This window comes from Aeromonas sp. R1-2 (assembly GCF_040908505.1).
Lineage (GTDB): Bacteria > Pseudomonadota > Gammaproteobacteria > Enterobacterales > Aeromonadaceae > Aeromonas > Aeromonas veronii.
This window is the reverse complement of the sequence record NZ_JBFODU010000012.1, coordinates 229,621-276,302: the sequence shown is the minus strand read 5'-3', so window position 1 is coordinate 276,302 and position 46,682 is coordinate 229,621. Positions and strand designations below refer to the sequence as shown.

General features: G+C 59.2%; 40 protein-coding genes and 3 tRNA genes (1 of these 43 running past the window's edge). 16 read left to right on the top strand and 27 right to left on the bottom strand.

Annotated features, from left to right (window positions below; translation table 11 throughout):
• The first annotated feature begins 4 nt into the window (after positions 1 to 4).
• The 3 genes from AB5Y76_RS04705 (at position 5) to AB5Y76_RS04695 (ending at position 287) form a co-directional block, all read left to right on the top strand.
• Positions 5 to 79 (top strand) — tRNA-Gln (locus AB5Y76_RS04705).
• 39 nt (positions 80 to 118) lie between these two features.
• Positions 119 to 195: transfer RNA gene (locus tag AB5Y76_RS04700), tRNA-Met, on the top strand.
• 8 nt (positions 196 to 203) lie between these two features.
• A tRNA-Leu gene (locus AB5Y76_RS04695) sits at positions 204 to 287 on the top strand.
• A 218-nt stretch (positions 288 to 505) separates the two neighbouring features.
• Here AB5Y76_RS04695 and AB5Y76_RS04690 read toward each other — a convergent pair.
• Positions 506 to 2,338, bottom strand: coding sequence for an SLC13 family permease (locus AB5Y76_RS04690; protein WP_047437932.1), 1,833 nt, complete (start codon positions 2,336 to 2,338; stop codon positions 506 to 508).
• A 263-nt stretch (positions 2,339 to 2,601) separates the two neighbouring features.
• Here AB5Y76_RS04690 and pnuC point away from each other — a divergent pair, with 263 nt between their 5' ends.
• The 8 genes from pnuC (at position 2,602) to nifJ (ending at position 12,254) form a co-directional block, all read left to right on the top strand.
• Positions 2,602 to 3,318 carry a nicotinamide riboside transporter PnuC gene (gene pnuC, locus AB5Y76_RS04685; RefSeq protein ID WP_263716905.1) on the top strand — a complete coding sequence of 239 codons (717 nt, stop codon included), beginning with the start codon at positions 2,602 to 2,604 and terminating at the stop codon, positions 3,316 to 3,318.
• Between the two features lie 3 nt (positions 3,319 to 3,321).
• Positions 3,322 to 4,047, top strand: coding sequence for a nucleoside phosphorylase (locus AB5Y76_RS04680; RefSeq protein WP_167573464.1), 726 nt, complete (start codon positions 3,322 to 3,324; stop codon positions 4,045 to 4,047).
• Between the two features lie 105 nt (positions 4,048 to 4,152).
• The gene (locus AB5Y76_RS04675; RefSeq protein WP_139733356.1) at positions 4,153 to 4,824 is read left to right on the top strand and encodes a Crp/Fnr family transcriptional regulator; all 672 of its coding nucleotides are present in this window, start codon (positions 4,153 to 4,155) and stop codon (positions 4,822 to 4,824) included.
• A gap of 42 nt (positions 4,825 to 4,866) precedes the next feature.
• Complete coding sequence (gene yqfB / locus AB5Y76_RS04670) at positions 4,867 to 5,193, top strand: N(4)-acetylcytidine aminohydrolase (protein WP_263716906.1); 327 nt, start codon at positions 4,867 to 4,869, stop codon at positions 5,191 to 5,193.
• 87 nt (positions 5,194 to 5,280) lie between these two features.
• Positions 5,281 to 6,201 carry an alpha/beta hydrolase gene (locus tag AB5Y76_RS04665; RefSeq protein WP_263716907.1) on the top strand — a complete coding sequence of 307 codons (921 nt, stop codon included), beginning with the start codon at positions 5,281 to 5,283 and terminating at the stop codon, positions 6,199 to 6,201.
• Positions 6,202 to 6,262: 61 nt separating this feature from the next.
• Positions 6,263 to 6,643, top strand: coding sequence for a DUF1622 domain-containing protein (locus AB5Y76_RS04660; protein WP_263716908.1), 381 nt, complete (start codon positions 6,263 to 6,265; stop codon positions 6,641 to 6,643).
• 195 nt (positions 6,644 to 6,838) lie between these two features.
• The gene (locus AB5Y76_RS04655) at positions 6,839 to 8,479 is read left to right on the top strand and encodes an alpha-glucosidase (protein ID WP_263716909.1); all 1,641 of its coding nucleotides are present in this window, start codon (positions 6,839 to 6,841) and stop codon (positions 8,477 to 8,479) included.
• 229 nt (positions 8,480 to 8,708) lie between these two features.
• Positions 8,709 to 12,254 carry a pyruvate:ferredoxin (flavodoxin) oxidoreductase gene (gene nifJ / locus AB5Y76_RS04650; protein WP_263716910.1) on the top strand — a complete coding sequence of 1,182 codons (3,546 nt, stop codon included), beginning with the start codon at positions 8,709 to 8,711 and terminating at the stop codon, positions 12,252 to 12,254.
• Between the two features lie 110 nt (positions 12,255 to 12,364).
• Here the strand turns inward: nifJ and AB5Y76_RS04645 are convergent, their stop codons facing one another.
• A complete protein-coding gene (locus AB5Y76_RS04645) occupies positions 12,365 to 13,741 on the bottom strand; it encodes an MDR family MFS transporter (protein WP_263716911.1) in 1,377 nt (458 codons plus the stop codon).
• A 173-nt stretch (positions 13,742 to 13,914) separates the two neighbouring features.
• Here AB5Y76_RS04645 and AB5Y76_RS04640 point away from each other — a divergent pair, with 173 nt between their 5' ends.
• Positions 13,915 to 14,517, top strand: a complete 603-nt coding sequence (locus tag AB5Y76_RS04640; RefSeq protein WP_263716912.1) for an HAD family phosphatase — start codon at positions 13,915 to 13,917, stop codon at positions 14,515 to 14,517.
• An 84-nt stretch (positions 14,518 to 14,601) separates the two neighbouring features.
• On the opposite strand, the gene AB5Y76_RS04635 is transcribed toward AB5Y76_RS04640, so the two are convergent.
• The 19 genes from AB5Y76_RS04635 to tapM form a co-directional block, all read right to left on the bottom strand.
• Complete coding sequence (locus AB5Y76_RS04635; RefSeq protein ID WP_263716913.1) at positions 14,602 to 14,856, bottom strand: hypothetical protein; 255 nt, start codon at positions 14,854 to 14,856, stop codon at positions 14,602 to 14,604.
• Between the two features lie 234 nt (positions 14,857 to 15,090).
• The gene (locus AB5Y76_RS04630) at positions 15,091 to 15,888 is read right to left on the bottom strand and encodes a DUF1338 domain-containing protein (RefSeq protein ID WP_021229798.1); all 798 of its coding nucleotides are present in this window, start codon (positions 15,886 to 15,888) and stop codon (positions 15,091 to 15,093) included.
• A gap of 59 nt (positions 15,889 to 15,947) precedes the next feature.
• Positions 15,948 to 17,417, bottom strand: coding sequence for a succinylglutamate-semialdehyde dehydrogenase (gene astD / locus AB5Y76_RS04625; RefSeq protein WP_368177689.1), 1,470 nt, complete (start codon positions 17,415 to 17,417; stop codon positions 15,948 to 15,950).
• A gap of 45 nt (positions 17,418 to 17,462) precedes the next feature.
• A complete protein-coding gene (astA, locus tag AB5Y76_RS04620; RefSeq protein WP_005334994.1) occupies positions 17,463 to 18,482 on the bottom strand; it encodes an arginine N-succinyltransferase in 1,020 nt (339 codons plus the stop codon).
• Between the two features lie 76 nt (positions 18,483 to 18,558).
• Positions 18,559 to 19,776 (bottom strand): aspartate aminotransferase family protein, encoded by a 1,218-nt coding sequence (locus AB5Y76_RS04615; RefSeq protein ID WP_058055649.1) that lies wholly within the window; start codon positions 19,774 to 19,776, stop codon positions 18,559 to 18,561.
• A 276-nt stretch (positions 19,777 to 20,052) separates the two neighbouring features.
• Positions 20,053 to 20,634: an aminodeoxychorismate synthase component II gene (locus AB5Y76_RS04610; protein ID WP_123172540.1), complete on the bottom strand. Its 582-nt coding sequence runs from the start codon at positions 20,632 to 20,634 to the stop codon at positions 20,053 to 20,055.
• Between the two features lie 21 nt (positions 20,635 to 20,655).
• Entirely contained in the window at positions 20,656 to 20,871 is a 216-nt protein-coding gene (locus AB5Y76_RS04605; protein ID WP_005334997.1) for a hypothetical protein, read from the bottom strand.
• A 118-nt stretch (positions 20,872 to 20,989) separates the two neighbouring features.
• On the bottom strand, positions 20,990 to 21,994 hold the full coding sequence (trpS, locus tag AB5Y76_RS04600) for a tryptophan--tRNA ligase (protein ID WP_005362251.1): 1,005 nt from the start codon (positions 21,992 to 21,994) through the stop codon (positions 20,990 to 20,992).
• Positions 21,995 to 22,036: 42 nt separating this feature from the next.
• Positions 22,037 to 22,705 (bottom strand): phosphoglycolate phosphatase, encoded by a 669-nt coding sequence (locus AB5Y76_RS04595; RefSeq protein WP_167573456.1) that lies wholly within the window; start codon positions 22,703 to 22,705, stop codon positions 22,037 to 22,039.
• Complete coding sequence (gene rpe, locus AB5Y76_RS04590) at positions 22,692 to 23,366, bottom strand: ribulose-phosphate 3-epimerase (RefSeq protein ID WP_263716916.1); 675 nt, start codon at positions 23,364 to 23,366, stop codon at positions 22,692 to 22,694. Before rpe ends, AB5Y76_RS04595 begins: the two co-directional genes overlap by 14 nt.
• Before the next feature lie 189 nt (positions 23,367 to 23,555).
• The gene (locus AB5Y76_RS04585) at positions 23,556 to 24,428 is read right to left on the bottom strand and encodes a Dam family site-specific DNA-(adenine-N6)-methyltransferase (protein ID WP_005335008.1); all 873 of its coding nucleotides are present in this window, start codon (positions 24,426 to 24,428) and stop codon (positions 23,556 to 23,558) included.
• 70 nt (positions 24,429 to 24,498) lie between these two features.
• Complete coding sequence (locus AB5Y76_RS04580) at positions 24,499 to 26,079, bottom strand: SPOR domain-containing protein (RefSeq protein ID WP_263716917.1); 1,581 nt, start codon at positions 26,077 to 26,079, stop codon at positions 24,499 to 24,501.
• On the bottom strand, positions 26,069 to 27,151 hold the full coding sequence (gene aroB, locus AB5Y76_RS04575; RefSeq protein WP_263716918.1) for a 3-dehydroquinate synthase: 1,083 nt from the start codon (positions 27,149 to 27,151) through the stop codon (positions 26,069 to 26,071). The genes AB5Y76_RS04580 and aroB overlap by 11 nt, the downstream gene beginning before the upstream one ends.
• 14 nt (positions 27,152 to 27,165) lie before the next feature.
• Entirely contained in the window at positions 27,166 to 27,684 is a 519-nt protein-coding gene (gene aroK, locus AB5Y76_RS04570; RefSeq protein WP_005335014.1) for a shikimate kinase AroK, read from the bottom strand.
• A 191-nt stretch (positions 27,685 to 27,875) separates the two neighbouring features.
• A complete protein-coding gene (locus tag AB5Y76_RS04565; protein ID WP_263716919.1) occupies positions 27,876 to 30,110 on the bottom strand; it encodes a type IV pilus secretin PilQ in 2,235 nt (744 codons plus the stop codon).
• Between the two features lie 16 nt (positions 30,111 to 30,126).
• A complete protein-coding gene (locus AB5Y76_RS04560) occupies positions 30,127 to 30,660 on the bottom strand; it encodes a pilus assembly protein PilP (RefSeq protein ID WP_129503477.1) in 534 nt (177 codons plus the stop codon).
• Positions 30,657 to 31,256 carry a PilO family type IV pilus biogenesis protein TapO gene (gene tapO, locus AB5Y76_RS04555; RefSeq protein WP_019446350.1) on the bottom strand — a complete coding sequence of 200 codons (600 nt, stop codon included), beginning with the start codon at positions 31,254 to 31,256 and terminating at the stop codon, positions 30,657 to 30,659. Before tapO ends, AB5Y76_RS04560 begins: the two co-directional genes overlap by 4 nt.
• Positions 31,253 to 31,831, bottom strand: coding sequence for a PilN family type IV pilus biogenesis protein TapN (gene tapN / locus AB5Y76_RS04550; protein WP_005353997.1), 579 nt, complete (start codon positions 31,829 to 31,831; stop codon positions 31,253 to 31,255). The genes tapO and tapN overlap by 4 nt, the downstream gene beginning before the upstream one ends.
• Positions 31,819 to 32,880, bottom strand: coding sequence for a PilM family type IVa pilus assembly protein TapM (gene tapM, locus AB5Y76_RS04545; protein WP_005362273.1), 1,062 nt, complete (start codon positions 32,878 to 32,880; stop codon positions 31,819 to 31,821). The genes tapN and tapM overlap by 13 nt, the downstream gene beginning before the upstream one ends.
• A gap of 300 nt (positions 32,881 to 33,180) precedes the next feature.
• On the opposite strand from tapM, the gene AB5Y76_RS04540 reads away from it, so the two are divergent.
• Positions 33,181 to 35,652 carry a penicillin-binding protein 1A gene (locus tag AB5Y76_RS04540; RefSeq protein WP_263716921.1) on the top strand — a complete coding sequence of 824 codons (2,472 nt, stop codon included), beginning with the start codon at positions 33,181 to 33,183 and terminating at the stop codon, positions 35,650 to 35,652.
• A gap of 49 nt (positions 35,653 to 35,701) precedes the next feature.
• On the opposite strand, the gene oxyR is transcribed toward AB5Y76_RS04540, so the two are convergent.
• The 4 genes from oxyR to AB5Y76_RS04520 all read right to left on the bottom strand — a co-directional run bounded on the left by oxyR (position 35,702) and on the right by AB5Y76_RS04520 (position 40,150).
• Positions 35,702 to 36,601: a DNA-binding transcriptional regulator OxyR gene (oxyR, locus tag AB5Y76_RS04535; RefSeq protein WP_005354003.1), complete on the bottom strand. Its 900-nt coding sequence runs from the start codon at positions 36,599 to 36,601 to the stop codon at positions 35,702 to 35,704.
• Between the two features lie 156 nt (positions 36,602 to 36,757).
• The gene (locus AB5Y76_RS04530) at positions 36,758 to 38,398 is read right to left on the bottom strand and encodes a methyl-accepting chemotaxis protein (protein ID WP_019446348.1); all 1,641 of its coding nucleotides are present in this window, start codon (positions 38,396 to 38,398) and stop codon (positions 36,758 to 36,760) included.
• A gap of 172 nt (positions 38,399 to 38,570) precedes the next feature.
• A complete protein-coding gene (locus tag AB5Y76_RS04525) occupies positions 38,571 to 39,215 on the bottom strand; it encodes a DsbA family protein (RefSeq protein ID WP_216961311.1) in 645 nt (214 codons plus the stop codon).
• A gap of 74 nt (positions 39,216 to 39,289) precedes the next feature.
• A complete protein-coding gene (locus AB5Y76_RS04520; protein WP_005335035.1) occupies positions 39,290 to 40,150 on the bottom strand; it encodes a Vmh family MBL fold metallo-hydrolase in 861 nt (286 codons plus the stop codon).
• Between the two features lie 126 nt (positions 40,151 to 40,276).
• Between AB5Y76_RS04520 and AB5Y76_RS04515 the strand changes: the two genes are divergently transcribed.
• The gene (locus AB5Y76_RS04515; protein WP_005362277.1) at positions 40,277 to 41,176 is read left to right on the top strand and encodes a LysR family transcriptional regulator; all 900 of its coding nucleotides are present in this window, start codon (positions 40,277 to 40,279) and stop codon (positions 41,174 to 41,176) included.
• 66 nt (positions 41,177 to 41,242) lie between these two features.
• On the opposite strand, the gene AB5Y76_RS04510 is transcribed toward AB5Y76_RS04515, so the two are convergent.
• Positions 41,243 to 42,022 carry a BPSS1780 family membrane protein gene (locus AB5Y76_RS04510; protein ID WP_042054576.1) on the bottom strand — a complete coding sequence of 260 codons (780 nt, stop codon included), beginning with the start codon at positions 42,020 to 42,022 and terminating at the stop codon, positions 41,243 to 41,245.
• A gap of 302 nt (positions 42,023 to 42,324) precedes the next feature.
• Here AB5Y76_RS04510 and AB5Y76_RS04505 point away from each other — a divergent pair, with 302 nt between their 5' ends.
• The gene (locus AB5Y76_RS04505) at positions 42,325 to 43,146 is read left to right on the top strand and encodes a peptidoglycan DD-metalloendopeptidase family protein (protein WP_139494136.1); all 822 of its coding nucleotides are present in this window, start codon (positions 42,325 to 42,327) and stop codon (positions 43,144 to 43,146) included.
• 88 nt (positions 43,147 to 43,234) lie between these two features.
• Here AB5Y76_RS04505 and AB5Y76_RS04500 read toward each other — a convergent pair whose 3' ends face one another.
• Positions 43,235 to 44,572, bottom strand: a complete 1,338-nt coding sequence (locus tag AB5Y76_RS04500; RefSeq protein ID WP_263716922.1) for an MATE family efflux transporter — start codon at positions 44,570 to 44,572, stop codon at positions 43,235 to 43,237.
• 155 nt (positions 44,573 to 44,727) lie between these two features.
• On the opposite strand from AB5Y76_RS04500, the gene mscM reads away from it, so the two are divergent.
• Positions 44,728 to 46,682: the 5' portion of a miniconductance mechanosensitive channel MscM gene (gene mscM / locus AB5Y76_RS04495; protein WP_263716923.1), read on the top strand. Its footprint extends 1,327 nt past the window's final position; the window shows 1,955 of its 3,282 coding nt (coding positions 1–1,955); it begins with the start codon at positions 44,728 to 44,730; its stop codon lies off the right edge, out of view.

The following is a 46,682-nucleotide window of genomic DNA, read 5'->3' as shown; positions in this document are numbered from 1 at the left end:
CTGTTGGGGTATCGCCAAGCGGTAAGGCAGCGGGTTTTGATCTCGCCATCCCTAGGTTCGAATCCTAGTACCCCAGCCATTTTTCTGTTCTCTTCCACATCAGTGGTCGATAACAAACGGCTATGTAGCTCAGTTGGTTAGAGCATCGCACTCATAATGCGGGGGTCACAGGTTCGAATCCCGTCATAGCCACCATTAATATTGCGGAAGTGGCGAAATTGGTAGACGCACCAGATTTAGGTTCTGGCGCCCTAGGCGTGAGAGTTCGAGTCTCTCCTTCCGCACCATTAATAGCAGTACCAAACAGACCAGCTCACGCTGGTTTTTTTGTATCTGGCATTTGCCTCTCCCCAGTTTTTCTCTCGCTCCTCTATTAACCCATCTCCACGTTAATTCCCGTCCACATCACTCTTCACTGATTCCGAGCACGCCTTGCCACTCTTGTCTCCCGGCCATAAAAAAGCGGCCCGCAGGCCGCTGGTGCACACATTCATCATCCCGGTTATCAGAACGGGAAGAACCAGGGGATCGCTACCACGCTCACCGCCATCACCAACAGGGTGAATGGCACCCCGATACGGATAAAATCGGCAAACTTGTAGTTGCCCGGCCCCAGCACCAAGGTATTCACCGGTGACGAGACCGGCGTCATAAAAGCGGCCGAGGCGGCGATGGCAATGGTCATGGCAAACGGATAGGGTGATACCCCCATCTGCTGGGCCGTGCCCAGCGCAATGGGCGCCATCAGCACTGCGGTGGCGGTGTTGGAGATAAAGAGCCCGATCACCGCGCAGAGGGCAAACAGGCTGGCCAGCATGACCCGCGGCCCCATCTCCCCTACCGCATTGATCAGACCACCGACGATCAGATCCACCCCGCCGGTTTTTTGCAGCGCCAGCGCGAAGGGGAGCATACCGACGATGAGGATCAGGGTCGGCCAGTGGATCGACTTGTAGGCACTCTCCATATCGATGCAGCGAAACTTGCCCATCAGCAGGCAGGCGATAAGCGCGGCAATCACATTGGGCACCGGATCGGTCACCATCAGCAGGATCATCACTCCAAGACAAAAGAGGGCATGGATCGCCTGACTGCGGGCGGGGGCCATCTCGTCCACTTCGGCGGGCAGCCCCATCAGCAGAAAGTCGCGGCTATGGGTCTGCAACTGTCTGATGTGGCTCCAGTTCCCTACCACCAGCAGGGTATCCCCCATCTGCAGCGGCTCGTCTACCAGCTTGCCTGCCAGTGCCTCACCGTCGCGGCGCAGCCCCACCACGCTCAGGCCATAGCTGGAGCGGAAGGTCACCTCACGCACGCTTTTACCCAGCAGCTTGGACTCGGGGATCAGCGACACCTCGGCCATCCCCACCTCCCGCGCCTGATCGGAGAAATACTCCCCGCGCAGGATCATGGGTTCGAGCCGCGCCTCGCTGCAAAACGCCCGCACATCCACCTCGGGGTCTGACATGTCGATCAGCAGCACATCCTTGGCCTGGAACTCACTTATCCCCGACACCGGCACCATCACCCGGCGAAACTTGCGCCAGCGCTCCACCCCGATGACGTGGGCACCATAACGGGCACGCAGTTGCAGCTCGTCCAGGGTGTGACCAATCAGCGGGGAGTCAGGCCGCAGCGCCAGACGACGGGCCCGACCGGCCAGTCGGTAGTCTCGGATGAGATCGCGCAGGGTGCGGCGCCCGGTCGGCTTGCCTTTGCCCTCTTCCCCTTCACCCACCAGGGAGCCGCGCACCAGCAGCATGTAGAGGATGCCCAGCCCCAGGATCAGCACGCCCATGGGGGTGAAATCGAAGAACCCGAAACCATGTATGCCGTGGCGCATCAGCTCGCTGTTGACCACCATGTTGGGGGGCGTGGCCACCAGCGTCATCATGCCGCTGATAAGCCCGGCAAAACCGAGGGGCATCATCAGGCGACCAGCCGGGATCCCCATCCGGTTCGCCACGCTCAGCACCACAGGGATAAAGATGGCCACCACCCCGGTGCTGCTCATCACAGCCCCCAGACTCGCCACCGCCACCATCAGCAGCACCAGCAGCTTGGTCTCGCTGCTGCCCGCCACCTTCACCAGCGCATCCCCCACCTGATAGGCGATGCCGGTGCGCACCAGCCCCTCACCAACCACAAACAGGGCGGCAATCAGGATAACGTTGGGATCGCTAAAGCCCGCCAGCGCCTCCGGCAGGGTGAGGGTGCCGCTCAGCACGAAGAGGATAATGATCAACAGGGCGACCACGTCCATGCGCACCTTGTTGGTCATAAAGAGATAGATGGCGCCAGCCAGCAGACAGAGCACCCAAACAAGCTCGGAATTCAATGCAACCTCCTTTTATCACGTGATTCTCCTCCCGGAGAGTGGACTCTATCAGACCACAGCAATGGCGCTATCATCTTGCTACATATCAATAAAGTCCGGCCCGCCGGGGCCCCATAACCCATCACTGCTGGAATAACCGGGCAGCAGCGGCGATTTCTTTGATATGGGCCAAGCCCGGGGCGGACAAAAGTCCTGCCCCTCCTCCCCCTCACCCCTTAGAATGGCGCCCTCGCATACTAACCCTCATGCCCAAGGATCAGAAAATGAGCATATTCGAGCTGTTCAGCATCAATAACACGCTAGTGACCATCCCGCTGGGTGGCGGCTATGCCATGTCATGGATTGAAGCCATCGGCACCCTGTTTGGTCTGGCCTGTATCTGGTTCGCCAGTCAGGAGAAGACCATCAACTACCTGTTCGGTCTGATCAACGTCAGCCTGTTTGCCATCATCTTCTTCCAGATCCAGCTCTACGGGCTGTTGCTGCTGCAGCTGTTCTTCTTCTGCGCCAACGTCTACGGCTGGTACGCCTGGACCCGCCCCGCCAACGAGCAAGGGGATACCCTGCAGATCCGCTGGCTCAGCAGATCCAAACTGATGGTGACCGCCGCCGTGAGCGTGCTGGCCATCGCCCTGCTGACCCGCTATATCGACCCGGTCTTCGCCACCCTGGCACGCGCCTCGGTCTCCCTGCTCAACCTGTTTGGTGCCAACCTTGCCACCCCCGAGCCCTCCCCCGACGCCTTCCCGTTCTGGGATGCCAGCATGACGGTGCTATCGGTCGTCGCCCAGATCCTGATGACCCGCAAATACGTGGAGAACTGGATCCTCTGGGTCGTCATCAACATCATCAGCATCGGTGTCTATGCCGCGCAGGGCGTTTACGCCATGTCGCTGGAGTACCTGATCCTGCTGTTTATCGCCGCCAACGGCACTCGCCTCTGGGTGATTGCCGCCAAGCGCCAGCCACAAGGTCTGTAAGCCATGAGTCTGTTACCCCATCTCCAGTGCCGCCCCGACCAGATTGCCGAGCGGGTGGTACTGTGCGGCGACCCGGCCCGGGTCGATCGCATCGCCAGCCAGCTCGAACAGTGTGAAGTGCTGGGGCAAAACCGGGAGTTTCGCCTCATCAACGGCCACTATCAGGGGCTGCCCATCACGGTCTGCAGCACCGGCATCGGCGGCGCCTCGGCCATCATAGCGCTGGAGGAGCTGGTGCAAGCCGGTGCCCACTCGCTTATTCGGGTCGGCTCCGCCGGTGCCCTGCAACACGACATCGGTCTTGGCGATCTTATCGTGGTGGAAGGGGCGGTACGCAATGAAGGGGCCTCACAGGCCTATCTGCCCGCCGAGTACCCCGCCTGCGCCGATATCTGGCTGCAAGCGGCCCTGCTCAACCATGTGGCGACCGGCAGTCAGCCTCATTGGCACGGGCTGGTGCGCTCCCACGACAGCTTCTATCGGGATGATGAGCAGGAGGTGTGCCGCTACTGGCATGCCCGTGGTGTGCTCGGCGCTGACATGGAGACCGCCTCCCTGTTGACCGTGGGTCGCCTGCGCAAGGTGCGGGTCGCCGCAGTGCTCTGCAACGTGGTGCTGTTCGAGCAGGATGTGCAACAAGGGGTAGCGGATTACGCTAGCGCCGAACAGGCGATGATGACCGGTGAGCAGCACGCCATCGCGGCCGCCCTCCACGCTCTGGTGCAATAAAGCGCAAACCGTTAACTGCGGCACATCCGCTACCGTGCGGGCTGGTATCCGGCCCGCACTCTTGCTAGCCTCATGGCCCTCGTCATCCGGTGCGACAGGCAAGTCATGCAGCAACAGCCCTACCCCCTCGGCCGTTTTCACGCCGAACTCCAGCAGCTTGAACCCCGCTTTGCCGCGGCGCTCGACGCCTGCACCCTGTTTCTGCGCCGTTACCTGCCGGGCGAATTGATCATGCGCCAGGGGGAGCAGAGCGAGCAACTCTATCTGGTCGAACATGGCCGGGTCTCCCTCAACAGCACAGTGCACTCGGGCCGCCGCTTCCAACTCGGCGAGATTGAGTGTCACAGCCAGATCTTCGGCGAAATGGAGTTCTTCAGCGCCACCCCGGTGCAGTGGAACGTGGTGGCCGAGACCGAGCTGGATGCCAGGGTCATCTGTGCCCACAAGCTGGCCCAGCGGCTGCTGGCCGAACCCGAGCTGACCCTGTTCTTTGCCGCCGCGCTTGCCAGCGACTATCTCGACACCCTGGAGATCACCACCAGCCGGCTGCTCCACCCCATCGCCTACAACATCGCCTATGAGCTGTGGCGTGAGCGCCAGCGCACTCCGATGCTGGGATCGCGCAAACGGGCCCACGAGGCGGCGCGCTTTGGCACCACAGAGCGGGTTTACCGCCGCGCCCTCAAGGAGCTGATCGAACAGGGCATTGTTGCCGACGGCAGCGACGGCCCCGTTATCGCCGATCTGGCCAGGCTGCGCGCCTATCTCGATCTTTGATTTCCATTCACCTCATTTCGATTCACCCTGTCAGGAGTCACCATGTCTGCCCATCCCTATCCCGAATTCACCTTCTTCAGCCGCTTCGTTGCCGATATTCAGGCGGGCCGCAAGACCATCACCATCCGCGACGAGAGCGAGGCCAACTGGCAGCCCGGCCAGCGGCTGGCGCTGTTCACCAACCCGGAACACCAGCCCTTTGGCAACATTGAGGTGCTCTCGGTCAAGGCGGTCGCCTTCGATGAACTGAATGACGAGCACGCCCGTCAGGAGAACATGACCCTCCCCGAGCTCAAACAGGTGATCCGCGAGATCTACCCCGATCTGCCGCCGCTCTATGTGATTGAATTCGTGCTGATTGAAGCCTGATTTTGTGAGCTGCCTCAGCTAACGCCGGTTGCGCTCTTTGGCTAAAAGCGCAAAATAACTGTTTTTATATACAGCAATTGGTGCGTTATGGATACACAACTTGAACCGGCCATTGCGGCCATGGTGGCAGAATTCATTGCCGCAGGCCGCCCCAAGGCGAGCAGCCTGAGCTGGCAGGAGCGGCGTGAAGGCTATCTTGCTTCAGCCATATTGGGTGGTGAACAGGAGGAGGTTGGCGCTGTCGAAGAGTGGCAAAACGGCCATTATTCCGTTCGCCTTTATCAGCCAGCGTCCACCTCAAGTGCAAGCCGTCCGGCCCTGATCTACTTTCATGGCGGCTGTTTTGTCAGCGGTGAGTTCGACACTCACGACCGCCAGATGCGGATGCTGTGCAATCGCGCCAAAGCACTGGTGTTCGCGGTACATACCCGCCTTGCACCCGAACACACCTATCCTGCAGGACACGACGACGCACTGGCTGCTACGCTCGCCATCATGGCCGATGTGGAGAAATGGCATGGGGATCCGGCAAGGATTGTCCTTGCGGGAGACAGTGCCGGCGGCCACCTCGCCCTGATCACCACCTTGCGACTCAAGGAGCGAGGGGCCCCCTTGCCTGCCGCCCAACTGCTCATCTATCCGATGCTCGATGCTGCGGGCAACAGTGACAGCTATCGGCAGCTAGGGGATGACTACCTCATCACCCGCGACATGCTGTTAAGCGGTTTTCACGCCTATCTGGGGGAGCAGCCCGTCACTCATCCCGAAGCCAGCCCTCTCCACCATCCGGACCTGTCAGGATTACCGCCGACCCATATCGTAACGGCGGAATATGATCCGCTGCGCGATGAGGGGGAAGCCTTCTATCGCAAACTGCTGCAAGCCGGTGTCACGGCTACCTGTCAGCGGCAACTGGGTGTTATACACGGCTTTTTCCAACTGGCCGGAGTCAGTCCCGCTGCGCGTCAGCTCATCGAACAGCTCTCACTGCTTATCAGGAGACTCTGATTTGGCCTTTGCCGAGCGATGTGTTAATAGTGTCCTCTTTTGAATCATGGGGGTGACCCGAGTGTTTGAGATAGCGAGCCTGAAAGAGGGGATGATGCACGGGGTCGAGCTGTTCCAGCTGCTGCTGGAGATCATCTCCATCGCCTGTGTGGTGATAGGGCTTGGCAAGACCCTCTGGCTGGCGGCAAGAGTACGGGATCACCAACCCGGTTTTCCGCGTATTCGTCTCTGCTTTGGCAGTTGGCTCATTCTGGCGCTGGAGTTCCAGCTGGCCGCAGACATCCTGGCCACCACGGTGGCGCCGAGCAAGGAGGAGCTCATTCGTCTCGCCATCATCGCGGTGATCCGCACCTTCCTGAACTACTTCCTCGGCAAGGAGCTGGAGGCACAAGCAGAACGCCAGCAGGAGCCAAACGCCGAGCAGGCCGGGGCCACCCGATAACGGCTCATGCCCCAGGGCATATGAGTAAACCGCCATCCCGACCACAGCAGTGGCTTGGGATGGCACCTTTGTGACCCTCCCCTCACTTTTGGCAATCAGCCAATAATGGAACCCTTTTCAAGACTTCCCCTGCCCTGTTGACTGCCCGCTCATCTGGGTAAGATAGAAAATCTCTTCCCCCAACCGGCCACGCTGATGAATACGCACTCCCTCCACACGCCCGATATCGACCTCGATAGCTGCGTCATCTACCAGATCTACCCCATGAGTTTTCAGGACAGCGATGGCAACGGCATGGGCGACATCAACGGCATCCGTCAGCGCCTCGGTTATCTGGCCACCCTCGGGGTCGATATGCTTTGGCTCACCCCCATCTATCGCTCCCCCAAGCGGGACAACGGCTACGATGTGGCGGACTACCGTGCCATCGACCCCGCCTTCGGCACCCTGACCGAGATGGAGCAACTGATAGCCGAAGCGGCCGCTCACGGCATCGGCATCATGATGGATATCGTCGCCAACCACACCTCCACCGAGCACGAGTGGTTTATGCAGGCGCTGGCCGGGGATCCCCGTTATCAGGGTTATTACGTATTCCGGGATCAAGCCTTTGTCGATGCTCACCCCATTACCTCGATTTTTGGCGGCAGCGGCTGGCAGTACGTGCCGGAGCTTGATCGCTACTACCTGCACAACTTCGATCCCAGTCAGGCCGATCTGGACTGGGACAACCCGGCGGTGCGGACCGAAATGGCGGCGGTGATCAACTTCTGGCTGGGCAAAGGGATCAAGGGATTTCGCTTCGATGTGATAGACATGGTGAGTAAGGAGTGGGACCGACTGGCCATGAGCAATGGCCCGCGCCTGCACGACTATATCCGCGAGCTCAATGCTGCGAGCTTCGGCGGCAAGGGGATCATTACGGTGGGGGAGACCTGGGGGGCCGATCTCGCCCATATGCAGAACTATTCGAACCACGATGGCAGCGAGTTCAGCATGGTGTTCAACTTCGAGCATCTGGGGCTCGGCAGTGACAAGTGGACCTCCCGCTTTGCTCCCCTCGCCTTCAAGCGAGCCATGACCCGCCACCAGCAAGGGCTACATGGGCAGGGCTGGAACAGCCTGTTTCTGAATAACCACGACCTGCCCCGCGCCGTCTCCCACTTTGGCGATGACAGGCCAGAATGGCGTGAAACCAGCGCCAAGCAGTGGGCCATGGTGCTGCATATGATGCAGGGCACTCCCTTTATCTATCAGGGGGAGGAGCTCGCCATGACCAACCGCCACTGGCAGCCGGGCGAGCTGCGCGATGTGGAGGCGCTCAACTACCGCGCCAGCCAGTCAGGGCTGGATCCTGCCGAGCTGAGTCGGCGGCTCGATGCCATCGGCCGCGACAACGCCCGTACCCCGATGCAGTGGGACGCCAGCCCCCACGCTGGTTTCAGCGCCACCACACCCTGGATTGCCCTCAACGCCAATCACATCGAGATTAATGCCGCCGAGCAGCTGGCCCGCCCCGACTCGCCGTTTCACTGCTATCGCCAGCTTATCGCCCTGCGCAAGGCTCACCCTGTCGTTCGCCACGGCAATTTCGAGCTGCTGGATGGGGATGATCCCGAGCGCATCAGCTATCGCCGCCACTGGCAGGATCCGGCCAGCGGAGAGCAGCACACCCTGCTGCTGCTCGCCAATCTCACGGCGAACCCCTTGCCGATGCCCCACTTCGACAAGGTGACAGACGAGATGCGGTTGCTGCTGGCCAATTACCCAAACGAACCGCTGCCACTCTTCGCCCCTTATCAGTGCGCCATCTGGCTGCAAGTGGATCAGGATTAACCCCGTGCTGACGGGCCAAAGCAATGGCCCGTCAATCGCCACCCCACCGGCTACCAGCAGAAAATCAGGCCCCCACGCGACGGGATTAAATTAACCACTATTACTGACTTATTAATTGATTATTTATCCCGTTTGATACGCTCTCATTGCCCCTCTTACTATGCCTGCGCCCTATCCATTGCCGATGCAACTATCGGCCTTCAAACTGGCATAGCAAAGTGGAAAACAGATGATCACCACAGACGGGAATAACGCAGTCGCCTCGGTGGCGTACCGCACCAGCGAAGTCATCGCCATCTACCCCATCACCCCCAGCTCGGCCATGGCTGAGCAGTCGTCGGCCTGGTCGAGCGAGCGGGGCAAGAACCTGTGGGGAGATGTGCCCCGGGTTGTCGAGATGCAGTCGGAAGGGGGCGCCATCGCCGCCGTCCACGGCGCCCTGCAGACCGGCGCGCTGGCGACCTCGTTTACCTCGTCGCAGGGTTTGCTGCTGATGATCCCCAACCTCTACAAGCTGGCGGGTCAGCTCATCCCCTTCGTGCTGCATGTGGCGGCGCGCACCGTGGCGACCCATGCGCTATCGATTTTTGGTGATCATTCGGACGTGATGGCGGTGCGCCAGACCGGCTGTGCCATGCTCTGTGCCAGCAATGTGCAGGAGGCGCAGGACTTTGCCCTGATTTCGCAGATAGCGAGCCTCAACAGCCGCCTCCCCTTTATCCACTTCTTCGACGGCTTTCGTACCTCTCACGAGATCGCCAAGATAGCGCCGCTCGCTGACGACACCCTGCGAGCCCTGCTGCCGGCAGATGCCATCCGTGCCCATCGTGACCGGGCCCTCACCCCCGACAAACCGGTCATTCGCGGCACCGCCGCCAACCCGGACACCTACTTCCAGTGCCGGGAGGCGAGCAATCCCTGGTATGACGCCGCCTATGGCCATGTGAGCGAGGCGATGCAGGCATTTGGCGAACAGACCGGCCGCCACTACCGGCCGTTTGAATATGTCGGCCACCCGCAGGCGGAGCAGATTGTGGTGCTGATGGGCTCAGCCATCGGCACCTGCGAGGAGGTGATCGAGCGCCTGCTGGCCCAAGGGGAGAAGGTAGGTCTGGTGAAGGTGCGGCTGTTCCGCCCCTTCTCGGCCGGGCATCTGCTGGCCGCGATTCCCGAGAGTGCCCGCACCATCGCCGTGCTGGATCGCACCAAGGAGCCGGGCGCACAGGCCGAGCCCCTCTACCTCGACGTGATGACGGCGCTGGCCGAAGCGGTCAGCCGGGGCGAGCGGGCAAGCCTGCCGCGAGTGATTGGGGGTCGCTACGGCCTCTCCTCCAAAGAGTTCGGCCCCGCCTGCGCGCTGGCGGTGTTTGCCGAGCTGGCACAGGAGAACCCGCGCCCGCGCTTTACCGTCGGCATCTTCGATGACATCACAGGTCTCTCACTACCGCTGCCCGCGCTGAATTCGCAAAGCCTCATTCACAGCCACCAGCACAAGCTGGAGGCGCTCTTCTACGGCCTTGGCAGCGACGGAACCGTCTCGGCGGCCAAGAACAGCATCAAGATCCTCGGCAACCACACCGGCCTCTATCCGCAGGGCTATTTCGTCTACGACTCCAAAAAGGCGGGCGGCCTCACCGTCTCTCACCTGCGGGTGGGCGAGCGGCCGCTGCAATCGGCCTATCTGGTGGAAGAGGCCGACTTTATCGGCTGCCATCAGTGGCAGTTTGTCGACAAGTACCGGATGGCGGAACGCTTGAAGGCGGGCGGCATCTTCCTGCTCAACACCCCCTACAGCGAAGCGGAGATCTGGCAGCGCCTCCCCAGCGAGGTGCAGCACGCCCTGCGCGAGAAAGAGGCGCGCTTCTACATCATCAACGCCGCCAGGATTGCCCGCGACTGCCAGCTCGGCAACCGCATCAATACCGTGATGCAGATGGCCTTCTTCCAGCTCAGCGCCATCATTCCCCCCGCAGAGGCGACCAGCCTGCTGAAGCAGGCCATCGCCACCAGCTATGGCAGCAAGGGGCAGACACTAGTCGAGCGCAACTGGATGGCACTGGAGGCAACCTGCGCCGCCCTGACCCGGGTGCAACTTGGCGAGCTGGATCCCGCCAGCCGCCCCCGCCCACCGGTGGTTTCGGCCAAGGCCCCCGACTTTGTCCAGACCGTCACCGCCGCCATGCTGGCGGGGCTGGGTGACAGCCTGCCGGTCTCCGCCTTCCCACCGGATGGCACCTGGCCGGTCGGCACCACCCGCTGGGAGAAGCGCAATATCGCCAAGGAGATCCCCATCTGGGAGGCGGAGCTCTGTACCCAGTGCAACTACTGCGTCGCCGCCTGTCCCCACTCGGCCATTCGCGCCAAGGTGGTGGAACCGGATGCGCTGGCCGCAGCTCCCGCTACCCTGGATGCGCTGGATGTGAAATCCCGTGACATGCGCGGCCAGCAGTATGTGCTGCAGGTGGCGCCGGAGGATTGCACCGGCTGCAATCTCTGCGTCGAGGTGTGCCCGGCCAAGGATCGCAGCAACCCGGATCGCAAGGCGATCAATATGGCTTCACGCCTCGATCACCTCGACGAGCAGAAGGCCAACTACGATTTCTTCCTCGACCTGCCAGAGCGCAGCGCCGAGCAGCTGGAACGCATCGACATCCGCACCTCCCAGCTCATCTCGCCGCTGTTTGAATACTCGGGCGCCTGCTCCGGCTGTGGCGAGACCCCCTACATCAAGCTGCTGACCCAGCTCTATGGCGATCGGCTGCTGATTGCCAACGCCACCGGTTGCTCGTCGATTTATGGCGGCAACCTGCCTACCACCCCCTATACCACCAACGCCGATGGGCGCGGGCCGGCCTGGGCCAACTCGCTGTTTGAAGACAACGCCGAGTTCGGACTGGGCTTCCGTCTCACCGTCGATCAGCACAGGGAGCGGGTACGCCGTCTGCTGGCTAGCCTGGGCGACACCATACCGGCTGCGCTGCGCGAGGCGCTCGGCGATGCCACTCTGCCGGTTTCCGAGCAGCGGGCCCATATCCAGCAGTTGCGAGCGCTGCTGCAGGAGAGCCAGACCCCGGCAGCCCAAGAGCTGGCCCGCGATGCGGACTATCTGGTGGAAAAATCGGTCTGGCTCATCGGCGGCGATGGCTGGGCCTACGACATCGGCTTTGGCGGGCTCGACCATGTGCTGAGTCTGGGGGAGAACATCAATGTGCTGGTGCTCGACACCCAGTGCTACTCCAACACCGGCGGCCAGCAGTCGAAGGCGACGCCACTCGGTGCCATCACCAAGTTTGGCGAGCAGGGCAAGCGAAAGGCGCGCAAGGATCTCGGGGCCAGCATGATGATGTATGGCCACGTCTATGTGGCGCAGATCTCCCTCGGCGCCCAGATGAACCAGACGGTAAAAGCGATTCAGGAGGCGGAAGCCTATCCGGGGCCGTCGCTCATCATCGCCTACAGCCCCTGCGAGGAGCATGGTTACGACATGGCCGAGAGCCATGAGCAGATGAAACAGCTGACCGCCACCGGCTTCTGGCCGCTCTACCGCTTCGACCCGCGCCGCGCTGACGAGGGCAAACTGCCGCTGGCGCTCGACTCGCGGGCCCCCAATGCCTCGCTGGCCGAGACCTTGCGCCACGAGCCCCGCTTCCAGCGGCTGGAGCGCCAGCTGCCTGAGGTGGCCAGCCAGCTCTATGAAGAGGCTGAGCAGGAGGCCAACCGCCGCTTCGCCTGGCTGAGCCAGCTGGCGGGCAAGGAGAGTCCAGCGCAGGAGTAACTCGCGCATGGCTTGATGGCAGCAGCCACTCTATCCGCCAAATAACAACAGGGCTCCCCGCGGGGAGCCCTGATGCTATCTATGGTGAGCCAATATCGGCGCAGGCCAAATCAGGCGCTGATGGAGGCCAGCTCATGGCGCTTCAACGCCAGCAGTGTGATGAGCAGCGCCAGCGTGGCGATCAATGCCATGCCGATATAAGTCGCGCTGAAGCCCGGGGCCAGCAGATCGGGGGCGAGCCGGCTCAGATCGCCACCGCTGCCGGCTGGCAGGCGCAAGTGAAACAGCATGGAGCAGATAGCCACGCCAACGGCACCACCGAGCTCCCGTCCGAAGTTGAACAGCGACATGCCGATGCCGCGATCTTCCCGTGGCAGGGCGTTCTGCACCACCACCGAGAGGGCTGGCAGCACCAGACCGAGACCAATACCGGCAAACCCGAGCGCCAGCTTGACCCAGGCATCGAAGTGGATCTGCCAGAGCGCCACCGCCGCGAGGCCAAAGCCCACCGCGACAAAGCTCTTGTAGTGACCGGTACGGCCTATCAACTTGCCGCCGACAAAGGCGCCGGCGGTGATGCAGATCATGAAGATCACCATGCTCATCCCGCTCTCACTGGCGCTCATCCCCTTCTGCCACTGCATCTGCAACGGCAGATAGACCAGCACGGCAAACATCAGCAACTGGGAGAGCATCACCAGCAGCACGCTCACCAGATAGCCGGGCAACCGGGCCAGATGGGCAGGCAGAATGGGGTCGTGGGCGCGCCGCTCAATCAGAATCAGCAGCAGCAGTGCCACGCCCAGTGCCGCCGAGAGCCAGACGGCAGGCAGCGCCGCCTCCGGCGAGAGCAGCAACAGGGTGAGCGTGGTGACGGTAATCAGCAGACCCGCCCCCTTCCAGTCGAAGCGACTGTGGCGACGTACGTTGAGCTGCTTGAGGTTGCGGTTGATGAGAAAGACCGCCAGCGCCCCGAGCGGCAGGTTGATCCAGAAGATCCAGCGCCAGCTGAGCTGCTCGGTGAAATAGCCGCCGAGCAAGGGGCCGGCGATGCTGGAGACCGCATAGACTGCCGAGATGTAGCCCTGATATTTGCCCACCTCCCGCGGCGGAATGGTGTCGGCAATCACGGTAAACGCGAGGGCAATCAGACCTCCGCCCCCCAGCCCTTGCAGCACCCGTGCCGCCAAAAGGGTCGGCAGATCCTGGGAGAGCGCACAGGCCACCGAGCCCGCCAGAAACAGGCCGATACCGATATTGAGCATCCGCACCCGGCCAAAGAGATCGCTCAGCTTGCCGTAGAGGGGCAGCACGGCGGTGGCCGCCAGCAGATAGGCGGTGACCACCCAGGTGAGGGCGGCACCGGCGTGCAACTCGGCGCCAATCATGGGCAGCGGGGTGGTGACGATGCTCTTTTCCAGTGAACCGAGCGCGATCACCAGCGCCACACTGGAGAAGATGGTTTTGGGGGATATTTTCGAAGTCATAAGCGGACTCACTGATCTGATATGCCAAAGTATCCGGCAATGAACGGATTATTGTCTCACAAATCAGCAAGAGATAGAAAAAACGGCGGCCACAATCTGCCCAACCATGAGGCCGATCCCACAAAATGCCGACCGTTTCTGCTAGCCTGCTCTATTTGATTCGAGGAGCCCCCATGAGCGAGCTTGAGCAGTATGGGTTTGATCACTACGATGCCCTGATTTTCGATATGGATGGCACTTTGGTAGATTCCATGCCCCTTCATCTGGATGCCTGGGAGCTTACCTGCGCCGAATTCGGCATCCCCTTCGAGCGGGAACAGCTCTATCAGTATGGCGGCATTCCCACCCTCAAGATCATCGCCATGCTGGCCGAGCAGCAGGGGCTGACGGTAGATGTCGAGGCCTTTACCCGTCGCAAGATTGCCCTCTATATGGAACATATCGACAAGGTCAGCGTCTTTCCCAAGATGTGGGAGCTGGTCAGGCACTATCACGGCAAGGTGAAGATGGGGATTGGCACCGGCTCACCGCGCAATCAGGCGGACTCCATCCTCAAAAGCACCGGGCTCGATGCCTATATCTCGGTGGTGGTCAGTGCCGATGATGTCACCAACCACAAACCGCACCCCGACACCTTTTTGCGGGTGGCCGAGCTGCTCGGCGCCAATCCCGCCAACTGTCTGGTGTTTGAAGACACCCGGATCGGGCTTGAGGCAGGCAAGGCGGCAGGGATGGATACCGTGCTGGTCATCGAAGGTGACCTGCACCAGCGCTAAACGGCTCAGGGCACGCAGGCAAACCGATAAAATGGTGTCATGACAGTGGCACCATTTTTTATTCACGTGAGCATGGCGGCAGCGTCAGTGCCCGGACAGAGTTGCGATCACCGCCGGAATAGCGGCAACCGTCAGACAAAGGGCGTTGGCCTCATCCTGTAGTGCCTGATGAGTGCGAAGCAGCTCAAGGGCTTCGGCCGGGGTATCTGCAAAGGTGGGGGCGGCGATGGCGGCAAATCCCTGTTCGACCAGTTGACGACGCTCATCGCTATAGCTGGGCGCATTGGCATCTAGATAGGTAAGCGACTGACCCTGCTTGAAAAAGTGATAGTTAGGCATCGATTGGCCCCGCAAAAATAAAGCGCCATTCTACTCCTTTTGGCTCCACCGCCAGCGTCAATCTGTGTCGTCTCAAGTGATCTAGTTCACATTTTTATCAACACACATTTACCGATTGGGCGCCGTACAAATCCCCTCCCCACGCGGCGTCAGACAACACCCGATACCGTCACTCTGCGCCAAACAAAACGCCTCCACAAAGGAGGCGTTGCGACTGAAACAGGGTGGCTCCCGTTACATGGCATTCGTCGATTCGAAGATCTTGTCCGCCGAGGCCTCGACAAAGCCCGGATAGAGCACACCATCGGCCTGCGGATAGCGCAGGGCAAACTCGTAGAAGCAGCTCGGGATGGTACGTACCCCATCGCTGAACGGCACCTCGGCTTTGTCAGCCATGGTGGAGGATTGCTCCAGCATCACCTGCGGGTCCCCTTTCACCTCGCCACCCACGCTGTTGAGCACGAAACCCGCCGCCTTGAGCGCCGCATTGACCTGATGGATGGTGTCGAAATCCTTCAACTTGTTGATATTGACCGTGAAGTGGTTGGCACGATAGCCCCATGCTGCCATCCATGCCGCGTACTCGCTCTCCGCCAGCAGAGTCTGATAATCGGCATAGGAGACCTGCCAGGGGGCACCGGTGTAGAGAAATGCTGGGGTATCGGTCAGATGATCGGGCACCTGATCGGCCAGCTTGTGGATGATGGCCTGCGCCGCTGGGGAGAGTTCTTCCACCTTCAGCTCGCTGATAAACACCTTGGGAGCGTCCGGATCCTGATGCTCGAAGTGCTTGGCGTAGAGCTTCTTGGCCTTGAAAACGTACTCGCCCTTCTGCTCGTAACCGAGCGCCAGAAAGTGGGCGGCCAGCTTCTCCAGCCCCAGTTTGGGCAGGTTGTAGGTACGAAACGCCACGTGATCGTTGACGATGGGCTCGCCGCCACCCAGCAGGGTGTGCACCTTGAGGGCGCTCGGGGTCACCTTGATGTAGTTGTCCCACAGATGGCTGAACAGGGTGTCGATATCCTTTTGCATCTCTCTTTCCTTTGATTGCGGGTACAGATGGGGGCACCGCTGGATGCCCCGTGTCGTTATTAGAAGCGCAAGCCGGGCGACAGTTGATCCGGCATGGCGGCTTTGCTGTCTTCGACAGAGGCAACCGGATAAGCACAGTAGTCAGCAGCGTAGTAGGCGCTCGCTCTGTGGTTGCCGGAGGCACCGATACCGCCAAACGGCGCGGCACTGGAGGCGCCGGTGATGGGTTTGTTCCAGTTGACGATACCGGCGCGGATCCGCTTGAAGAAATGGTGCCAGTCCGCCTCCTTGTCCCCCAGCAGACCGGCCGAGAGACCGTAGCGGGTGGCGTTGCCCTGATCGATGGCAGCATCGAAATCATCGTAACGAATGAGTTGCAGCAGCGGGCCGAAGTACTCTTCGTCAGGCAGCGCGCTCACTGAGGTCACGTCGATAATGCCCGGGGAGACAAAGCCTGTACCCGCTTCCAGGTGCTTGAGGGTAAGCAGGCTCTCGCCACCGAGGCGCTGCAGGTTGGCTTGTGCTTCGACCATGCCCTGTGCTGCCTTCTCGCTTATCATCGAACCCATGAAAGGCTGCTCGGCGGCGTCATAGAGGCCGACCTTGATCTGGCCGACCACCTCGATCAGTCGCTTGACCAGGGCATCGCCCCGCTCGCCACGCTCGACAAACAGACGGCGGGAACAGGTGCAGCGCTGACCAGAGGTAATAAACGCCGACTGGACGATTGCATGGACGGCGCCGTCGATGTCGCTCACCTCTTTCACGATCAGCGGGTTGTTGCCGCCCATCTCCAGCGCCAAAATTTTTCCCGGCTGACCGGCAAACTGCTGATGAAGGAAATGGCCGGTGCGGGATGAACCAGTGAAGAAGAGGCCGTCGATGTCGGGATTGTCCGCCAGCGCCTTGCCAGTCTCGACCTCCCCTTGCACCAGATTGAGCACTCCCTTGGGCAATCCGGCCTCCTGCCACACCTTGACCATGGCCTCAGCCACCATGGGGGTCAGCTCGGAGGGTTTGAACACCACGGTGTTACCCGCAATCAGTGCCGGGACTATATGACCGTTGGGCAGATGACCCGGGAAGTTGTAGGGGCCGAACACCGCCACCACGCCGTGGGGCTTGTGACGGACAAACGCCTTGGCGCCCGGCATGGCATTTTCAACGGTGCCGGTACGCTCGTCGTGCGCCCGGATGGAGATGGCAATCTTGCCCTGCATGGCGGCTACTTCGGTGCGGGTCTCCCACAGCGGTTTGCCGGTTTCGCGGGCGATAGTCAGGGCCAGCGCCTCTTTCTGCTCGCCGAGCAGGTCGGCATAACGACGCACTATGGCCAGACGATCCTCAAGGCTCATGTCCGCCCAGTGGTAGAAGGCGGCACGGGCGGCCTTGACGGCGGCATCCACTTGCGCCGCGCTGGCGGCAGCCCCCTGCCAGATCACCTCGTTTTTGGCCGGATCGGTTGACTCGAACGGCTTGCCTTCACCGGCAAGCCACTGACCGTCGATAAATTGCACTAACTGGCTCATCCATTCACTCCCTGTCTGATAATCGGTTTGCTTGTCCTGTTTGTCTCAGTCGAGGTCGACCACCCGCACCATGTCGCCATCCTGCACCTTGAGTGCCGCCGCCATCTTGGGCGGAATGATGGCTTCGTGCTTGTCGAGATCGACCCGGATATTGCCGTAGCAGGCGCGGTAATGTTCGAAACGGCTGTTGCAGATAAGGTGGGTCTTGCCACCGATGGGCTCGCCCACCAGCACCCGCAGCTTCTTGCTGCGGCGCACGCTGCGGATATTCTTCACGTCACACTCGACGGTGGGGCCAGCATCGAAGATATCGACGTAGCCACGGTTCACGAAGCCCTCGTCCTGCAGCATCTTGATGGCCGGGCGGGTCTTCTCGTGGGTCTGACCGATAACGGCCCGCGCCTCTTTGCTCAGCAAATTGACATAGATGGGATACTTTGGCATCAACTCGGCGATAAAGCGCTTCTTGCCGATGCCGGTCAGATAGTCGACGGTGGGAAAATCCATCGAGAAGAAGTGGGTTTGCAGCCACTCGTAGAAGGGGCTGTGACCGTTGGCATCGGAGACGCCACGCATCTCGGCGAAGACGGTCTCGTCAAACAGCTCGGGGTGCTCGGCCATAAACAGAAAGCGGTGCTTGGAGAGCAGGCGGCCGTTGAGCCCCTCGCGGGCACATTCGCGCAAGAACAGGGTGCAGAGCTCGGAGTTGCCGGTGTAGTCGTTAGAGAGGGTCAGGGTTTCAACGACGTTGTAGATGCCAAGCTTGGGAGAAGAGTGCACCACCTTGCCGATGTGGTAGTTGTAAAACGGCTGGGAGAGGCCAACCGCGGCATCGATGGCACAGGTGCCGACCATCTCGCCGGTCTCCAGATCCTCAGCCACGAAGAAGTAGAGGCAGTCCCCCTTGCCGGCGGGCTTGTCGGAAAAAGTCTGGGTAGAGGCATCAATCTTGCGCTGCAGCAACTCATCGTTGACGGGCAACGAGGTCATGCCGGTGCCGGACTCGATGGCGCAGGTCTTGAGCCCGGCAAAATCTTTTTGCTCGATGGGACGGATAACCAACATAAATGACAACTCCCTTTCATTGACGACAGGTGGGGTCCCGGCTCCTGCCGGGAGAGCTCCCCACCTCAATTTGGAATCAGGCGTTAACCACCTGGGCAACCGCCTTCTCGAAGCGGGCCAACCCTTCCTTGATGTCCGCTTCCGGGATCACCAGTGAAGGGGCAAAACGAACCACGTTGGTACCAGCCACCAGTGCCATCAGCCCCTGATCGATGGAGGCCAGCAGGAAGTCACGGGAGCGACCCTTGTAGGCATCGCTCAGGGCCGCGCCCAGCAGCAGCCCCTTGCCGCGGATCTCGCTAAAGCAGTGGTATTTGGCGTTGATTGCTTCAAGGCCATCGCGGAACAGCTGTTCGCGCTGCTTGATGCCAGCCAGCACCTCCGGAGTATTGATCACATCGATCACCGCCTCTGCTACCGCACAGGCCAGCGGGTTGCCGCCGTAGGTAGAGCCGTGAGTGCCCACTTTCAGGTAAGAGGCGATTTCGTTGGTTGTCAGCATCGCGCCGATGGGGAAACCGCCCCCCAGCGCCTTGGCGCTGGTGAGGATGTCCGGCGTGACGCCCAGACCCATATAGGCATAGAGATCACCGGTCCGGCCGACGCCGGACTGCACTTCGTCATACACCAGCAGGGCATTGTGTTTATCGCACAGCTCGCGCACCCCTTTGGCAAACTCGTCGGTAGGACGAATGATGCCCCCCTCCCCTTGCAGCGGCTCCATCACCACGGCGCAGGTGTTGTCGGAGATCACCTCGGCCAGCGCCGCCAGATCGTTGTAGGGAACATGGGTAATGTCACCGGGCTTGGGACCGAAGCCATCTGAGTAGGCTGCCTGGCCACCGACGCTCACGGTAAAGAAGGTACGACCGTGGAAGCCCTGATTGAAGGCGATGATCTGGGTCTTCTGCTCGCCAAACTTCTCGATGGCGTAGCGGCGAGCCAGCTTGAGAGCAGCTTCGTTCGCTTCGGCGCCGGAGTTGCAGAAGTAGACCTTGTCGGCGAAGGTGGCGGCGACCAGCTTCTTGGCCAGACGCAGGGCCGGCTCGTTGGTCATGACGTTGGAGAGGTGCCACAGCTTCTCGCCCTGGGTTTTCAGGGCCTCGACCAGCTTGGGATGACAGTGACCCAAACCGTTGACGGCGATGCCACCGGCGAAGTCGACATACTCGCGCCCTTCCTGATCCCAGACACGTGACCCTTCACCACGCACCGGGATGATCTTGGCGGGCGCATAGTTGGGAACCATCACTTCATCAAACACTTCACGTGTCACTGCCAACAACTCTGACATATAGCTCTCCTTCGATTCGGCGACAGAATAATCCACCGCCCAAAAGTTAAATCCGTGTAAACGTGACGGGATTATCACAGAAATAAAGTAAAAAGTCTGTAACAAGACGGCCTATAAGGAACAATGTTCGATTGCTCTTGAGATTTTAGGCAACCGCATTGCATAACGACTCAGGGGGGCTTGGCAAGAGATAATTTGGGCAGGAGAGGGGGTGAATAAAGTGTCAGGGAAATTTTTTTTGCCTTCTCTCGAACTTGAGAAGGCGATCACAACTTTTTATGAACGCGCCAGAAAGTTGGCCAGCAACTGATGGCCCTGCTCGCTCAAAATACTCTCCGGATGGAACTGAACACCCTCGACAGGGAGCGTCTTGTGGCGCAGCCCCATGATCTCGTCAAACGAGCCATCGGCATGCTCGCTCCAGGCGGTGATCTCGAAGCAGTCGGGCAGCGTGTCGCGCTCCACCACCAAGGAGTGGTAACGAGTCACCCTCAGCGGGTTGTTGAGCCCCTTGAACACCCCCTCATTGCGATGGCGGATGAGCGAGGTTTTGCCGTGCATTACCTGACGGGCACGCACTACGCGGGCGCCGAAGGCCTGCGCCAGCGACTGATGACCGAGACAGACGCCGAGAATGGGCAGCTTGCCAGCAAAGTGGCTGATAGCGTCGAGAGAGATCCCCGCCTCATTGGGCGTACAGGGACCGGGAGAGATCACCAGAAAACGGGGGGAGAGCTGCGCTATGGTATCAAGCGTCAGTTCATCATTGCGCTTGACCACAACCTCTTGTCCCAGGGCGCCGAAATATTGCACCAGGTTCCAGGTAAAAGAGTCGTAGTTATCGATCAACAACAGCATGAGATAACCAACAGCGGAGAATTAACGATCGAGATAACGACCCTGTTCCATTTCCCGTTCACGCTGACACTCGGCCAGATAGATGGCGGCAGCAACGGCAGGGGTTTTATGGTGCTTGTCGATGGCATTGGAGACCATCAACTGCAGGGTATTGAGGTTTTTCGCCTTGCGAAATTTACGTAGCCAGTGACCTTTGTCACTCAGCTCTTCAGCAGAAATAGTTGGTTGAACAGGCATGCTTTCTCTTGGGGATATTACCCAGGTTGAAATAAAGAAATTAAACAAAATAGCTAGGCGGAAAATAAAGAAAGCCAGGCAAATACCCAGCTCTCTTCTACTACACCTTCCCAGTATGTCAGGCTCGAGGAACGAAGCCGACTACATCATATACGCTGGTCAGGGTTTTTTCAGCTCTTTCGCGCGCCTTTTGTGCGCCTTCTGCCAGAATCGCGATCAGATGGGCCTCATCCTGACGCAACTCGTGGAAACGGGCCTGGATCGGTTCCAACAGCGCAACCACGGCTTCGGCGGTTTCGGTCTTGAGGTGACCGTACATCTTGCCTTCGAAGTGCTGCTCCAGCTCGGGGATGGAACGACCGGTGACGCCGGACATCAGGGTCAGCAGGTTGGAGACACCCGGTTTGTTTTCCGGGTCGAAACGCACCACCGCCGGCTCGTCGGAGTCGGTCACCGCACGCTTGATCTTCTTGACGATCTGCTTGGGATCTTCCAGCAGGCCGATGAAGTTGGCTTCGTTGTCATCCGACTTGGACATCTTCTTGGTCGGATCCTGCAGGCTCATCACCCGTGCCCCTTCGGTCGGAATGAAGGGCTCCGGCATGGTGAACACCTCACCATAGAGGTTGTTGAAACGGGTGCAGATGTCGCGGGTCAGCTCCAGATGCTGCTTCTGGTCGTTGCCGACCGGCACCTGATTGGCCTGATAGAGCAGAATATCAGCGGCCATCAGCACCGGATAACCGAACAGGCCGACGTTGACGTTGTTCTCGAAACGGGCGGACTTGTCCTTGAACTGGGTCATGCGCGACAGCTCACCCATCTGGGTATAGCAGTTGAGGATCCAGCCCAGCTCGGCGTGCTGCGGCACGTGAGACTGGATGAAGACGGTGCTCTTCTTGGGATCGATACCGACCGCCAGATAGAGGGCAGCCGCGTCCAGACAAGCTTTGCGCAGGGCCGCCGGGTCCTGACGAGTGGTGATGGCGTGCAGGTCGACGATGCAGTAGAGGCAGTCGAACTCATCCTGCATGTTGACCCACTGACGCAGGGCCCCCATGTAGTTGCCGATGGTCAGTTGACCGGAGGGTTGCGCTCCGCTCAATACGATTGGTTTAGTCATGAGAGTGTTAATCCTTGTTATTCAGCCAGCCCAGCTGCGCTATTAGACCAAAAGTGCATCGAGCTGGGCAAACTGCTCGAATACCCAGTCTGGATGGGAGTCGGCGATGGGGCGGCCATAGTTGTAACCGTATGTAAGACCCACCACCTTCATGCCAGCCGCCTTGGCCGCCAGCACGTCATTTTCTGAGTCGCCCACCATCAGGGTGCGAGCCGGGCTCACCCCCAACTCCTGGCAGGCGTGCAGCAAGGGCTCCGGGCTCGGCTTCTTGACCGGCACGCAGTTGCCGCCAAGCCAGAGTTCGAAACAATCGCTGATGCCAAGGGCATCGAGGATGGGTGCCACGAAATCGCTCGGCTTGTTGGTAACGATCGCTTGCTTGTAGCCCAGGCTTTGCAGGCGACGCAGACTCTGTGCCACCCCTTCATACATCGCCAGCCCTTGCAGTAGGCAGGCGTTGTAGTGCTGGAAAAAGATCGGTCTGGCCTTGGCAAACAGCTCGGGATCGGCCTCGCGATAGGCGAGCGCCCGCTGGATCAGCTTGTCGGCACCATTGCCGACCCAGGTACGGATAACCGCTTCATCAGCTTGTTCCAGACCCAGATCAGCCAGAGTCAGATTGACCGCCAGTGCCAGCTGGGCAGCACTGTCAATCAGGGTGCCGTCCAGATCGAACAGCACCAAATCAAATGCGCGCTCAGCGTGTGACATGAGCCAGCTCCGCACGCATCTTGTCGATCACCGCCTTGTAGTCATGCTGGCTGAAAATGGCAGAGCCGGCGACAAACATGTCGGCGCCCGCTTCGGCGATCTCGCGAATGTTGTCGACCTTCACCCCGCCATCGATCTCGAGGCGGATATCGCGGCCGCTCTCGTCGATCAGACGACGCACCTGACGCAGCTTGTCGAGGGTTCCGGGGATGAAGCTCTGGCCACCGAAGCCCGGGTTGACCGACATCAGCAGGATCACGTCCAGCTTGTCCATCACATACTCGAGGCAGGAGAGCGAGGTAGCCGGATTCAGCACCAGACCCGCCTGGCAGCCCATCTCCTTGATGAGGCCCAAAGAGCGATCAACGTGATCGGACGCTTCCGGATGGAAGGTGATGAGGGAAGCACCGGCCTTGGCAAAATCGGGAATGATGCGATCCACCGGCTTGACCATCAGGTGCACGTCGATGGGGGCCTCGATACCGTAGTCACGCAGCGCCTGACAGACCATGGGGCCAATGGTCAGGTTGGGGACATAGTGGTTGTCCATCACGTCGAAGTGAACCACGTCGGCACCAGCAGCCAGTACCTTGGCTACATCGTCACCCAGACGGGCAAAATCGGCAGAGAGGATCGAGGGGGCAATCAGAAAGTCTTTCATCAGCATCATCCATTGGCAGCCAGGGAGAAAAAGCGGCGCAATTTTAACGTAAAAGGCGGGCGAAAACGACTCGAATGCGGGGTAAATGGGACAATCGCCTCCCCTCCCCCAGCCACCCGGGTTTTGCGGCATCGGCACGGGCCTAGGCGCGCCAATAAAAAACGGCGCCCCTGGGCGCCGCATGGTCTGTTACGTCAGCGGCAGCAGTTCACTGTCGCTGGGATAGTAGCCCTGCTCAGGTTCGATGCCGGGCGGATAGAGCGCCAGCAATTCGGCCACCTTGTTGCGGGTGCCGCCGTTGCGGCTGATGGTGCGCTTGACCAGGATCTCGTCGAGGCGGGCACCGCGATAAAGCTCACGAGTCAGCTCAATATCGTGGTTGCTGATCAGCACCGGCACCCCTTTGTGAGCGGCTGTGTGGCGGGCCAATCGCGCCAGGATCGCCTGATCATCCAGGGTAAAACCGCCGGAGGCATAGGTGGTGAAGCTCGCCGTAGTGGAGAGCGGCGCATAGGGAGGATCACAGTAGATAACCCAATCCTCTTCGGCACGCTTGATGGCGTCGGCGTAGCTCTCGCAGATAAAGGTCGCCTTCTGCGCCTTTTCGGCAAAGGCCCACAGCTCTTTTTCCGGGAAATAGGGCTTCTTGTAGGAACCGAACGGCACGTTGAAGCCGCCCTTCTTGTTGTAGCGGCACAGTCCGTTGAAACCGTGACGGTTGAGAAACAGGAACAAGAGTGCCCGCTCGAAAGTGGTCTCGGTCTGATTGAACTGGGTACGCAGCCGGTAATAGGCCGCCTTGTGGTTGTGCTCTGCCACAAACAGCTTGCGCGCCTCGGCAATGAAACTGTCCGGCGTCAGCTTGAGGTGGTTGTACAGGCAGATCAGATCCGGATTGATGTCGTTGAGCACATACGCGTCGTAGTCGGTGTTGAGAAACACTGACCCGGCCCCGACGAAGGGCTCCAGCAACACACGCCCGGCCGGCAGGCGCTCGGCGATCTCTTCAACCAGGGAGTATTTTCCCCCGGCCCATTTTAAAAAAGCGCGTGTTTTTTTCATGGAAATCCGGTGTGTAAGAAGGCAAGACCCAAAAAGGGGGACGATTCTACCCCCTTATCCAGTATCAAGGCTATTGCTTCAGCTCTTTTTGTACCTGTGCAAACGACTTGGGCCAGGGCTGGCCTTTCAGCAAGGCTGGCGGAAGCTTGCGAATGGCACTCTTGGCCTGGGTCAGACCGGCATAATCCCCTTGCAGCACAACGTACCAGGGGCTGCCACGGAATTTGGTCTGATAGACCCAGACCTTGCCCGCCAGACCATGCTCGGCGACAAATTGATCCACCGCCTTGGTGTTGCTCGCTCCCATCAACTGAACGCTGTAGTGGTTGCGCGGCTTCTTGTTCAAGGTGGCGACCGGTGTCAGGGCCACCTTGGGTGCTGGCGCGGCAACCGGCTCGTTGCTGGCGGTTTTGGTGGTGGCAGCAGGCGTTGCGGTTGTCGCCGGATTCAGTGCTTTGGAGGTACTGGCTGGCGCCGTGGTTGCGATTGCACCACTGGGGGCTGTGCCACTCGGGTTCTTGCCGGTCAGCTCGTCCACCACGTCAGTAGGCAGTGCGCCGCTCACCTTGGGTTCGGTCATCAGCTTTTGCACGACCTCGTCAGAGATCACAACCCGGCGCCCTTCGTAATTGGTTGATTCGGTAGTCACAGTTTCGCTCTCCACCGATTTGGGCAGCACTTTCGCCTCCGGCTGCCAATCCTTCACTACCCCGTTGGGATTGCTGGCTGCATCGCTGTTTTGCGCGCCTTGTGCAGCGGCATCGGTATTCGAACCGCCTGCGGTGAGGGGATCGCCTCCCGCTACCGGGATCGGCAATGCCGTGTTCTGCGCCGGATCCTGCAGCGCCGGTTTGCTTTCATTGTCAAACAGCGCAGGCAGCAGGTAGCTCAAAGCCAGCAGGCCGCCAGCGACCAGCGCGATAGCGGTGGCAATCTTCTTGACAGGCAACTCCGCCTGACGCTTCTTGGGCCTTCTGTCGGTCATGATATCCTCCAGTAACTGCATGATGGTGGACGGATGTCCGTTCGCCGTTTTCAGGATCTCCTCCACTTGCGGCTTGGGCAAGAGGGTCGCGGGGATCTTGAGCTCTTTGGCTTTCTCATACAAGAAGATGCGCTGCTCGGGCGGGCTCAGGGGCGGCACTTCCAGCTCAAGGGCTGGCATGGCACGCCCTTTGAGCTGTGGCCGTTGGGTACGACACCAGACGTCACTGCCCGAGACGATAATGGCCAGCTGATGGGGCGCCGCCAGGGTATCGTTATGACGGATGATCGCCCACAACTCTCCCAGCAATTCGGCCGGCAACTGGTCGGCCCGCTCTATCAACAGCAACAGGGTGGCAGGCTTGCTCCCCTCCAACATGCGAAAGAAGCTCTCCGCCAGCGCATCCTGTGGATTGAACAGCGGGCGCGCCACTACCTGTGGCAATAACAGCTGACGCACATCCACCATCTTCATGGCAGGCGTGCCGATCAGGCTCACCACCCGCACTTTTTCCGGCAACACGCCGAGCAGGGATTCGCACAGGGTACCGCGACCACAACCGGGTTTACCGGAGAGAAAAATGAAAGGGTGATTGAATTCAATCAGATGCAGCAGCCGGTCAACCAGCTGCCGCTGGGAAGGAAGTTTTAGCAGTTTATTCGTCACGACCAGACTCGATCACCGCCAGCAACTCGGCATCGGACACATCCCCCACCACCTGCGCATGGCCGATGCCAACCGGCAACACCAGACGCAGCTTGCCTTCCAGCACCTTCTTGTCACGGCGCATATGGCGAATAAAGGCGGCGAAATCCATCTCGGCAGGCGCATGAATGGGCAGATTGGCGGCCAGCAGCAGGGCGCGCACTCGCGCAACGTCCGCTTCGCTCATATCGCCACGGGCCTGCGCAGTCCAGGCAGCCAGCATGGTGCCAGCGGACACTGCCTCACCGTGCAGCCAGTTGCCATAACCCTGCTCGGCCTCGATGGCATGACCAAAGGTGTGACCCAGATTGAGCAGCGCACGGACGCCGTGCTCGGTCTCATCCTGACCGACCACATCGGCTTTGATCTCGCAGCAGCGTTTGATGGCGTAGGCTAGCACGGCAGGTTCCAGCTGTTGCAGACGAACCATGTTCTGCTCCAGCCAGCTGAAGAAATCAGCATCCCAAATGATGCCGTACTTGATCACCTCGGCCATCCCTGCGGCAAATTCGCGGGCGGGCAAGGTACTCAGACATTCGGTATCGATAACAACTTGTTTGGGCTGATAAAAAGCCCCAATCATGTTCTTGCCGAGGGGGTGGTTGACAGCGGTTTTACCGCCGACAGAGGAGTCAACCTGGGAGAGCAGAGTGGTCGGGATCTGGATAAAAGGAATGCCACGTTGATAGCTTGCTGCCGCAAAGCCCACCACATCCCCGATCACGCCGCCCCCCAGAGCGATCAGTGTCGTATCGCGCCCATGGTTGGTTTCAAGCAGAGCAGACATGATCTGCTCAAAGGTCGCCAGGTTCTTGTACGCCTCGCCGTCAGGCAGGATCAGGTGTTCAACCTGAAAACCCGACAGCAGAGCGGTTACCTGTTCAAGATAAAGCGGAGCAACGACCGTGTTGGTCACTATCATCACCCGCTTGCCCTTGATGGTCGATACCAGCGCCTCAGGGCGCTGCAACAACCCTGCAGCTATCTCGATGGGATAGCTGCGTTCACCCAGTTCGACATTCAACCGTTCCATGGACGTCCTCTAGATTACATACCGATCAGCTTTACAATTTGATTGGCAACGATTTTTGCGCTCTGGTCATCGGTGTGCACAACAAAGTCGGCAACCTCTTCATACAGGGCATTGCGCTCTTGTGCCAGACGTTCCAGCACTTCGCGTGCCGGTTCTTCGGTCTGTAGCAGAGGGCGGCGTTTGTCTCGCTGTGTGCGCGCCAGCTGCTTTTCAATAGTGGTTTCGAGGTAGACCACGATGCCACGAGCAGACAACTTGTTGCGGGTTTCGCGACTCTTGATGGCACCGCCACCCGTCGCCAGCACGATACCCTGCTGCTCTGACAATTCGCCGATCACCTTCTCTTCGCGAATCCGGAAACCTTCTTCGCCTTCAACATCGAACACCCAGCCGATATCAGCACCACTGCGGCGCTCAATCTCATGATCTGAGTCGAAAAACTCCATATGCAGTTGTTCTGCCAGATGTCTACCTATGGTGCTCTTGCCCGCACCCATGGGACCTATCAGGAAAATATTGCGTTTCTCAGCCATGTCTTTTCGTTAGTAATTACAAACTGTACGACCCCGATGAATACTGGATCGGGGTACCTATGAACCTTATCTTGCGATGGATCAGGAGGGGGATTATCTCAATAGATATCGGGACTGGCAACCGCAGCCCTTACGCCCCAGCCTCATTGGGGCGTAAGGTTATATGTGTTTTACCCTCACATGTAAAGCATTCAGAAGGCGTCGGTGACTATCTTAGGCGTCACGAAAATCAACAACTCTCGCTTTTTGTTCTCGCTGGTGGTCTTGCGGAACAGGGCACCCAATCCGGGGATATCGCCAAGCAGCGGCACCTTGGTCACATCGCTCTTGATGGTCTGCTGATAGATGCCGCCCAGTACCAGCGTCTCGCCATTGTTCACCAACACCTGAGTGGTGATGGACTGGGCGTTGATGGAAACCGCATCACCAGTACCGGTCGGTACCGTTTCACCCTTGGTATCTTGGGTCACGGTCAGGTCGAGAATCACCCGATTGTCAGGGGTGATCTGCGGAGTAACCTTCAGGCTCAATACCGCCTTCTTGAAGGTAACCGAGGTAGCGCCACTGGAAGAGGACTCCACATAGGGGATCTCGGTACCCTGCTCGATCAGCGCCGGTTTCTGGTTCGCCGTGGTCACCCGCGGACTAGCGATAATCTCGGCCTTGCTCTCTTTTTCCAGCGCCGACAACTCGAGATCCAGCAAGGTGCCATCAGCCAAACGGGCAACCTGGAAGGCCAAAGTACCGGCCGCATTGGTCACCGGCAGATTGACGTTCAACCGATCGTCTGCTGATGGCCGAGGGCTGGGATTAATTGCAGAACTGCCGTTGTTGTTACCAGAGCCATCATTCCCCTCGATGGAGCCGGACGTACTGTTGCCATGACCATCGTTTTTGGTCACCCCCCACCGCACTCCGAGCGCTTCATCAAAACCGTCATCAATGGTCACCATCCGCGCCTCGATAACCACCTGCTTGACCGGAATATCGAGAATATCGAGCATCCGTTTGATGCTGCTGATGACATCGGCGGTATCCTTGACCACCAGCACGTTGGTTCGCTCATCCACGCTCACCGCACCACGGGGTGACAGCAACTTGGTACTTTCGGAAGAGAGCAGGGCCGCCACTTCCGAGGCCTTGGCATAGTTTATCTGCAGATATTCGGTATAGAGCTGCGCCAAATCTGCAACCTGATTGCGGCTCTCAAGTTGCTGCTTCTCGCGTGTTGCGATCTCTTCCGCCGGTGCCACCAGCAGAATGTTGTTGTCCAGTCGTTTATCCAGACCCCGCACTTTCAAAATAATGTCGAGCGCCTGCTCCCACGGCACCCCATCCAGACGCAGGGTAATATTGCCTGCTACCGAATCTGTGGTTACCAAGTTAAGGTTGTTGAAATCAGCGATCAGCTGCAACACGGTACGGACTGGAATATCCTGGAAGTTCAATGAGATGGGCTTGCCCTGATACTGCTTGGATGCCGTGGCCGTCGTCCGCTTTTTCACCTCGATAATGAAGAGCTTGTCTGCCTGATCGTAACGGTAATCAAACTGACCATTGATCGACAGTTCAAACAGGGTATCGCTCCCCTGCCGGGAGACTTCAACCTGAGAAACCGGCGTTGCAAAATCCTGCACGTTGATCAGATTAAGCAAGCCATCCAGTACCCGAGTGCCATGAAACTTGGCCAGTACGGTCTGGCCGCGGCTGCTCACATCAACGGCGGCGGAGCTGTTATCCAGCGTGACCAGAAACTCCCCCTGGCCATCTTTGCCACGACGAAAATCCACACCGGTAACCGTGTTGAAATAGGCACCACCCCCACTGCTTTGATAGTTGTTAAGCACCGGCTTGCTGGCAGGCTGTGTGGCTACCGGCGTAGTCACGGGCGCAACAGGCATAGACCGGGCGACGACCTGAGGATTGAGCAGCGCCGAAGGAGAGGGTGTGGCCACCATCGCAGAGGGTGTTGGCACAGGAGTAGCCGAGGTTGCGGGTGCAATCAGAGCGCTCTCACCATTGATGAGCCCGGAAGAGGCCCCCTCGCCCAATGACACCAGTAATTTGTTCCCCTGTTGCTGAACCTGATAGGGGGCCAGCTGATCGAGTGCGATCTTGATATCCAGACCTGCGCCCTTACCCTCAACCTTGATATTATCTACCCCCAGGCGCTGGATCGGCAGCGGGTTCACTTTCAGCGCCCCTACCGCACCGGGAACATGCAACAACAGCTGATTGGGTTGGTAAGAGAGACGATCGGTAAAGCCTGTGACAGGCTCACTGAAACTGAGCTCCACCAGCAATTGATCGGCAAGCAGCGGATTGACCTTGATCTCCTGCAGGGTTGCCACTGCCCACGCCTGACTGAGGGCGCTGGCGCAAAACAGCAAAGCTACTTTGGATACACTCTCTATTGTTGTTCTCATTGCTGTTCGTCCCTGATTATTGTTTTTCTTGCACATTGGCCATTGCCAACTGGGTTTCTCTTGTTACCCAGCACCCCTTCCCGTCCGGAATGGTTTCCAGCAAATCCACGGCAGTGTCAGTGATCTTGATGACCCGGCCCTGATCAAGCCCCATATACTGGTTGAGCCCGACCCGCATCGATTTGCCATCCGGGGTGCTGATCAAGGCCCACAACTGACCCGCCTTACCCAAAGAGCCATGCATCGACAGACTGGCCAGCGAATAATTTTCCAGCACCTCTTTCTCACGATCCATCAGGGTCTGAGCACAATCCGGCTGGGCCTTGGCAGTGCTTGTTCTTCCGACCGTCGCCTCAGGCTGGGGAACCATGAAGGGGCTGCGCAACTCGCGTTGCTGGTAGTGCATGGGGGCAAAAGGCTTCAGCTCGGGCAAGGGCTCGATAGGTATGGGCGGCCTTGCTTTGGTCTGGGCGACATAGCTATCCATGTCCTCCTGACCACCACAGGCCGCCAGCAAGAGGGCAGGCAACAACCAGCAGATGCGTCTCATTGTTTCGGCTCCACTGTTTTACCGTTGTACTTGTAGGTCTTGGCCAGCATCGACATCGAAATCAGCTCCCCTTCATCCTTGCTCTGACCTAGAGTGAAGGAGTCAAGGATGACGATACGGGGCAAAGCGGCCATGTCAGCGGTAAACTTGCCAATTTCATGGTAAGTGCCCACGACTTCGATACGCATCGGTAGCTCTGTCGAAAACTCGTGCTTGACCTCAGGTTCCCAGTTGATCCGGTTCAATTTCAAGCCATTGTCGGTAGCAATAAAGCTGATATCGTCCAGCAGCCCGGCGACCTCATGGGTATTGGGCAACTGCTTGAGCTGGGTATCAACCAGTTGCTCAAGCTGAACCATTTGCGCCTTGTATGCCCCCAGGTTGGCAGCCAGCATCGCCTTGCTTTCAAACTGGGCTTTCAGTTCGGTCTCTTTCCCCGCTTCCTGAGTCAAACTGGTCAGTGAGTTGGCAATCACGTAGTAGTAGATGGCGCCGCCGGTCAACACGCAGCAGAAAAAGATGAAGACCCCTTTTGCCCATTTTGGCCAGCTTGCTATGTCATTGATATCCAACTCGTTGAGTTGCTGAAGGTTCATTGTTGCTCCTTGGCCACATTCCCTGCAGCCGCAGCATTGTTGGCGATCAGGAACATCATGGAAAACTGGCTCAATGACACTGGCGCAACATCAGCCGCAAAAATAGTGCTTATCTTTGCCTGACCCAACCAACCGGAACCATCAATCCGCCGCATCATGCTGGCCACCCGACCATAGGCTTCGGTCTTGCCATTTACATCAATAATATTGTTCTGCATCGAAAGGGTGTTGAGGTAAACCCCGTTGGGCACCAGTGAAGGCAGTTGATTGAAGAGGCGGACGGGCACATTGCGGCGCATCTGCAACTGCTCGATGAGCTGCATCCGATCGATCAGTTCCTTGCGACGCTCTTTGAGCAGACGGATCTCCCCCAGTTGGGCATCCAGAATAGTCATCTCCTGAACCAGCCGCTGGTTGCGCTGCTGCTGGGCGACGATCTGGCGATCAACCAGCCAGTTGGCAAAAAATCCCAGCGCGACCGTGGCCAGCACAAAAATCCCCAGCAAGGCCCCGAACTGTTTCTTTTGGCGCTGGGCCCGGGCTTCACGCCAGGGTAGAAGGTTTATATTTGACATGGTGTGAAACTCCTCAGAGCCAACCCGAATGCCGTCATATATTTAGCACCATGTACCAGCTCGGCCTCCCCTTTCGGTTTGCCAAACAGAGCGAACAGATCCGGGTGCAACACCTCGCAATTGACCTCTTCTTTTACCTGCACCAACAAACCGGGTAGCAGACTGCCACCCCCCGTCAGCACCAGTTTTGCGATGTCGCGATAACCGGATGAACTGCAAAAGAGCTGGATATTGCGCCGCACTTGCTGCAACAGCGAGTTGATGTGGGGCATCAGCACATCCAGCTCATGGTCAACAGGCAAGGTACCTTTGGTTTTAGCTTGCTCAGCCTCATCCAGCGTCATGCCATAAAAGGAGGAGAGCGCCTGGCTGTACTGATCGCCGCCGAAGTTTTGCAAGCGGGAGTAGATCACCTCTCCCTTGACCAGCGCCGCAAAGGTCATGGCACTGGCACCGATATCTATCACCCCGATCGGCCGTTCACTCTCCTGCAATTCGGGCAGACAGGCCACCACGGCACGGCCCAGCGCATGGGCGCCCACATCCACCACCTTGACGGCAATACCGGCTTCAGCAAGGGCGCTGACCCGGCCGTTGACACTCTCGGTGCGGGCTGCGCTCAGCAGCACATCTTGACGATCTTCACTGTTGTTGGTGCTCAGCACCTCAAAATCGAGACTCACTTCATCGAGGGGGAAGGGAATGATCTGCTCGGCCTCCAGCTGCACCTGACTCTCCAGCTCCTTGTCGCTGAGGCGGGCATCAATCTGGATCACCTTGGTTATCACGTTGGAGCCGGTCACCGCAGTGGCGGCATAGTCGCTGTGAGCAGGGATCAGGCGCTTGAGGCTCTTGAGAGATTGGCTGACGCGCTCGATATCCTGCAATTGATAGTCAACCAGCGTCCCTTTCGGGGTGGCAATATCGGCGACCGATTCGAGATGAAGCTTGCCAGGTCGGCCACTGAGGGTAACGGCCTTGATGGTCTGGCTGCCAAAATCAATGCCCACCAGAGGGAGGAGGGATCCCTTGTTAAAAAGCCCAAACATATACACATCCATGCGTTATTTGGTTTTATTCCTGAACAGAGTGTAGGACACCCGATCAGAGGAGTGCTTCACTCATCCTAAATGCTCTAACTATCAATGTCATAAAGTTTATGTCGAAAAGTGACCCATCTCGCTTTCTTCATGGCAAGTGGCCCTCCTTGGTAATTGCTCCCTGTAGTGCTAACCTCTCGCATCCTTTTGAGGTGGGTGGCTCGCCACAGGAAAACCTCGAATTCCCGATGGCAAAAGGGCTATACTCTGCGCCCGTTGGCTAATTTTAAGACGATTGGTAGTTCTTCCATGCTGAAATGGCTCGTTCGCCTGTTTATTGTCATGATGCTGGGTGCAGTGCTGGGTGTTGCCAGCCTCATCGGTATCTACTTCTATATCAAACCCCAACTGCCTGATGTCACCGCACTGCGTGACGTCAAGCTGGCAACCCCGATGCGGGTTTACAGCCGGGATGGGGAGTTGATCGCCCAATATGGCGAAATTCGTCGCATTCCGCTGCGTCTGGACGAAATTCCGCAACCCATGATCGATGCCGTACTGGCGACCGAAGATGCACGTTTCTATGAGCACCCGGGTATTGACCCGATTGGTATCATTCGAGCTGCATCCGTCTGGGCTGTCTCCGGCCATGCCCGTCAGGGGGCCAGTACCATCACCCAGCAGGTTGCCCGCAACTTTTTCCTGAGCAATGAGAAGACCATCATCCGCAAAATCAAGGAGGTCTTCCTGGCCTGGCGGATCGAACAGAATCTCTCAAAAGACGAGATCCTCGAACTCTACCTCAACAAGATCCCCCTCGGTTATCGCTCCTTCGGGATCGGTGCTGCGGCACAGGTTTACTTTGGTAAAGAGGTCAAGGATCTGGGACTGGACGAGATCGCCATCATTGCTGGTCTGCCGAAAGCCCCCTCCATGCTCAACCCCATCCGCTCCCCCGAGCGGGCCTTTGCGCGCCGCAACGTGGTGCTAGGCCGGATGCTGGAAACTGGCAAGATAACCCAGGCTCAGTTTGACGAAGCGTCCAAGATGCCGATCAAGGCCCGTTTTCACGGCGCGGAAGTGACCCTGCATGCCCCTTATCTGGGGGAAATGGTGCGCCAGAAGATGGTCGAGCAGTTCGGTGAAGATGCCTACACCATGGGCCTGCACGTCTACACTACCGTCTCTGCCGAACGTCAGCGGGCGGCAAGACAGGCACTGCTGGATGGCGTTTTTGCCTATGACATGCGCCACGGCTATCGCGGCCCAACGGCTCAGTTATGGAAGGCTGGCGAGACAGCCTGGGATTACGAGCAGATCGTCGCTCACCTTGGCAAGCAGCCCACTTACGACCCGCTGATGGCGGCGGTCGTGACCAAGCTCGGTGATCGCAGCGCCACGCTGGTACTGAAAAATGGCAAGGAAGCAGAGCTCGGCTGGAATGGCATCAAATGGGCTCGCTCCTTTATTACCGACGACCGTCAGAACTATGCCCCGAAATCGGCGCGCGATGTGCTGAAAGTCGGCGCCCAGATCTGGGTGCGGGAAGAGGGCGAAGAGTTGCTGCTGGCCCAAATCCCGGATGTGAACGCCGCGCTGGTTGCCATGAACCCGAAAAATGGGGCTCTGGAAGCACTGGTCGGTGGTTTCAGCTTCGAACTATCCAAATTCAACCGGGTCGATCAGGCGCGTCGCCAGATCGGTTCCAATATCAAGCCTTTCCTCTATGCGACCGCGCTGGAGCACGGCTATACCCTGGCGTCGCTCATCAACGATGCGCCGATCAACCAGTGGGATCCGTCAAAAGGGCCCATGTGGCAGCCCAAGAACTCTCCGGCCGTTTATGATGGTCCCACTCCGCTGCGTCTGGGACTGGCCAAGTCCAAGAACGTGATGTCGGTTCGACTGATGCGCGCCATCGGTCTGGATACCTATATCGACGGTTTAACCCGCTTTGGCTTCCCCCGCGACTTCATCTCTCCCCATGAGTCGCTGGCGCTGGGCGCTGCCGAATTCACCCCCCTTGAAGTGGTACGTGGTTACTCGGTACTGGCCAACGGTGGTTTCCTGGTGACCCCATACTTTATCGACAAAGTGACCGACAGCCTGGAGAACACCCTCTATCAGGCCAATCCTGCTATTGCTTGCACCACCTGCGAGCAGCAGGCCGCGCCCGAGCAGAGCACACTGCCGCAGCCAACTGTTGATGGAGCCGCACAAGATGGCACGCAGACCCCTCTCGCGCCAACCATCGCCCCGCATACCATCAGTGCCCAGAGCGCGTTCCTGATCACCGACACCCTGAGCACAGCCATCTGGGGTGGCAACGGCTGGCGTGGTACCGGCTGGCGTGCAGCCCGCGACCTGAAACGTCACGACATCTCCGGTAAAACCGGTACCACCAACGAATCGCGGGATGCCTGGTTCTCCGGCTACACCCCGGACATCGTTGCTACTTCCTGGATCGGTTTTGACAACCACCAGCGTGGTCTTGGCCGTGCCGAATTTGGCGGTGGCGCCGCGCAGCCTATCTGGATCGACTTCATGAAAGTCGCCCTCAAAAAGCTGCCGGAGCACAAGATGCCGGTTCCCGAGGGGATCATGACGGTGAAGATTGATAGCGAAACCGGCCTGCTGGCAACCAGTGGCGGAACCGACGAATACTTCAAGGAAGGGACCGAGCCGACCCGCTACGCAGCACCGAGCTCGGATGGCAATCAGGTCTACGGCGGTGACAACCCCGATGTGGAAGGGCCTGTCTCAACCGACGATATCTTCTAAGCTGCTCTTGCGGCAGAAGCAAAACCGGCAGCCTTGGCTGCCGGTTTTTTTATTGGGCCAACTGCTTGCTCATCAGCGTGGCGATCGAGGCCGCCAGCTCATTGAAGCAGGGGCGACGCACCGAGTAGTGGCGATAGAGCAGCGAGATGGTACGCCCCGGCACAGGGTCAACCACAGGTCGATAGCTCACCCCTCCCTCATCATGATCGGCAGGTACGGCCAACTTTGGCACCAAAGTCATGCCACTACCGGCGGCCACCATGTTGCGCAGGGTCTCGAGACTGGTCCCCTTGAAGCGTTGATCCTCACCAATCCCGCCAGCGAAACAGAATCCCATCGCCTGATCCCGCAAACAATGGCCATCGGCCAGCATCAGCAATTTCTTGCCCTTGAGATTGCCGAGTGGCACCTGCCTGGCCTGTGCTTCGGGGTGATGGCAAGGCACAGCCAACCACATCGGCTCATGATAGAGCTGGATTGAACCAAACCCCTCCATCCCCGGCATCTCGGCCAGAATGACGCAATCCAGCTCCCCCTCTTCCAACCGCTTGAGCAGGGTTTGGGTCTGCTCCTCATAGAGGTAAAACTCCAGCTGGGGAAAACGCTCACGCAGGGTCTGGATAATGCGGGGCAACAGGTAGGGGCCCACGGTCGGAATAAAACCGATATGGATCTCCCCGGACATCGGCTCGGAGAAGTGCTGACCGATGCTCTTGAGCTCGCGCACCTCCTTGAGTACCCGACGCGCCTGATGGGCCATGGCATCACCAGCCGGAGTAAACAGCACCTTGCGCGAGGTACGTTCGATCAGAATGACCCCGAGTTCATCCTCCAGCTTGCGCAACTGGCCGCTCAGGGTGGGTTGACTGACAAAGCAGCGTTCAGCGGCTTTGCGAAAATGTTTTTCCTCATCCAGCGCCACCAGATATTCGAGATCGCGAAGATTCATACAGCAAGAGTCCTGCCTGGAAAATGGGCCATCAGCATGCACAATATCGTCCGGCGGGACAAGTCATCCGCTCGCGGTGAACCTCTCTGGCTGCCCCTCCAAAACAAAAAAGCCCGATCACCTTGCGGTAATCGGGCTGTTTGGCTCGCCGAGGGATTACACCCTGAAACGGCGCACCATATCCTGCAACTGGGTAGCCAGATGGTTCAGCTCGTTGCACGCCTGAGCCATCTGGGTGGCACCGGCGGCCACCTCTTCAGAAGCATGGCTGATATTGACTACGTTACGGTTGAGCTCCTCGCTCACCGCTCCCTGCTCTTCGGTGGCCGTAGCAATCTGGATGTTCATGTGGGAGATGCTGCTGACCGAGCCACTGATCTGGGAGATAGACTCGCCCGCTTCCCGCGCGGTAGCAACCGTGGTGTTCATCAGCTCCTGACTCTGTTGCATGGTACTTCCCGCCTGTTCGGCACGCTGCTGCAACTCGGCAATGATGGTGTTGATCTGGGAGGTGGAGTCCTGAGTGCGCTTGGCCAGAGTACGCACCTCATCGGCCACCACCGCAAACCCCCGTCCCTGCTCACCGGCACGGGCCGCTTCAATGGCGGCGTTCAATGCCAGCAGGTTGGTCTGTTCGGCAATGCCGCGGATCACCTCCAGCACCATGCCGATATTGCGGCTGTCATCGCCCAGTTGGCGGATCACCACCGCGGTACTCTCGATGGCACCGGCGACCCGTTCAATACGTTGAATGGAGTCATTCACCGTTTGCGCACCAAGTTCGGCCGTCTCACTGGCCGAGGTGGCAGCACTGGCCGCATCGCTGGTGTTGCGAGAGACCTCCTGCACCGTAGCCTGCATCTCGTTCATCGCCGTTGCCAGCTGATTCAACTCATGTTGCTGAGCATTCATGTTGTTGGCTGACTGGCTGGCAACAGAGCTGATCTCCTCCGCGGCGGAACTCAGTTGCACCACAGAGCCCGACACTTCACTCACCAAAGTGCGCAGATTGGTCTGCATTTCACCAAACCCTTTGGCAAGGGTTCCCAGTTCATCGTTGTTGAACTGCTGCATATCGATACGGGAGGTGAGATCACCAGAGGAGACCCGCCGGGTCTGTTCCAGCAACGCCATCACCGGATTGCGGATCTGACCGGTCAGCAGCCAGGCAATTGCCACAACAAAACCCAGCGTCACCAGACTGACAATGACGCTCATGGTTCTGGCACTGCTGTAGAGCGCCTCCACATCTTTTGTCATCTGGGCCGCAATCTCGTTATTGATTTCCCGCAGGCGGAAGGATTTTGCTCCCACCTCCTCCAGCGCGACCCGGGTTTCGTTTTTGCGCAGACTTCTGACTCGCTCCAGATCGCCAGCAGCAAAGGCGCTCAACAGTTGGTCATGCACCGCAAAATACTTGGCCCCCGCCGCAACCACCTGCTCATAAACCTGTTTCTCTTCACCTGTAGTGAAAGCTAAAGCACCGTATTTTTGGGCTGCTTGCTCAAATTCCTGCCTGGCCTTATTGAAGGTCAGGGTGCGATCGCTTACCTCTTGATCATCCTTGTTCAGACCACCGATGACCTGGGCCAGCTCTGAGCGGCGCGCATCCAGAATGGCAACATGCATCTGGCTGGCATAGCGGGTTGACGGCAGCAGGTTGTCAGTGATGGTTTCGGTATCACCATAGAGCTTTGCCAACTGGCTGATGGAAAACCAGGCCAAGCCCAGTACCAGCAGTGCCAGGATGGCAAATCCGGCACTCAGTTTCTGGCCGATAGACATGTTTTTGAACATATGGGGGCTTCCTTGAAATGAGTCTGCACTCCCGCAACATCCGCCGGGAATGGTCACATAGAGCATAGTCTGCAAGCAGAAAGTCGAAGGCTTTCATATCGCTTCTGCATACAGGAATATCGGCCCGTTCACTTCACTTCTAAAGAGACCTTGTCCGTTCACATTCTAATAACTATTCCATCAACTCAAGAAGATGCTGACGCAACCCGGCAGGATCGCCCAAAAAGTCAGCCACTCGAACAGCACTCACCTTACCGTTGTGCATCAACCCAAGGGTGGGATAACCCTGACCGCCCAGCCGTTTCATCCAGCCCTGGCTATCTGCCAGATGTTGCAGCAAGGGGGCCTGCAGATAAGCTTGCTGGAATGCCTCGGCTGCAATCCCCTGCTCTGCCGCCAGCGTGGCTAGAAACGCTGGCTCACCAATCCAGATCCCGTCCCGATAGTGGGATTGCTGGATCCGGTGCAACATGACCAGCCCATCGCCCCCCAACGCCGTGACGGCCAAAACCGCACGGATCGGCGGCTCGGAGTCCAGCAGACAGCCTTCCCGCAGCAGCAGTTCGTTAAAGTAGCGTTCGCCAAAATGCTGGCCGGTCAGCGCTTCGATCCGCTGATCATGGGGGCGCACATAATCACGCAATGCCTCACCCATCGGCTGACGGCGACTACCCAGCCAGAGACCGCCCGCATGCAGCTCGATCTTGAGCCCAGCAATGGTGGCTGCCGCCTGCAACAGGGGGGCGGCACCGTAGCACCAGCCACAGAGCGGATCATAGACATAATGGAGGGTAGTTTGTTGTTCGCTCATCTTCATTCTCACTTCAATCTCGGATAAAAAACCGGGCCCTTAGGCCCGGTAAAAAACACAGGGAAAGCAGGCTCAGTGGCTTACCACTTCATCTCGCCGGTATTGACCTTGGCACCGATGGCCAGACCATCGTCAACCGGCAGTGCCGGATAGGCCTTCTTCAGAGCCTCAATCAGCTCACCGGAGTTTTTCGCCTTGGCCAGCTCCTGTTCGAAACGCTCTACATAGTCACGGGTAAAGGTCACAGCAGCAGTGCCTTTGGGAGCCGTGCCCAGGAAGTGGCCCGGTACCACGCGCTCGGGTTTCAGGGCCAGCAGGTTGTCCAGCGCCTTGACCCAGTTACTGCGGGCCGCCTTGGTCTGGCTGTCGGCCATCCAGACATGCACCCCGTGGTAAACCGGCACACCGCCAAAAGCAGTCTTGATGGAAGGGGCCCAGAGGTAGGCATTCGGGGTATTCATCTCTTTGATCTCAATCTTCTCGCCATCCAGCGTCAGGTGGCTGGCGGTCATCACTTGCGGCACGGTCAGGCTCTTCGGTGCGCCCTTGCCGAGGATCGGGCTCCAGTAGCTCAGCTTGGCATCCTTGGTCTGGTTGATATGGTCAACCACATGCTGATCGGCCAGCACTTTGACATCCGGGAACGCCGCCATGACAGGCTCCAGACCGAAGTAGAAGTCGGGGTCACCGGCACTGATATAGACAGTGGTCAGCTTCTTGCCGCTCTTCTTGATCATGTCGACCAGCGCCTGACCATTTTGCACGTCGAACTGGGCATCGATCAGGATGGCCTCTTTGTCACCGGTCACCAGTGAGGAGGAGACCGGGAAGATCGCCTTCTCGCCAGGGTTGTAGACGGTCACGCTCAGGGGGGCGGCCAGTGCGGCGCCACTCAGCAGGGTGGTCGCCAGAGTCAAGTTGCGGATCAGGGTGTTGTTCATCATCTATTCCTCATTAAGTATTCGGGGGTTCATTTGATGGACACAGTGTATTGGATCTAATAAGGTGCAAATACAGCATAAAAAGCGCATCACTGTTGCACATATCGAACATATAGAGAGCCATACATGGATCGACTGACCGCATTGCGGGTCTTTGTCAGCGTAGTCGAACAAGGGAGCCTGAGCGGCGCCGGAGAGAAACTGGATATGTCGCGCGCCATGGTGTCACGCTATCTGGCCGAGCTGGAGAGCTGGATGGGCGCCCGCCTGCTGCACCGCACCACCCGTCGTCTGAGCCTGACCGGGCCGGGAGAGGAGGCGCTGAACCGGGCCCGCGCCATGCTGGCACTCGGCGAAGAGATGGAGCAGATCGCCGTAAAGGGAGATGACGCCCCCAAGGGACAACTGCGGATCACCAGCAGCTACTCCCTGTCAGAAGCGCTGCTGGTCGGGGCTGCCAACGACTATCTCGCGCAATACCCGGGGACGGCCATCGACATTCTGCTGCTCGACAGAACCGTCAATCTGGTAGAGGAGCGGATCGATCTGGCGGTGCGCATCACCAACGACCTCGACCCCAATCTGGTGGCGCGCCGTCTCGGCACCTGCCACTCGGTAGTCTGCGCCAGCCCGGCCTATCTGGCCCGTCATCCGATGCCACACAAGGTGCAAGATTTGGCGCTGCACAACTGCCTCACCTACACCTACTTCGGCAAGAGCCTGTGGGAGTTCAATGGACCGGACGGCCCCGAGTCAGTGCCGGTCAGCGGTAACCTGAGCGCCAATATCTCCAACCTGCTGCTGGAAGCAACGCTGGAAGGAGCAGGTATCAGCCTGCAACCCCGCTACTCGGCACAACCCTATCTGGAGCGTGGGGAACTGGTGCCCCTGCTGACCGACTGGCAACCCAAGCGCCTCGGGGTCTACGGGGTGTATGCCACCCGCAAGCAGATGTCGCCACTGCTGCGCAGCTTCCTCGATTTTCTGCTGGCCCGCATGGCGGCGGATCCCATCTGGCAGGAGTGAGCACACCTCAAACCCGATCATGAAGAAGGGGCCGCTGCGGGCCCCTTCTTCACTCTGATCCCTTGATCAGGCTTCAAATCCGAATGGTTCTGAGTGCGGCGCTTCCGGCTGCGCACTCTCGTCCAGGAAAATATCCCGATAAGCCACATAGATGGAGTAGTTGAGCGCCGGGATCACCACCAGCAGACCTACCAGCAACAGCACAGCGCCAAACAGCAACAAAATGGCTGAAAGCAGCCCCCACCAGAAGAAGGGAAAAATATTGCGCCAGCAGCCGAAGAAGCTCAGCCGTACCGCCTGGATGATGCCGATATCGTGGTGGTAGATCAGCGCCGGAGCAAAGGTGACCCCCATCAGCACGGGAATGATGAGCAGCATCCCCACCAGCAGCACCAGCAGCAGTTGTTGCAACTGGCTGGCTGAGACCACCATGCTCTCGGGATCCTGCGTCAGCAGCGGGAGCAGCCCCCACATGGAGAGCAGACCGAGACAGACGAGGCCCACCAGGCTGAACAGCAGCAACACCAGCAGACCGCCTAGCATCAGCGGAGTCAACTTGTGGCGAAAACCGGCGAAGAGATCGGCAAACTGCAGCGGCTCCCCCCGATAACCCCGAGCGGCAACCGCCACCCAACCCGCGCCCCACACCATGTAGAGCAGCTGGGAGATAAGGCCACCTGCCGGCAGTTGCTCCAGCAGCATGCCCACCATAAACCAGACCAGCACCATGGCTACGCTGATCCCCATCCCCTTGTTGAAGATATCGAACCCGCTGCGAACCCAGAGCCAGCCACGACCTGTCGTGTACCGGGCCGGTGTGGTGCGCAAAGGGGGTAATCCGTTCATATCGTCTCCTCGGAGTGTCGTTGGCATCAGTGCCGGAAGCCGATTCTAGAGCCAGGGAGGGGGCGACTCAATGGCGAAGCGGCCCGACCACGACATAAAACCTGACGCAGCGATACACAAAAGGGGCGTCAGCCACGCCCCGCCTCTGGCTGCCCCGACTATAACGAGGCACAATCTGCTCCCTCCCCCAGCCGCACCTGTCGTGGCCAGCGTGCCGTGGTCACCCTTTAGTGATCGACGAATGCCGGACAAGGGGTTGTCATCCCGCCATCCCGGGCGTTTTAACATCGAGTGGTATCGTCATGAGAGTTGTTTGTTGTCTGTTGTTGTTACTGGCCAGCCAGTCAGCCCTGGCCGAGGGTTTTATCAGTCGCCTGCTCAACCATCCGGTGCCGGGCGGCGTTGCGGTGATCCCTCTTGGCGCGTCACCCACTGCCCCCACGGCCCGCTATCACGACAAACCCGTGCTGGTAGTGCGCGAAGACAACCAGTGGATCGCCATCGTCGGCATCTCTCTGAAAAGCACGCCCGGCGCCCAGCAACTGACCACAGGTGATGGCCGCACTCTCGGCTTCACCGTCACCCCCAAGCACTATCGCGAGCAGCACATCAAGCTCAAGAACAGCCGTCAGGTCAATCCACTCGCCGAGGATATGACTCGTATCAACCGCGAGCTGGCGGAGCAGACCCGGGCTTACCAGACCTTCAGCCCCAACCAGCCGAGCAACCTGATGTTCGACAAGCCGGTCAACGGCCCCCTCTCCAGCCCGTTTGGCCTGCGTCGTTTCTTTAATGGCGAGGAGCGTAATCCCCACTCCGGCCTCGACTTCGCAGTGGGCGCCGGCACCCCGATCAAGTCCCCCGCCGCAGGCAAGGTGATCCTGATCGGCAACTACTTCTTCAACGGCAATACCGTCTTTGTCGACCACGGTCAGGGCCTCATCAGCATGTTCTGCCACATGTCGAAGATCGATGTGAAGCTCGGTCAGAGCCTGCCACGTGGCGGCATCGTCGGGCGAGTCGGTTCGACCGGCCGTGCTACCGGCCCCCATATGCACTGGAACGTCAGCCTCAACGACACCCGGGTCGATCCCGCCATCTTTATCGGCGCCTTCAAGCCCTGAATCGGCAGAGCCCGTTAACAAAACATCCTCTAACAAAACAGGCAGCCCATGGCTGCCTGTCTGCTATATGCACGTCGAACCTGATTACCTATCCGGCCATCGCGTGGGCGCCGGACTCCCGACGCATCGCCCGCCACATCACCAACACCAGCAATGAGCTGCACGTTGGCAATGCCAGCCAGACCCCGGGCACGCCCCACAGGGTCGAGAATCCCCACAAGAAACCGCCGATCAGCACCAGCTTGCCACCGGTGAGCAGGGAGGCGATGCGGGCCCGATTGATGGCCTGGAAGTAGGTGGCCCCCACCAGCAGCAAGCCCTCCATCGGCAGCCCCCAGAAGTAGAGCCAGATCCCGAGGCTCGCCACCGGCAGCAGGGTAGCGTTGTCCCCTGCAAACAGATAGACCGCCGCCTCCGGCCACAGATAAAGCGGGAACATGGCGCACAGGGCGATCCCCAACGTCACTCCGAGTGCCAGGTTGCGGATCCGCAGCACCCGCCGCCAGTGACCGGCTCCTGCGTTGAAGCTGGCGATGGGCTGGATACCCATGGCGATCCCCTCAAACACCAGATAGAAGAAGGCCTCGGTGTAACTGATCACCCCGTAGGCCGCCACATGCAGCGAAGTGCCCACCGCTAGCAACGCCTTGTTGTGCAGCGCCAGCACTACCGAGAGATAGAGGTACATCAGAAAACTGGAGACCCCGAGACGCACCGTTTCGCCCATCAGCCGTAGATCAGGGCGCAAGGTGTCCCAGCTTATCCGCAGCTTGCTGCGCGGCGTGAAGAAGTGCCACAGGCAGGCGAGGCCCGTCACTGCCTGGGAAAGCATAGTGGCCGTCGCCACCCCGGCCAGTCCGAACGGAAACACCACCATCAGCAGATAGTCGAGCAGCACGTTGAGCAGGCCCCCGACTACCATGATGAGGGTGACAAAGCCGGGGCGGCCATCGTTGCGCAGCAGCGAGCTGAACGCCATCGACAGCACTGCAAAGACGCCCAACCAAGCATAAGCCTGCAGGTAGGAGAGCCCGGCGGTGAAGATCTCCCCCTCCGCCCCCATCCAGGCCAGCATGGGCTCGCCATAACGGATCCCGATAAAACTGAGCAGTACCGAGGCAAGCAACACCATCACTAGGGCATTGCCGACGATATGGCGGGCTTTGGCCGGGTTGCCCTGCCCCAGATAGAAGGAGACCAGCGACGAGGCCCCCATGCCGATCAGCGCCCCCACCGCATAGAGCACGGCGCAGATGGGATAAGCCAGCATCAGACCGGCCATGCCATCCTGACCCAGCACATGGCCAACGAAGATGCCATCGATGGTGACATAGATGCCGGTGATCAGCATGGCCGCCACGGTCGGGGTTACGTAACGCCAGAAAAGGCGAGATAGCGGGGCTGTGCCCAGATCAACAGCTGACATATTCGACTCGGTGGAGAGAAAGCGGCCGGGATCATAGCGAAACGGCAGCACGACTTCCTGTTATTTGTGTTATGAATCATTAATATAGACTGCTTTACCCGCCTCCCTGCCCTGTTTTAGGCTAGGGCCACCTCTTCTGAACGGAAACGAGCCTCATGTTGCAACGCCTGCTCACCCTCTTGCTGCTCTCCCTTATCTTGTTGCCGCCAGCCGTGCGCGCCGACGATGCCATTGCCCAGGCCGAATCCCTGTTGCAGAGCGTGCCCAAGAGCGATACCCCGGAAAACCAGAAACTGCGGGAGAGCTACCAGCAGGCGCTGCAATTTGCCAGAGAGGCCGAGCGTTACCGGGAGCAGAGTAAAGCCTATCAGCAGATCCTTATCGATTACCCCAAGGAGTCGGCACGGCTCAAGGAGAGCCTGCACAACTATCAGCCCGCCGCTCGCCCGCCGCTGGCGAGCCTCAAGGAGGAGGCGCTGCGCCAGGCCATTGGCCTGAGCGGCAACCGCCAGCTCAACCTGCGCAAGGAGCGGCAGGGGGTGATGGACAGCCTCAACCAGCTGGAGAGCACCGGTCAGGAGTATCACCTGCGGGTGGACGATCTGCGCAAACAGCTGCAACTGACCCGCAGCCAGCTGGAGCGACTGAGCTTCAGCAGCGAATCGGATCGCCAGCAGGAGGCACAACTGCTGCTGACCAGAATGAAGGAACAGAGCCTCTCCGACCGGATCCAGATGCTGGAGCTGGAGCAGCTCTCGGCCCAGCAGCGCAACGATCTCGGCAAGCTGAGGCTGCAGGAGCTCAATCTGGCCATCGCCGACGAGGATGAGTGGCAAGCCAGCCTGCTGACCCAGCAGAACCAGCTGCGTAGGGAGAAGACCGAGCAGGCGCTGGAGGAGAGCGAACGGCTACGCAAGCAGCTCACCACCGACATGCCGCTGCTGCTGGAGCAGCAACAGCAGAATCAGGCGCTCTCCATCCAGCTCGGCACACTGGAAGATCAGATTGAGCGGGTGCAGGACGAGCAGCGCAGCGTCGACAAGAATCTGTTTGAACTGAATGAGCTGGTCAACTCGGTACGCGAACAGCTGGAATGGCTGCAGATCAGTAATGCCTACGGCGAGAACCTGCGCAGCAAACTCTCCGATCTGCCCCCCCAGTTCCCCCTCGACAAGCTGGAGTCCGCCATCGTCAGCGCCCGCATGGCCAAGTACCAGTACGAGAGCGAGCAGGATGGGCTCAAGGATACCCGCCAGCTGCGCGACAAGCTGATGGCCGAAGAGGAGGTGACGCTCGATCGGCCACAGCAAGCGGTGCTCGACAACCTGCTCAAGGCACGGCGCCAACTGCTAACCCGGCTCAACGACGCCTCAGACACCCTCATTCAGGAGCAGACCCGCCTCAAGCTGCTCTACAGCCGTCAGAACAGCAAGATCGACGAGATCCGAGAGATCAGTGCCAGCCACCTGTTCTGGATGCCGGATGTGCGCCCCTTTACCCCACAGGTGATGCTCGGCATTCCTGCCGCGCTGACCCTGGCTTTCAACCCGGACAACTGGTTGCAACTGCCCTACGCCATCGCCGAAAACAGTCCGCTGAGCCTCACGCTGGCCGGTATTGGTCTGCTGGTGCTGGCCTGGAGCTGGTTCAAGCTGGCCCGTCACCTGAGCCTCTATTGCGACCATATTGCGCCGCGGATCGGCAAGGTAACCCAGGACAAATTCAGCCTCACCAGCCGCTTGCTGCTGCGCTCCCTGCTTGCCGCCCTCCCCTTGCCCGCGATGGTGCTGATGATGCGCGGCCTGCTCGAAGGGGCCTGGCAATACCCGTTTGCGGTGGCGGTAGCACGCGGCCTTGGCGAGATCTGGTTTCTGCTGCTGGCACTGGTGATGGCCCGCCACCTGACGCTGGAGCGGGGGATTTTGATCCACCACTTCCGCTGGCCCCGGGAACAGGTGCAAAAGGTGTGGGGGCAGTTTCGAACCCTGCTGCTGGTGCTGATCCCGAGTTTCTTCGTGCAGGGGATGGCCAACAGCTATCAGGAGCACGCCTTCTACGACTCCCTCGGCCGGATGGCCTTCATGATCGGTGCACTCTGGCTGCTGCTCTT

Excerpts from the sequence above, each read along its gene's own strand:
- pnuC (WP_263716905.1), top strand. The coding sequence starts at position 2,602 with ATGAGCATATTCGAGCTGTTCAGCATCAATAACACGCTAGTGACCATC.
- AB5Y76_RS04680 (WP_167573464.1), top strand. The coding sequence starts at position 3,322 with ATGAGTCTGTTACCCCATCTCCAGTGCCGCCCCGACCAGATTGCCGAG.
- AB5Y76_RS04675 (WP_139733356.1), top strand. The coding sequence starts at position 4,153 with ATGCAGCAACAGCCCTACCCCCTCGGCCGTTTTCACGCCGAACTCCAG.
- yqfB (WP_263716906.1), top strand. The coding sequence starts at position 4,867 with ATGTCTGCCCATCCCTATCCCGAATTCACCTTCTTCAGCCGCTTCGTT.
- AB5Y76_RS04665 (WP_263716907.1), top strand. The coding sequence starts at position 5,281 with ATGGATACACAACTTGAACCGGCCATTGCGGCCATGGTGGCAGAATTC.
- AB5Y76_RS04655 (WP_263716909.1), top strand. The coding sequence starts at position 6,839 with ATGAATACGCACTCCCTCCACACGCCCGATATCGACCTCGATAGCTGC.
- nifJ (WP_263716910.1), top strand. The coding sequence starts at position 8,709 with ATGATCACCACAGACGGGAATAACGCAGTCGCCTCGGTGGCGTACCGC.
- AB5Y76_RS04645 (WP_263716911.1), bottom strand. The coding sequence starts at position 13,741 with ATGACTTCGAAAATATCCCCCAAAACCATCTTCTCCAGTGTGGCGCTG.
- AB5Y76_RS04640 (WP_263716912.1), top strand. The coding sequence starts at position 13,915 with ATGAGCGAGCTTGAGCAGTATGGGTTTGATCACTACGATGCCCTGATT.
- AB5Y76_RS04635 (WP_263716913.1), bottom strand. The coding sequence starts at position 14,856 with ATGCCTAACTATCACTTTTTCAAGCAGGGTCAGTCGCTTACCTATCTA.
- AB5Y76_RS04630 (WP_021229798.1), bottom strand. The coding sequence starts at position 15,888 with ATGCAAAAGGATATCGACACCCTGTTCAGCCATCTGTGGGACAACTAC.
- astD (WP_368177689.1), bottom strand. The coding sequence starts at position 17,417 with ATGAGCCAGTTAGTGCAATTTATCGACGGTCAGTGGCTTGCCGGTGAA.
- astA (WP_005334994.1), bottom strand. The coding sequence starts at position 18,482 with ATGTTGGTTATCCGTCCCATCGAGCAAAAAGATTTTGCCGGGCTCAAG.
- AB5Y76_RS04615 (WP_058055649.1), bottom strand. The coding sequence starts at position 19,776 with ATGTCAGAGTTGTTGGCAGTGACACGTGAAGTGTTTGATGAAGTGATG.
- AB5Y76_RS04610 (WP_123172540.1), bottom strand. The coding sequence starts at position 20,634 with ATGCTGTTGTTGATCGATAACTACGACTCTTTTACCTGGAACCTGGTG.
- AB5Y76_RS04605 (WP_005334997.1), bottom strand. The coding sequence starts at position 20,871 with ATGCCTGTTCAACCAACTATTTCTGCTGAAGAGCTGAGTGACAAAGGT.
- trpS (WP_005362251.1), bottom strand. The coding sequence starts at position 21,994 with ATGACTAAACCAATCGTATTGAGCGGAGCGCAACCCTCCGGTCAACTG.
- AB5Y76_RS04595 (WP_167573456.1), bottom strand. The coding sequence starts at position 22,705 with ATGTCACACGCTGAGCGCGCATTTGATTTGGTGCTGTTCGATCTGGAC.
- rpe (WP_263716916.1), bottom strand. The coding sequence starts at position 23,366 with ATGAAAGACTTTCTGATTGCCCCCTCGATCCTCTCTGCCGATTTTGCC.
- AB5Y76_RS04585 (WP_005335008.1), bottom strand. The coding sequence starts at position 24,428 with ATGAAAAAAACACGCGCTTTTTTAAAATGGGCCGGGGGAAAATACTCC.
- aroB (WP_263716918.1), bottom strand. The coding sequence starts at position 27,151 with ATGGAACGGTTGAATGTCGAACTGGGTGAACGCAGCTATCCCATCGAG.
- aroK (WP_005335014.1), bottom strand. The coding sequence starts at position 27,684 with ATGGCTGAGAAACGCAATATTTTCCTGATAGGTCCCATGGGTGCGGGC.
- AB5Y76_RS04565 (WP_263716919.1), bottom strand. The coding sequence starts at position 30,110 with ATGAGAACAACAATAGAGAGTGTATCCAAAGTAGCTTTGCTGTTTTGC.
- AB5Y76_RS04560 (WP_129503477.1), bottom strand. The coding sequence starts at position 30,660 with ATGAGACGCATCTGCTGGTTGTTGCCTGCCCTCTTGCTGGCGGCCTGT.
- tapO (WP_019446350.1), bottom strand. The coding sequence starts at position 31,256 with ATGAACCTTCAGCAACTCAACGAGTTGGATATCAATGACATAGCAAGC.
- tapN (WP_005353997.1), bottom strand. The coding sequence starts at position 31,831 with ATGTCAAATATAAACCTTCTACCCTGGCGTGAAGCCCGGGCCCAGCGC.
- tapM (WP_005362273.1), bottom strand. The coding sequence starts at position 32,880 with ATGTTTGGGCTTTTTAACAAGGGATCCCTCCTCCCTCTGGTGGGCATT.
- AB5Y76_RS04540 (WP_263716921.1), top strand. The coding sequence starts at position 33,181 with ATGCTGAAATGGCTCGTTCGCCTGTTTATTGTCATGATGCTGGGTGCA.
- oxyR (WP_005354003.1), bottom strand. The coding sequence starts at position 36,601 with ATGAATCTTCGCGATCTCGAATATCTGGTGGCGCTGGATGAGGAAAAA.
- AB5Y76_RS04530 (WP_019446348.1), bottom strand. The coding sequence starts at position 38,398 with ATGTTCAAAAACATGTCTATCGGCCAGAAACTGAGTGCCGGATTTGCC.
- AB5Y76_RS04525 (WP_216961311.1), bottom strand. The coding sequence starts at position 39,215 with ATGAAGATGAGCGAACAACAAACTACCCTCCATTATGTCTATGATCCG.
- AB5Y76_RS04520 (WP_005335035.1), bottom strand. The coding sequence starts at position 40,150 with ATGAACAACACCCTGATCCGCAACTTGACTCTGGCGACCACCCTGCTG.
- AB5Y76_RS04515 (WP_005362277.1), top strand. The coding sequence starts at position 40,277 with ATGGATCGACTGACCGCATTGCGGGTCTTTGTCAGCGTAGTCGAACAA.
- AB5Y76_RS04510 (WP_042054576.1), bottom strand. The coding sequence starts at position 42,022 with ATGAACGGATTACCCCCTTTGCGCACCACACCGGCCCGGTACACGACA.
- AB5Y76_RS04505 (WP_139494136.1), top strand. The coding sequence starts at position 42,325 with ATGAGAGTTGTTTGTTGTCTGTTGTTGTTACTGGCCAGCCAGTCAGCC.
- AB5Y76_RS04500 (WP_263716922.1), bottom strand. The coding sequence starts at position 44,572 with ATGTCAGCTGTTGATCTGGGCACAGCCCCGCTATCTCGCCTTTTCTGG.